The 57,671-nt window shown below is 51.4% G+C and carries 46 protein-coding genes and 1 pseudogene (1 of these 47 running past the window's edge); 20 read left to right on the top strand and 27 right to left on the bottom strand.

What is annotated here, in order from left to right:
• From araB to rluA, 6 genes are all read left to right on the top strand, one after another.
• Positions 1-1,262, top strand: partial view of a ribulokinase gene (araB, locus tag NNO08_RS15715; protein ID WP_271457055.1) — the 3' portion only. It extends 448 nt beyond the left edge of the window; the window shows 1,262 of its 1,710 coding nt (coding positions 449-1,710); the start codon falls outside the window, past its left edge; the stop codon is at positions 1,260-1,262.
• A 10-nt stretch (positions 1,263-1,272) separates the two neighbouring features.
• On the top strand, positions 1,273-2,775 hold the full coding sequence (gene araA / locus NNO08_RS15710; RefSeq protein ID WP_271440480.1) for an L-arabinose isomerase: 1,503 nt from the start codon (positions 1,273-1,275) through the stop codon (positions 2,773-2,775).
• Positions 2,776-2,872: 97 nt separating this feature from the next.
• Positions 2,873-3,568, top strand: coding sequence for an L-ribulose-5-phosphate 4-epimerase (araD, locus tag NNO08_RS15705; RefSeq protein ID WP_271440479.1), 696 nt, complete (start codon positions 2,873-2,875; stop codon positions 3,566-3,568).
• A 90-nt stretch (positions 3,569-3,658) separates the two neighbouring features.
• The gene (gene polB / locus NNO08_RS15700) at positions 3,659-6,010 is read left to right on the top strand and encodes a DNA polymerase II (RefSeq protein WP_271457054.1); all 2,352 of its coding nucleotides are present in this window, start codon (positions 3,659-3,661) and stop codon (positions 6,008-6,010) included.
• 177 nt (positions 6,011-6,187) lie between these two features.
• On the top strand, positions 6,188-9,094 hold the full coding sequence (rapA, locus tag NNO08_RS15695) for an RNA polymerase-associated protein RapA (RefSeq protein ID WP_271457053.1): 2,907 nt from the start codon (positions 6,188-6,190) through the stop codon (positions 9,092-9,094).
• 11 nt (positions 9,095-9,105) lie between these two features.
• Positions 9,106-9,765 (top strand): bifunctional tRNA pseudouridine(32) synthase/23S rRNA pseudouridine(746) synthase RluA, encoded by a 660-nt coding sequence (gene rluA / locus NNO08_RS15690; RefSeq protein WP_271457052.1) that lies wholly within the window; start codon positions 9,106-9,108, stop codon positions 9,763-9,765.
• A 96-nt stretch (positions 9,766-9,861) separates the two neighbouring features.
• On the opposite strand, the gene djlA is transcribed toward rluA, so the two are convergent.
• Entirely contained in the window at positions 9,862-10,677 is an 816-nt protein-coding gene (djlA, locus tag NNO08_RS15685) for a co-chaperone DjlA (RefSeq protein ID WP_202039525.1), read from the bottom strand.
• Between the two features lie 450 nt (positions 10,678-11,127).
• On the opposite strand from djlA, the gene lptD reads away from it, so the two are divergent.
• From lptD to apaH, 6 genes are read left to right on the top strand one after another with little or no spacing between them, the layout of a single operon-like run.
• A complete protein-coding gene (gene lptD / locus NNO08_RS15680; RefSeq protein WP_271457051.1) occupies positions 11,128-13,488 on the top strand; it encodes an LPS assembly protein LptD in 2,361 nt (786 codons plus the stop codon).
• 53 nt (positions 13,489-13,541) lie between these two features.
• Positions 13,542-14,828, top strand: a complete 1,287-nt coding sequence (surA, locus tag NNO08_RS15675; protein ID WP_271440473.1) for a peptidylprolyl isomerase SurA — start codon at positions 13,542-13,544, stop codon at positions 14,826-14,828.
• On the top strand, positions 14,828-15,823 hold the full coding sequence (pdxA, locus tag NNO08_RS15670) for a 4-hydroxythreonine-4-phosphate dehydrogenase PdxA (protein ID WP_271440472.1): 996 nt from the start codon (positions 14,828-14,830) through the stop codon (positions 15,821-15,823). The genes surA and pdxA overlap by 1 nt, the downstream gene beginning before the upstream one ends.
• Entirely contained in the window at positions 15,816-16,637 is an 822-nt protein-coding gene (gene rsmA / locus NNO08_RS15665; protein ID WP_048212723.1) for a 16S rRNA (adenine(1518)-N(6)/adenine(1519)-N(6))-dimethyltransferase RsmA, read from the top strand. Before pdxA ends, rsmA begins: the two co-directional genes overlap by 8 nt.
• 2 nt (positions 16,638-16,639) lie before the next feature.
• Entirely contained in the window at positions 16,640-17,017 is a 378-nt protein-coding gene (apaG, locus tag NNO08_RS15660; protein WP_271457050.1) for a Co2+/Mg2+ efflux protein ApaG, read from the top strand.
• 10 nt (positions 17,018-17,027) lie between these two features.
• Complete coding sequence (gene apaH, locus NNO08_RS15655) at positions 17,028-17,876, top strand: bis(5'-nucleosyl)-tetraphosphatase (symmetrical) ApaH (RefSeq protein WP_271449973.1); 849 nt, start codon at positions 17,028-17,030, stop codon at positions 17,874-17,876.
• A 96-nt stretch (positions 17,877-17,972) separates the two neighbouring features.
• Here apaH and folA read toward each other — a convergent pair whose 3' ends face one another.
• The 9 genes from folA to NNO08_RS15610 all read right to left on the bottom strand — a co-directional run bounded on the left by folA (position 17,973) and on the right by NNO08_RS15610 (position 26,480).
• On the bottom strand, positions 17,973-18,452 hold the full coding sequence (folA, locus tag NNO08_RS15650) for a type 3 dihydrofolate reductase (protein WP_003018873.1): 480 nt from the start codon (positions 18,450-18,452) through the stop codon (positions 17,973-17,975).
• A gap of 197 nt (positions 18,453-18,649) precedes the next feature.
• Positions 18,650-20,512 (bottom strand): glutathione-regulated potassium-efflux system protein KefC, encoded by a 1,863-nt coding sequence (gene kefC / locus NNO08_RS15645; RefSeq protein ID WP_271457049.1) that lies wholly within the window; start codon positions 20,510-20,512, stop codon positions 18,650-18,652.
• Entirely contained in the window at positions 20,505-21,035 is a 531-nt protein-coding gene (gene kefF, locus NNO08_RS15640; protein ID WP_048212726.1) for a glutathione-regulated potassium-efflux system oxidoreductase KefF, read from the bottom strand. Before kefF ends, kefC begins: the two co-directional genes overlap by 8 nt.
• Before the next feature lie 282 nt (positions 21,036-21,317).
• Positions 21,318-21,551, bottom strand: coding sequence for a YgdI/YgdR family lipoprotein (locus NNO08_RS15635; protein ID WP_202039530.1), 234 nt, complete (start codon positions 21,549-21,551; stop codon positions 21,318-21,320).
• Positions 21,552-21,641: 90 nt separating this feature from the next.
• Entirely contained in the window at positions 21,642-22,985 is a 1,344-nt protein-coding gene (locus NNO08_RS15630) for an MFS transporter (RefSeq protein ID WP_271449975.1), read from the bottom strand.
• Between the two features lie 146 nt (positions 22,986-23,131).
• Positions 23,132-23,419, bottom strand: coding sequence for a ferredoxin-like protein FixX (fixX, locus tag NNO08_RS15625; protein WP_096758345.1), 288 nt, complete (start codon positions 23,417-23,419; stop codon positions 23,132-23,134).
• On the bottom strand, positions 23,416-24,702 hold the full coding sequence (locus NNO08_RS15620) for an FAD-dependent oxidoreductase (RefSeq protein WP_271457048.1): 1,287 nt from the start codon (positions 24,700-24,702) through the stop codon (positions 23,416-23,418). Before NNO08_RS15620 ends, fixX begins: the two co-directional genes overlap by 4 nt.
• 50 nt (positions 24,703-24,752) lie before the next feature.
• Positions 24,753-25,694 carry an electron transfer flavoprotein subunit alpha/FixB family protein gene (locus NNO08_RS15615; RefSeq protein ID WP_271454653.1) on the bottom strand — a complete coding sequence of 314 codons (942 nt, stop codon included), beginning with the start codon at positions 25,692-25,694 and terminating at the stop codon, positions 24,753-24,755.
• A 15-nt stretch (positions 25,695-25,709) separates the two neighbouring features.
• Positions 25,710-26,480, bottom strand: coding sequence for an electron transfer flavoprotein FixA (locus NNO08_RS15610; RefSeq protein ID WP_271440465.1), 771 nt, complete (start codon positions 26,478-26,480; stop codon positions 25,710-25,712).
• A gap of 481 nt (positions 26,481-26,961) precedes the next feature.
• Here NNO08_RS15610 and caiT point away from each other — a divergent pair, with 481 nt between their 5' ends.
• The 6 genes from caiT (at position 26,962) to caiE (ending at position 34,087) form a co-directional block, all read left to right on the top strand.
• Positions 26,962-28,479, top strand: a complete 1,518-nt coding sequence (gene caiT / locus NNO08_RS15605) for an L-carnitine/gamma-butyrobetaine antiporter (RefSeq protein ID WP_271440464.1) — start codon at positions 26,962-26,964, stop codon at positions 28,477-28,479.
• A 34-nt stretch (positions 28,480-28,513) separates the two neighbouring features.
• Positions 28,514-29,656, top strand: a complete 1,143-nt coding sequence (caiA, locus tag NNO08_RS15600; RefSeq protein WP_137383761.1) for a crotonobetainyl-CoA dehydrogenase — start codon at positions 28,514-28,516, stop codon at positions 29,654-29,656.
• A gap of 60 nt (positions 29,657-29,716) precedes the next feature.
• Complete coding sequence (gene caiB, locus NNO08_RS15595; RefSeq protein ID WP_271457047.1) at positions 29,717-30,934, top strand: L-carnitine CoA-transferase; 1,218 nt, start codon at positions 29,717-29,719, stop codon at positions 30,932-30,934.
• Between the two features lie 63 nt (positions 30,935-30,997).
• Complete coding sequence (gene caiC, locus NNO08_RS15590; protein WP_271457046.1) at positions 30,998-32,551, top strand: crotonobetaine/carnitine-CoA ligase; 1,554 nt, start codon at positions 30,998-31,000, stop codon at positions 32,549-32,551.
• Positions 32,552-32,605: 54 nt separating this feature from the next.
• Positions 32,606-33,391, top strand: a complete 786-nt coding sequence (caiD, locus tag NNO08_RS15585) for a crotonobetainyl-CoA hydratase (protein ID WP_271457045.1) — start codon at positions 32,606-32,608, stop codon at positions 33,389-33,391.
• Positions 33,392-33,490: 99 nt separating this feature from the next.
• The gene (caiE, locus tag NNO08_RS15580) at positions 33,491-34,087 is read left to right on the top strand and encodes a carnitine operon protein CaiE (RefSeq protein ID WP_271457044.1); all 597 of its coding nucleotides are present in this window, start codon (positions 33,491-33,493) and stop codon (positions 34,085-34,087) included.
• A 75-nt stretch (positions 34,088-34,162) separates the two neighbouring features.
• Here the strand turns inward: caiE and caiF are convergent, their stop codons facing one another.
• The 11 genes and pseudogenes from caiF to NNO08_RS15525 form a co-directional block, all read right to left on the bottom strand.
• A complete protein-coding gene (gene caiF, locus NNO08_RS15575; protein WP_003829705.1) occupies positions 34,163-34,558 on the bottom strand; it encodes a carnitine metabolism transcriptional regulator CaiF in 396 nt (131 codons plus the stop codon).
• A gap of 273 nt (positions 34,559-34,831) precedes the next feature.
• Positions 34,832-38,059: a carbamoyl-phosphate synthase large subunit gene (gene carB / locus NNO08_RS15570; protein WP_271457043.1), complete on the bottom strand. Its 3,228-nt coding sequence runs from the start codon at positions 38,057-38,059 to the stop codon at positions 34,832-34,834.
• Positions 38,060-38,076: 17 nt separating this feature from the next.
• Entirely contained in the window at positions 38,077-39,225 is a 1,149-nt protein-coding gene (gene carA, locus NNO08_RS15565; protein WP_271440458.1) for a glutamine-hydrolyzing carbamoyl-phosphate synthase small subunit, read from the bottom strand.
• 454 nt (positions 39,226-39,679) lie between these two features.
• Positions 39,680-40,501, bottom strand: coding sequence for a 4-hydroxy-tetrahydrodipicolinate reductase (dapB, locus tag NNO08_RS15560; protein ID WP_271449984.1), 822 nt, complete (start codon positions 40,499-40,501; stop codon positions 39,680-39,682).
• Positions 40,502-40,674: 173 nt separating this feature from the next.
• The gene (rihC, locus tag NNO08_RS15555; protein WP_271440456.1) at positions 40,675-41,589 is read right to left on the bottom strand and encodes a ribonucleoside hydrolase RihC; all 915 of its coding nucleotides are present in this window, start codon (positions 41,587-41,589) and stop codon (positions 40,675-40,677) included.
• A 65-nt stretch (positions 41,590-41,654) separates the two neighbouring features.
• Positions 41,655-42,605 carry a 4-hydroxy-3-methylbut-2-enyl diphosphate reductase gene (gene ispH / locus NNO08_RS15550; RefSeq protein WP_271440455.1) on the bottom strand — a complete coding sequence of 317 codons (951 nt, stop codon included), beginning with the start codon at positions 42,603-42,605 and terminating at the stop codon, positions 41,655-41,657.
• 1 nt (position 42,606) lies between these two features.
• Positions 42,607-43,056 carry an FKBP-type peptidyl-prolyl cis-trans isomerase gene (fkpB, locus tag NNO08_RS15545; RefSeq protein ID WP_137383771.1) on the bottom strand — a complete coding sequence of 150 codons (450 nt, stop codon included), beginning with the start codon at positions 43,054-43,056 and terminating at the stop codon, positions 42,607-42,609.
• 116 nt (positions 43,057-43,172) lie between these two features.
• The gene (lspA, locus tag NNO08_RS15540) at positions 43,173-43,670 is read right to left on the bottom strand and encodes a signal peptidase II (RefSeq protein WP_048212740.1); all 498 of its coding nucleotides are present in this window, start codon (positions 43,668-43,670) and stop codon (positions 43,173-43,175) included.
• A complete protein-coding gene (gene ileS / locus NNO08_RS15535; RefSeq protein ID WP_271457042.1) occupies positions 43,670-46,486 on the bottom strand; it encodes an isoleucine--tRNA ligase in 2,817 nt (938 codons plus the stop codon). The genes lspA and ileS overlap by 1 nt, the downstream gene beginning before the upstream one ends.
• A 37-nt stretch (positions 46,487-46,523) precedes the next feature.
• The gene (ribF, locus tag NNO08_RS15530; RefSeq protein ID WP_271440452.1) at positions 46,524-47,462 is read right to left on the bottom strand and encodes a bifunctional riboflavin kinase/FAD synthetase; all 939 of its coding nucleotides are present in this window, start codon (positions 47,460-47,462) and stop codon (positions 46,524-46,526) included.
• Positions 47,463-47,469: 7 nt separating this feature from the next.
• Positions 47,470-47,685, bottom strand: a pseudogene (locus NNO08_RS15525) (DUF2575 domain-containing protein).
• A 105-nt stretch (positions 47,686-47,790) separates the two neighbouring features.
• Between NNO08_RS15525 and rpsT the strand changes: the two are divergent.
• The gene (gene rpsT / locus NNO08_RS15520; RefSeq protein WP_003018940.1) at positions 47,791-48,054 is read left to right on the top strand and encodes a 30S ribosomal protein S20; all 264 of its coding nucleotides are present in this window, start codon (positions 47,791-47,793) and stop codon (positions 48,052-48,054) included.
• Between the two features lie 59 nt (positions 48,055-48,113).
• Here rpsT and nhaR read toward each other — a convergent pair whose 3' ends face one another.
• The 6 genes from nhaR to NNO08_RS15490 form a co-directional block, all read right to left on the bottom strand.
• On the bottom strand, positions 48,114-49,013 hold the full coding sequence (gene nhaR, locus NNO08_RS15515) for a transcriptional activator NhaR (protein WP_137383775.1): 900 nt from the start codon (positions 49,011-49,013) through the stop codon (positions 48,114-48,116).
• A gap of 38 nt (positions 49,014-49,051) precedes the next feature.
• Complete coding sequence (nhaA, locus tag NNO08_RS15510; RefSeq protein ID WP_271440451.1) at positions 49,052-50,218, bottom strand: Na+/H+ antiporter NhaA; 1,167 nt, start codon at positions 50,216-50,218, stop codon at positions 49,052-49,054.
• A gap of 165 nt (positions 50,219-50,383) precedes the next feature.
• Entirely contained in the window at positions 50,384-52,099 is a 1,716-nt protein-coding gene (locus NNO08_RS15505) for an aryl-sulfate sulfotransferase (protein WP_271449987.1), read from the bottom strand.
• 115 nt (positions 52,100-52,214) lie between these two features.
• A complete protein-coding gene (locus NNO08_RS15500) occupies positions 52,215-53,465 on the bottom strand; it encodes an IS1/IS1595 family N-terminal zinc-binding domain-containing protein (RefSeq protein WP_271457041.1) in 1,251 nt (416 codons plus the stop codon).
• Between the two features lie 24 nt (positions 53,466-53,489).
• Positions 53,490-54,686, bottom strand: a complete 1,197-nt coding sequence (locus NNO08_RS15495; RefSeq protein ID WP_271457040.1) for an anaerobic sulfatase maturase — start codon at positions 54,684-54,686, stop codon at positions 53,490-53,492.
• 101 nt (positions 54,687-54,787) lie between these two features.
• Entirely contained in the window at positions 54,788-56,281 is a 1,494-nt protein-coding gene (locus NNO08_RS15490) for a sulfatase family protein (protein WP_271440447.1), read from the bottom strand.
• Positions 56,282-56,859: 578 nt separating this feature from the next.
• Between NNO08_RS15490 and NNO08_RS15485 the strand changes: the two genes are divergently transcribed.
• Entirely contained in the window at positions 56,860-57,618 is a 759-nt protein-coding gene (locus NNO08_RS15485) for an outer membrane protein OmpK (RefSeq protein WP_271442878.1), read from the top strand.
• Positions 57,619-57,671: the final 53 nt, after the last annotated feature.

The raw sequence follows: 57,671 nt of genomic DNA, 5'->3' as shown, positions 1-57,671 counted from the left end.
TTTATTCCAGCGAATGGTTTTGGGCAAAAATCCTGCACGTTACCCGTCAGGACAGCGCTGTCGCACAGGAAGCGGTCTCGTGGATTGAGCTGTGCGACTGGGTTCCAGCCCTGCTCTCGAATACCGTACGCCCGCAGGATATTCGCCGCGGACGCTGCAGCGCCGGACACAAATCACTGTGGCATGAAAGCTGGGGTGGACTGCCACCAGCCAGTTTCTTTGATGAACTCGATCCCGTCATCAACCGCCATTTGCAATACCCAATGTTTACCGACACCGTCACCGCCGACCTGCCGGTTGGCACGTTATGCGCTGAGTGGGCACTGCGTCTGGGTCTGCCAGAAAGCGTCGTCATTTCAGGCGGTGCATTTGACTGCCATATGGGTGCCGTAGGCGCTGGTGCGCAACCCAATACGCTGGTAAAAGTCATCGGCACCTCGACCTGCGACATTCTGATTGCCGACAAGCAAAGCGTGGGCGAACGCGCAGTGAAGGGGATTTGCGGCCAGGTTGATGGCAGCGTCGTCCCACACTTTATCGGTCTGGAAGCGGGTCAGTCTGCTTTCGGCGATATCTATGCCTGGTTTAGCCGCGTCTTGAGCTGGCCGCTGGATCAGCTTGCGGCACAACATCCTGAACTGAAAACCCAGATTAAAGCCAGCCAAAAACAACTGCTGCCTGCGCTGACTGAAGCGTGGGCAAAAAACCCATCGCTGGATCATTTGCCGGTGGTACTCGACTGGTTCAACGGCCGCCGTACGCCAAACGCGAACCAGCGTCTGAAAGGGGTTATCACCGACCTGAACCTTGCGACCGATGCTCCGGCCCTGTTTGGTGGTCTGATTGCCGCCACGGCGTTTGGCGCACGCGCCATCATGGAATGCTTTACCGAACAAGGCATAGCGGTCAACAACGTCATAGCATTGGGCGGTATCGCGCGTAAAAACCCGGTCATCATGCAGACCTGCTGTGACGTGCTGAACCGTCCGCTACAAATCGTTGCTTCAGACCAGTGCTGCGCACTCGGTGCCGCGATCTTCGCCGCTGTTGCCGCTAAGGTCCACGCAGACATCCCAGCCGCCCAACAAAAAATGGCGAGCGCCGTGGAAAAGACGATGCAACCTCGCCCAGAACAGGCTCAACGTTTTGAACAGCTTTACCGCCGCTACCAGCAGTGGGCAGTAAGCGCTGAACAACAATACCTTCCGACTGCCATGCCGGCGCAAAAAACACCGGCAAACCAGGCAACCCTGACATATTAAGGACACGACAATGACGATTTTTGATAACTATGAAGTGTGGTTTGTGATTGGTAGCCAGCATCTGTATGGCCCTGAAACACTGCGTCAGGTAACCCAACATGCCGAGCACGTCGTTAACGCACTGAATACTGAAGCTAAACTGCCCTGCAAATTGGTTCTAAAACCGCTGGGTACCTCGCCAGACGAAATCACCGCCATTTGTCGTGACGCCAACTATGACGATCGCTGCGCAGGGATGGTCGTCTGGCTGCATACCTTCTCCCCGGCAAAAATGTGGATCAACGGCCTGGCGATCCTCAATAAACCACTGATGCAGTTCCACACCCAGTTTAACGCCGCCCTGCCGTGGGACAGCATTGATATGGACTTTATGAACCTGAACCAGACCGCGCACGGCGGCCGCGAGTTCGGTTTCATCGGCGCGCGTATGCGTCAACAGCATGCCGTGGTCACCGGTCACTGGCAGGATAAACAGGCACACGAACGTATCGGTTCCTGGATGCGCCAGGCCGTCTCCAAACAGGATACCCGTCACCTGAAAGTGTGCCGTTTTGGCGACAACATGCGTGAGGTTGCGGTCACTGACGGCGATAAAGTGGCGGCACAAATCAAATTCGGCTTTTCAGTAAATACCTGGGCCGTGGGCGATCTGGTACAGGTGGTGAACGCAATCAGCGACGGCGAAATCAACGCGCTGATCGACGAGTACGAAAGCACCTACACTATGACAGCGGCCACTCAGATCCACGGTGACAAACGTCAAAACGTGCGGGAAGCTGCCCGTATTGAACTCGGCATGAAGCGTTTCCTGGAACAGGGTGGATTCCACGCCTTTACGACAACATTCGAAGATTTGCACGGCCTGAAACAACTTCCGGGTCTGGCCGTACAGCGTCTGATGCAGCAGGGCTACGGCTTTGCGGGCGAAGGCGACTGGAAAACTGCCGCTCTGCTTCGCATCATGAAGGTGATGTCAACCGGTCTGCAGGGCGGCACCTCATTTATGGAGGATTACACCTACCACTTCGAGAAGGGCAACGATCTGGTGCTCGGCTCGCACATGCTGGAAGTGTGCCCGTCTATCGCGGTGGAAGAGAAACCGATCCTCGACGTACAACATCTCGGCATTGGTGGTAAAGACGATCCGGCCCGCCTGATCTTCAATACCAAAACAGGCCCTGCTGTTGTTGCCAGCCTGATCGATCTCGGCGATCGCTATCGTCTGCTGGTTAACTGCATCGACACCGTACCCACCCCACATGATCTGCCGAAACTACCGGTGGCAAACGCACTGTGGAAAGCCCAACCGGATCTGCCAACCGCATCTGAAGCCTGGATCCTCGCCGGCGGCGCACATCACACCGTCTTTAGCCACGCTCTGGATCTGAACGATATGCGTCAGTTTGCTGAAATGCACGATATCGAGATCGCAGTGATCGATAACGACACCCGCCTACCGGCCTTTAAGGACGCGCTGCGCTGGAACGAAGTGTATTACGGGTTCAAACGTTAATCGTCGAAACGGATTGCCCGGTGGCACTTCGTTTACCGGGCCTGCAAACCACTGTAGGCCGGATAAGCGAAGCGCCATCCGGCATTCAGGAGTTAACATGTTAGAAGATCTTAAACGTCAGGTACTGGAAGCCAATCTGGCGTTGCCTAAGCACAATCTGGTCACCCTGACCTGGGGCAACGTTAGCGCCGTCGATCGTGAGCGTGGCGTATTTGTGATTAAACCATCCGGTGTCGATTACAGCGTCATGACTGCCGACGATATGGTGGTAGTCAGTATCGCCACGGGCGAAGTGGTGGAAGGCCAGAAGAAACCCTCTTCTGATACACCAACGCACCGTCTGCTGTACCAGGCATTCCCGACGATTGGCGGCATTGTTCATACCCATTCTCGTCACGCAACCATCTGGGCGCAGGCCGGCCAGTCAATCCCGGCCACGGGCACAACGCATGCGGACTATTTCTATGGCGCCATCCCCTGCACGCGTAAAATGACCGATGTCGAGATTAACGGCGAATATGAATGGGAAACCGGGAATGTGATCGTCGAAACCTTTGAGAAGCAAGGGATTGATGCCGCACAGATGCCTGGCGTATTAGTGCATTCTCACGGCCCGTTTGCGTGGGGAAAAAATGCCGAGGATGCAGTACATAACGCGATTGTGCTGGAAGAAGTCGCCTATATGGGCATCTTCTGTCGCCAACTCGCACCGCAGTTACCGGATATGCAGCAAACGTTGCTGGATAAACATTACCTGCGCAAACATGGTGCTAAAGCGTATTACGGACAGTAACCATTGTCGAACATGACAACTGTATAAAATCACAGCCAATCTATCAGAACCAGGCTATAATAATGCCTGGTTTTTTGACGGATACGCAGCGTGGCGCAGGCTGGTTTTATTTTAACCCGACACTGGCGGGATACCCCGCAGGGGACAGAGGTTTCATTCTGGCTGGCAACGGACAATGGGCCACTGCTGGTTACGCTCGCGCCACAGGAATCCGTCGCGTTTATCCCCACACACCAGACGCCTCGTGTAACGTCATTATTACGCACAGAAAACGGCTATCGGCTGACACCGCTCACACTCCAGGATTTCCACCGTCAGCCAGTTTCGGGCCTGTATTGCCGCTCGCACCGCCAGCTTATGCGGCTGGAAAAACTGCTGCGTGAAAATGGTGTGACGGTTTACGAGGCCGATGTCCGCCCACCAGAACGTTATCTGATGGAACGCTTTATTACCTCCCCGGTTTGGGTCGAAGGTACTCCTCAAAACAACACACTCATTAATGCCCGACTGAAGCCGAATCCGGACTACCGACCACCGTTGAAATGGGTATCGCTGGATATCGAAACAACGCGTCACGGCGAGCTGTACTGCATCGGCCTTGAAGGTTGCGGGCAGCGTATTGTCTATATGCTCGGCCCGCCGAATGGCGATGCCTCCCGGCTGGATTTTGAACTTGAGTACGTCGCCAGTCGCCCGCTGTTGCTGGAAAAACTTAACGACTGGATTGCCCGTCACGATCCCGATGTGATCATCGGTTGGAATGTGGTGCAGTTCGATTTACGCGTCCTGCAAAATCATGCTGAACGTTATCGTATCCCACTGCGTTTTGGCCGCGACAACAGCGAACTGGAGTGGCGTGAGCACGGTTTTAAAAATGGTGTTTTTTTCGTGCAGGCTAAAGGGCGTCTGATTATTGACGGCATTGAGGCGCTGAAATCCGCATTCTGGAATTTCTCGTCATTCTCGCTGGAAACGGTATCGCAGGAACTCCTTGGCGAAGGGAAGTCGATTGATAATCCCTGGGACAGAATGGACGAAATTGACCGCCGTTTTGCCCAGGATAAGCCTGCTCTTGCCACTTACAACCTCAAAGACTGTGAGCTGGTCACACGTATTTTTCATAAAACCGAGATCATGCCGTTTCTGCTGGAACGTTCGACGGTAAACGGTCTGCCTGTCGACCGGCACGGCGGTTCGGTTGCCGCTTTCGGGCATCTCTACTTACCGCGGATGCACCGCGCCGGTTACGTCGCGCCCAATCTGGGGGAAGTCCCCCCTCATGCCAGCCCCGGCGGCTATGTGATGGACTCGCGCCCGGGTTTGTACGACTCTGTATTGGTACTGGATTACAAAAGCCTGTATCCCTCAATTATCCGTACTTTCTTGATCGACCCTGTCGGACTCATCGAAGGGATGGCTCATCCAGAACCGTTGCACAGCACAGAAGGGTTCCTCGACGCGTGGTTCTCCCGCGAAAAGCACTGTCTGCCAGAGATTGTTACCCAAATCTGGCACGGGCGCGACGAAGCGAAACGCCACGGTAATAAACCGCTCTCTCAGGCGCTAAAAATCATCATGAATGCGTTTTATGGCGTACTTGGCACCACCGCTTGTCGCTTCTTTGATCCGCGGCTGGCCTCGTCGATCACCATGCGCGGCCATGCGATCATGCGCCAGACAAAAGCGCTGATAGAAGCACAGGGCTACGATGTCATCTATGGCGATACTGACTCGACCTTTGTCTGGCTCAAAGGTGCGCACACAGAAGAGAATGCCGCCAGAATTGGTCGTGAGTTGGTCAGTCACGTCAATAACTGGTGGGCGCAATCACTACAACAGCAAAATCTGACCAGCGCGCTGGAGCTGGAGTTTGAAACTCATTTCTGTCGCTTTCTTATGCCCACCATCCGCGGTGCCGATACCGGCAGCAAAAAGCGTTATGCTGGGATGATCCAGGAAGGTAATGCACAACGCATGGTGTTTAAAGGCCTGGAAACGGTGCGTACAGACTGGACACCGCTGGCACAGCAGTTTCAGCAGGCGCTGTACCTGCGAATTTTTCGCAACGAGCCATACCAGGAGTTTGTCCGCGAGACCATCGACAAATTGATGGCGGGTGAACTCGATGAACAACTGATTTATCGCAAACGCCTGCGCCGCCCGTTAAGCGAATACCAGCGTAATGTCCCACCGCACGTTCGCGCGGCGCGACTCGCCGATGAACAGAATGCAAAACTCGGTCGCCCACCGCAGTATCAAAATCGCGGGACGATCAAATATGTCTGGACGGTAAATGGCCCAGAACCCGCGGATTATCAACAATCCCCCCTGGATTACGAGCACTATCTGACCCGGCAAATACAGCCCGTAGCCGAGGGAATTCTTCCCTTTATTGATGATAACTTTGCTACACTACTCACAGGACAACTGGGGTTATTTTGACGCGTGACGAAACCGCCGCCATCCAGTACCATAGCGCCCTTTCCATTCCTGGACCCATTTAACACCACTACCACTGATTTATTAGCCTGGTAGCGGGGTCGTATGCTCTCAATAACGGGGACTAGCCCGGAAAATGACGAGTATTGCCTGCAATTAAAGATATAGAGCCGAACATATATGCCTTTTACACTTGGTCAACGCTGGATCAGCGATACAGAAAGCGAATTGGGACTTGGTACCGTTGTCGCCATGGATGCGCGAACCGTCACTTTACTTTTCTCATCGACGGGCGAAAACCGTCTGTATGCGCGCAGTGATTCCCCCGTGACCCGCGTGATGTTCAATCCTGGCGATACGATAACAAGCCATGAAGGCTGGCAACTGCATGTCGATGAAGTAAAAGAAGAAAACGGCCTGCTTGCTTATATCGGAACCCGTCTCGACACCGAAGAAACTGGCGTCATGTTGCGTGAAGTGCTGCTCGACAGCAAGCTGGTGTTCAGTAAACCCCAGGATCGCCTGTTTGCTGGCCAGATTGACCGTATGGACCGCTTCGCACTGCGCTATCGTGCGCGTAAATTTCAAAGCGAGCAGTACCGCATGCCGTGGAGTGGTCTGCGCGGTCAGCGCACCAGCCTGATCCCACACCAGCTTAACATCGCCCACGATGTCGGCCGCCGCCATGCGCCTCGCGTTCTGCTGGCTGATGAAGTTGGTTTAGGTAAAACCATTGAAGCCGGGATGATCCTGCATCAGCAACTGCTGTCTGGTGCTGCCGAGCGTGTACTGATCATCGTTCCTGAAACTTTACAGCACCAGTGGCTGGTCGAAATGCTGCGCCGTTTCAACCTGCGTTTCGCGCTGTTCGATGACGAACGCTATGCAGAAGCGCAACACGACGCCTACAACCCGTTTGAAACTGAGCAACTGGTTATCTGCTCGCTGGACTTTGCCCGTCGTAATAAGCAACGTCTGGAGCATCTGTGTGATGCGGAATGGGACCTGTTGATTGTCGATGAAGCCCATCACCTGGTATGGAGCGAAGATGCGCCCAGCCGCGAGTATATGGCGATAGAGCAACTGGCAGAGCGCGTGCCGGGAATCCTGCTGCTGACCGCAACGCCGGAACAACTCGGCATGGAAAGTCACTTTGCGCGTTTGCGCCTGCTGGACCCAAGCCGCTTCCACGATTTTGCCCAGTTCGTTGAAGAACAAAAAAATTATCGCCCGGTTGCCGATGCGGTTGCCATGCTGCTGGCTGGCAACAAGCTGAGTAACGATGAGCTAAACATGCTTGGCGACATGATTGGCGAACAGGATATTGAGCCGCTATTACAGGCAGCGAACAGCGACAGTGACGACGCCCAGAGCGCGCGTCAGGAGCTGGTTTCGATGCTGATGGACAGACACGGCACCAGCCGCGTGCTTTTCCGTAACACCCGTAACGGTGTGAAAGGCTTCCCGAAACGCGAACTGCATACCATCAAGCTGCCGCTGCCAACCCAATACCAGACAGCCATCAAAGTCTCGGGCATTATGGGCGCACGTAAGAGTGCGGAAGATCGCGCACGCGATATGCTCTACCCGGAACAGATTTATCAGGAATTTGAAGGTGATACCGGTACCTGGTGGAACTTTGACCCGCGCGTTGAATGGCTGATGGGTTACCTGACCAGCCACCGCTCACAGAAAGTGCTGGTGATCTGCGCGAAAGCCACCACCGCATTGCAACTTGAGCAAGTGCTGCGCGAGCGCGAAGGTATCCGCGCCGCCGTGTTCCATGAAGGGATGTCGATCATTGAGCGTGACCGCGCCGCAGCCTGGTTTAGCGAAGAAGATAGCGGCGCCCAGGTAATGCTGTGTTCTGAAATCGGCTCCGAAGGGCGTAACTTCCAGTTCGCCAGCAATCTGGTGATGTTTGACCTACCGTTTAACCCGGACCTGCTGGAACAGCGTATTGGTCGTCTGGACCGTATTGGCCAGGCGCATGATATTCAGATCCACGTTCCGTACCTGGAAAAAACCGCGCAGTCCGTGCTGGTACGCTGGTACCACGAAGGTCTGGATGCGTTCGAACACACCTGTCCGACCGGACGCACCATTTATGATACGGTTTATAACAATCTGATCGGCTTCCTGGCTGAGCCAGAAAACACCGATGGCTTTGACGATTTGATCAAAACCTGCCGCGAACAGCATGACGCGCTGAAAGCTCAATTGGAGCAAGGGCGCGATCGCCTGCTGGAGATCCATTCGAACGGCGGTGAAAAAGCTCAGCGGCTTACTGAAAGTATTGAAGAACAGGACGACGATACCAGTCTGATCGCCTTCGCCATGAACCTGTTTGATATCGTTGGTATTAATCAGGATGACCGTGGCGACAATTTGATCGTGCTGACACCGTCCGATCATATGCTGGTTCCGGACTTCCCAGGACTTCCGGAAGATGGCTGTACCATTACGTTTGAACGTGATGTGGCCTTGTCTCGTGAAGATGCTCAGTTTATTACCTGGGAGCACCCGCTGATCCGCAACGGTCTGGATTTAATCCTCTCTGGTGACACGGGTAGCAGCACAATATCTCTGCTGAAAAACAAAGCATTGCCGGTCGGCACTCTGTTGGTTGAGCTGGTCTATGTGGTGGAAGCGCAGGCACCGAAGCAACTGCAGTTGAACCGTTTTCTGCCCCCTACGCCGGTGCGCATGCTGCTGGATAAAAACGGCAATAACCTCGCCGCCCAGGTTGAATTCGAAACCTTCAACCGCCAGCTCAGCGCGGTTAACCGTCACACCGGTAGCAAACTGGTCAACGCCGTGCAGCAGGATGTTCACGCCATTCTGCAACTGGGCGAAGCGCAGGTTGAGAATTCGGCCCGAGCGCTTATCGATGCAGCACGCAAAGAAGCAGATGAGAAGCTGACTGCGGAACTGTCGCGCCTCGAAGCGCTACGAGCCGTAAACCCGAACATCCGTGATGACGAGCTTGCAGCCATAGAAAGCAACCGTCAGCAGGTGATGGAAAGCCTCGATCAGGCTGGCTGGCGACTGGATGCGCTACGCCTGATCGTCGTGACGCATCAGTAACGGAGCTGAAAATGGGGATGGAAAACTACAATCCGCCGCAGGAACCCTGGTTGGTTATCCTGTACCAGGATGAGCACATTATGGTGGTCAACAAGCCGAGCGGCTTGTTGTCCGTATCGGGTCGCCTGGATGAGCATAAAGACAGCGTGATGACACGTATTCAGCGCGACTATCCACAGGCTGAATCCGTACATCGTCTGGATATGGCCACCAGCGGCGTGATTGTAGTGGCGCTGACCAAAGCAGCAGAGCGCGAACTCAAACGCCAGTTTCGCGAGCGTGAGCCGAAGAAACAGTACGTGGCGCGGGTGTGGGGACATCCTGCACCTGCCGAAGGCCTGGTTGATTTACCACTGATTTGTGACTGGCCCAACCGGCCAAAGCAAAAGGTGTGTTATGAGACCGGAAAATCCGCGCAAACAGAATACGAAGTTGTGGAGTTTGCCGCGGATAATACCGCCCGGGTGGTGCTCAAACCCATTACTGGACGTTCCCATCAGTTACGCGTGCATATGCTGGCGTTAGGACATCCGATTCTGGGTGACCGCTTCTATGCGCCACCGGAGGCGCTGGCAATGGCACCGAGACTGCTGCTGCATGCAGAGATGTTAACCATCACTCATCCCGAATACGGCAACAGTATGACGTTTAAAGTCCCGGCGGATTTTTAAATTCAGTTCCCATTTATGCCGGGGGCGCTTCGCTTGCCCAGCCTACAGTTATCAACGTAGGCCGGATAAGGCGCTAGCCGTCATCCGGCATAATTATTATTTAAAGCCTTTCTGTTCTTTAATTAGCTCATACGCTTTTTGAATTTCTTGTGCTTTTTGCTTCGCCATTTCCATCATTTCTGGTGGCAGGCCTTTCGCAACCAGTTTGTCCGGATGGTGCTCGCTCATCAGCTTACGATAGGCGCGCTTAATGGTGGTTGCATCATCTGTTGCTTTTACCCCCAACACGTTACAGGCATCTTCCAGCGTGGGTCCGCGTTGCGCCTGCTGCCAGCCGCCGCCCGCAGATTGCTGTTGATATCCGCCGCCAAACTGCGCCCCACCCTGCATCATGCGCAGGAACTGATCAAACTGGGTACGCGAAATGCCCAGTTCTTCAGCGATGACGTACAGCACTTCACGCTCGTTAGGATGAAGAGAACCATCGGCAAACGCGGCCTGAATTTGAATTTCCAGAAACATGCGGATCAGATCGAATCGACCAAAGCAGACACTACGAAACTGACGCATCTTTTCACGTAATGGGTAATTGTCTGATTTTCCCACGCGGAAAGCATGCTGTGCCGCAGTACGCGAATCACCGTGCAAATTCATGCGATCCATCAACTGGCTGGCGATATGAATATCCGCCTCAGTAACACGTCCCTTGGATTTAGTCAGATGCCCCATCACCTCAAAAGTGGTGGCAAAAAACAGCGCCTGACGCTCTCGTTGGTTGGCGAACCATGCCATTTTGCGCATGCGGGCTTTGTCGAACATATGGCCAACTAACAGGCCTAACACCACACCCCAGAAGCCGCCGCCCATCATTAAGGCCACGGCCACACCAATAATCTTTCCCCAATACTGCATACATTCCCCAAATCTTTATGCTCTTGGCCAGGCTATGTCCCACAATATAAGGTGCTTTTACCGTTTTACGGCTGCGGTCAATTGTGGGACATAGCCTATAATTTGCATTATCATACCTGTCATTCAATGCCGTGCCTAACACCACAAACGCTATACCCGTTGGATTTCGAGTTACGACAAGGCAGCAACGCAGTGACAAATTCGTCTGGAACGAATTTGAACAACCGCAGACTGCCGCCGAAGAGGGATAAAGAAATCCCTCATCGCATCCCCTGACGCTTTACAGTGCAGGTAACTGGGGAAAACGAAGAAGACAACGAATATGCAGCTTGAAAGGTGACGGGCATAAAATGGGCAGGATTAATACTAGCGAAGTGAAGATGAGATAAGTTAGGCTGTGACCGTTTGTCACGCGCGACGCTACTGATGATGGAACAATAAATACAACGTATGAAAAAACGTATTCCCACTCTTCTGGCCACCATGATTGCCAGCGCCCTCTATAGTCAACAGGGCCTGGCAGCCGATCTCGCCTCACAGTGCATGTTGGGCGTGCCAAGCTACAACCGTCCTCTGGTGCAGGGCGACACCAATGAGTTACCTGTCACCATCAATGCCGATCACGCGAAAGGGAACTACCCTGATGACGCCGTGTTTACCGGCAACGTGGATATTGCGCAGGGTAACAGCCGCCTACAAGCCGATGAAGTGCAGCTTCATCAAAAGCAGGCCGAAGGTCAACCCGCTCCCGTTCGTACCGTCGATGCGCTGGGCAACGTCCATTATGATGACAACCAGGTCATTCTGAAGGGACCAAAGGGATGGGCAAACCTGAATACGAAAGACACCAACGTCTGGGAAGGTGACTACCAGATGGTGGGACGCCAGGGGCGCGGGAAAGCGGACCTGATGAAACAGCGTGGTGAAAATCGCTACACTATTCTGGAAAACGGCAGTTTTACCTCCTGTCTTCCGGGTTCCAATACCTGGAGCGTTGTCGGTAGTGAAGTGATCCATGACCGTGAAGAACAGGTCGCTGAAATCTGGAACGCCCGTTTTAAACTGGGCCCGGTTCCGGTGTTTTACAGCCCCTATTTACAACTCCCTGTCGGCGATAAGCGCCGTTCCGGTTTCTTGATCCCGAACGCAAAATACTCCACCAAGAACTATTTTGAGTTCTACCTGCCGTATTACTGGAATATCGCGCCCAACATGGACGCCACCATTACGCCGCATTATATGCATCGCCGTGGCGGCGTGATGTGGGAGAACGAATTCCGTTACCTGACCCAGGCAGGTATGGGGCTGATGGAGTTCGATTATCTGAATTCCGACCGGGTCTACGACGACGAACATCCGAATGATGATAATTCACGCCGCTGGCTGTTTTACTGGCAACACGCCGGTGTGATGGACCAGGTGTGGCGTTTCAACATCGACTACACCAAAGTCAGCGACTCCAGCTACTTTAATGATTTTGACAATAAGTACGGTTCCAGTACCGACGGTTATGCGACACAGAAATTCAGTGTTGGCTATGCAGTGCAAAACTTTGATGCGACAGTCTCCACCAAACAGTTCCAAGTTTTTGACGATCAGAACAACAGCAGTTATTCCGCAGAACCGCAGTTAGACGTCAACTTCTATCAGAATGACGTCGGTCCATTTGATACCCGTATTTATGGACAGGCGGTGCATTTCGTCAATACCAATGACGACATGCCAGAAGCGACGCGTGTTCACCTTGAGCCGACCATCAACCTGCCGCTATCCAATCAGTGGGGGAGTATCAACACTGAAGCGAAACTGATGGCGACGCACTACCAGCAGACCAATCTGGACTGGTATAACAACAATCCGAGTAACGTAAATAAACTCGACGATTCCGCTAACCGCGTCATGCCGCAGTTCAAAGTTGACGGTAAGCTGGTCTTCGAACGTGATATGGAAATGCTGGCGCCAGGCTATACCCAGACACTGGAGCCGCGTGCGCAGTATTTATATGTGCCGTATCGCAACCAAAGTCATATCTATAACTATGACTCTTCCCTGCTGCAATCTGACTACAGCGGCCTGTTCCGTGACCGCACCTATGGCGGCCTGGACCGTATTGCCTCCGCAAACCAGGTAACGACAGGTGTCACATCTCGCGTTTATGATGACGCGGCCATTGAACGTTTTAATATTTCTGTGGGTCAAATCTACTATTTCACCGAGTCTCGCACTGGCGATGACAACATTAAATGGGAGAATGACGACAAAACCGGTTCACTGGTATGGGCTGGCGATACCTACTGGCGCATCTCCGATCGTTGGGGTTTACGCAGTGGGATACAATACGACACACGTCTGGACAGTATCGCCACCAGCAGCAGCAGCATCGAGTACCGTCGCGACGAAAACCGTATGCTGCAGTTGAACTACCGCTATGCCAGCCCGGAATATATCCAGGCGACCCTGCCCTCGTATTACTCTACGGCAGATCAGTATAAAAACGGGATTTCTCAGGTGGGTGCAGTGGCGAGCGTGCCGATCGCTGAGCGTTGGTCAATCGTCGGGGCTTACTACTTCGATACCAATGTGAACAAAGTGGCGGATTCCATGCTGGGCTTGCAGTACAACTCCTGCTGTTATGCCATTCGCGTCGGCTACGAACGTAAGCTGAATGGTTGGGATGACACCCAGAAACACGCGGTATATGACAACTCGATCGGCTTTAATATCGAACTGCGCGGCCTGAGCTCTAACTATGGCCTTGGCACCAACCAGATGCTGCGTTCGAACATTTTGCCGTATCAAAGCTCTTTATGATCTGATTGATTTACAACGTAATCCGCATTGCGGTTAATTGAAATGGAAAAAGTATGAAGAACTGGAAAACGCTGCTTCTCGGTATCGCCATGGTCGCGAATACCAGTTTCGCTGCCCCACAGGTGGTCGATAAAGTCGCAGCCGTCGTCAATAACGGCGTCGTTCTGGAAAGCGACGTCGATGGCTTAATGCAGTCAGTAAAACTTAATGCGGGTCAGGCAGGTCAGCAATTACCGGACGATGCCACGCTGCGTCATCAGATCCTGGAACGTTTGATCATGGATCAAATCGTTCTACAGATGGGTCAGAAGATGGGTGTAAAAATCTCTGATGAGCAGTTAGATCAGGCTATTGCCAACATTGCCAAGCAGAACAATATGACGCTGGATCAAATGCGCAGCCGTCTGGCTCAGGATGGTCTGAGTTATTCGACCTATCGCAACCAGATCCGTAAAGAGATGACCATCTCTGAAGTGCGTAATAATGAAGTTCGCCGTCGCGTCACGATCCTGCCACAGGAAGTTGATGCCCTGGCGCAGCAAGTTGGCAACCAAAATGATGCCAGCACTGAGCTGAACCTGAGCCACATTTTGATTCCATTACCGGAAAACCCAACGTCAGACCAGGTTAACCAGGCGGAAAGCCAGGCGCGTTCTGTGGTTGACGAAGCGCGTAGCGGTAGCGATTTTGGCAAGCTGGCCATCACCTATTCTGCTGACCAGCAGGCGCTGAAAGGCGGCCAGATGGGCTGGGGACGAATTCAGGAACTGCCCGGTATCTTTGCTCAGGCATTAAGCACCGCGAAAAAAGGCGATATTATTGGCCCGATTCGTTCAGGTGTCGGCTTCCATATTCTGAAAGTCAACGATATGCGTGGTCAGAGCCAGAGCGTCTCCGTGACTGAAGTTCATGCCCGCCATATTCTGCTGAAACCGTCGCCGATCATGACCGATCAACAGGCTCGCCTGAAACTGGAACAAATCGCGGCTGATATTAAGAGCGGTAAAACGACCTTTGCAGCAGCAGCAAAAGAGTTCTCTCAGGATCCGGGCTCAGCAAACCAGGGCGGTGACCTGGGTTGGGCTGCAGCCGATATTTTCGATCCTGCTTTCCGCGATGCACTGACCCGCCTGAACAAAGGCCAGATGAGCGCGCCGGTGCACTCTTCCTTCGGCTGGCATCTGATCGAGCTGCTGGATACGCGTAATGTTGATAAAACTGACGCGGCACAGAAAGACAGGGCTTATCGCATGCTGATGAACCGTAAATTCTCGGAAGAAGCAGCGACCTGGATGCAGGAACAACGCGCCAGTGCGTACGTTAAAATTCTGAGCAACTAATGACTCGAACTCAACGTGTTGTGATCACTCCCGGCGAACCTGCCGGGATTGGTCCGGACCTTGTGGTCCAGCTTGCACAGCGCGAGTGGCCGGTAGAACTCGTTGTTTGTGCTGATGCCACGCTACTCCGTGACCGGGCAGCCATGCTCGGTTTACCGCTCTCGCTCCTACCCTACTCTCCAGATACCCCAGCCAAACCACAATCAGCCGGTACGCTGACGCTATTGCCGGTTGCGCTGCGCCGCACGCCTGTCGTCGCGGGTCAACTGATGGTAGAGAATGGGCAATACGTCGTCGACACGCTGGCTCGTGCCTGCGATGGTTGTCTACAGGGCGAATTTGCAGCGCTGATAACCGGCCCCGTCCACAAAGGCGTGATCAATGACGCTGGCGTGCCGTTTACCGGGCATACTGAGTTTTTTGAAGACCGCTCACAGGCGAAGAAAGTCGTGATGATGCTGGCAACGGAAGAGCTGCGTGTTGCTCTGGCGACCACACATCTGCCGCTTAAAGCCGTTGCTGACGCCATTACCCCGGCATTATTGCGGGAAGTGATCGGCATTCTGCATCATGATTTACGTACCAAATTTGGCCTGAACGATCCGCATATTCTGGTTTGCGGCTTGAATCCGCATGCGGGAGAAGGCGGTCATATGGGGACGGAAGAAATAGACACCATCATCCCGGTACTGGATGAACTGCGTGCGCAGGGGATGAAATTAAACGGTCCACTGCCTGCAGATACCCTGTTTCAGCCCAAATATCTCAACAGCGCGGATGCCGTGCTGGCAATGTACCACGATCAGGGCCTCCCCGTGCTAAAATACCAGGGATTTGGTCGCGGAGTGAATATCACGCTGGGCCTGCCCTTTATTCGCACATCCGTTGATCACGGCACCGCACTCGAACTGGCGGGTCGTGGGCAAGCAGATGTCGGCAGTTTTATTACGGCGCTTAATCTCGCCATCAAAATGATTGTTAATACCAATGAATAATCGAGTCCATCAGGGCCATTTAGCCCGTAAACGTTTCGGGCAAAACTTCCTCAACGATCAGTTTGTGATCGAAAGTATTGTCTCTGCTATCAACCCGCAAAAGGGTCAGGCAATGGTCGAAATCGGCCCGGGCCTTGCTGCATTGACCGAGCCAGTTGGCGAACGTCTGGACAAGCTCACGGTCATCGAACTGGACCGCGATCTGGCTGCACGTCTGCAAACACACCCGTTTTTAGGGCCAAAGCTGACTATTTATCAGCAAGATGCCATGACCATGAACTTCGGTGAGCTATCACAAACGATGGGTCAGCCGCTGCGCGTATTTGGCAACCTGCCGTACAACATCTCCACACCGCTGATGTTCCATCTTTTTACCTATACTGATGCCATTGCCGACATGCATTTCATGTTGCAAAAAGAGGTGGTCAATCGTCTGGTTGCAGGGCCAAACAGTAAAGCGTATGGTCGATTAAGCGTCATGGCGCAATATTACTGCAATGTGATCCCGGTGCTCGAGGTTCCACCGTCGGCTTTCACACCAGCACCGAAAGTAGATTCCGCCGTTGTACGCCTGGTCCCTCACGCGACGATGCCGTACCCGGTTAAAGATGTTCGCGTCCTGAGCCGAATTACCACCGAAGCGTTTAATCAGCGCCGTAAAACGGTACGTAATAGCCTCGGTAATCTGTTCAGCGTTGAAGTACTGACAGAGTTGGGCATCGACCCGGCAATGCGAGCGGAAAATATCTCTGTCGCGCAATACTGCCGGATGGCTAACTATCTGTCAGAAAACGCGCCTTCGAAGGAGAGTTAAGCATGATCAATTCGCCCCGAGTGTGTATTCAGGTACAAAGCGTCTACATTGAGGCGCAATCCTCACCTGATGATGAACGTTACGTTTTTGCTTATACCGTGACTATCCGCAATTTGGGGCGAGCGCCAGTGCAGCTGTTGGGGCGTTATTGGTTGATAACCAATGGTCATGGGCGCGAAACCGAAGTTCAGGGTGAAGGTGTAGTTGGCGCTCAGCCTCACATCGAACCTGGCGAAGAGTACCAGTACACCAGCGGTGCCGTTATTGAAACACCGCTGGGCACCATGCAGGGTCATTACGAAATGATCGATGAGCAGGGCATCGCCTTTACTATCGATATTCCCGTATTCCGACTTGCCGTTCCAACACTCATTCATTAAAACAATATCTATGGCAACATACCTGATTGGCGACGTTCATGGTTGCTACGATGAACTGACAGCATTGCTGCATCAAGTAGACTTTACCCCTGGAAAAGACACCTTATGGCTCACCGGCGATTTGGTCGCACGTGGGCCAGGATCGCTGGACGTCCTGCGCTATGTGAAATCGCTGGGTGACAGCGTGCGTCTGGTATTGGGTAATCACGATTTACACCTGCTGGCCGTGTTTGCCGGAATCAGTCGTAATAAACCAAAAGACAGAGTCACATCGCTGCTCGAAGCACCGGATGCTGACGAATTAATTAACTGGCTTCGCCGTCAGCCGTTGCTGCAGGTAGACGAAGAGAAAAAACTGGTCATGGCGCATGCTGGCATTACCCCTCAATGGGATTTGCAGACCGCGAAAGACTGTGCACGGGACGTGGAAGCCGTGCTGTCGAGTGACTCTTATCCGTTTTTCCTTGATGCTATGTACGGCGACATGCCGAACAACTGGACACCGGAGCTGACGGGACTGGCCCGTTTGCGCTTTATTACCAACGCGTTTACCCGCATGCGTTACTGCTTCCCCAATGGCCAGTTAGATATGTACAGTAAAGAGTCGCCAGAAGATGCACCTGCCCCGCTAAAGCCGTGGTTTGCTATCCCCGGCCCCGTCAGTGAAGCCTATAGCATTGCATTTGGACACTGGGCATCGCTGGAGGGAAAAGGCACACCGGAAGGTATTTACGCGCTGGATACGGGCTGCTGTTGGGGAGGAGATCTCACCTGTCTGCGCTGGGAAGACAAGCAGTACTTTGTACAGCCGTCAAACCGCCATCTGAATCTGGACCCGGGCGAGGCAGTCAACGCCTGATAGTCGTTGCCGGATGCGGTGCTCGCACCTTATCCGGCCTACGCATATGTCACCCTGTAGGCCGGATAAGCGCAGCGCCATCCGGCAGTGACATGATTAACGACGCTCCAGAATCTCGAAGCAGTAGCTGTGGGAGTTTTGCGCGTCGGCATCGTGGAATTCGCTGAACACCGATTCCCAGTCATCCGGTTCGTAGTCCGGGAAATGCGTATCCCCTTCCACTTCCGCATCAATATGTGTCAGATACAGTTTCTGCGCTTTCGGCAGGAACTGCTCATACACGCGCCCACCACCAATCACCATAATTTCAGGTTCATCGCCACAGGCTGCAATCGCCTCATCGACAGACTTCACCCACTGCACGCGATCGTCGGTGCCGGGTTTGCTGCTGATGACGATATTTTTACGCCCAGGCAGCGGTCGCCCGATGGATTCCCAGGTATGGCGTCCCATGACAACCGGTTTGTTTAAGGTATTACGTTTAAACCAGGCGAGATCGGCAGGTAGGTTCCACGGCATGGCGTTCTCCATACCGATGACGCGATCTACCGCTAACGCCGCAATCAGACTGATCATTGATTATTTCCCGGATACAAAAAAATTGTCGCCACTATACGGAAAGCGCAATCTTTCGTCGACTAGCCAAAGGAAGATGTGCATGAAAATTTTCTGTTCTGCTGGCGAGTCCGTGAATTCTGAGTGGACTCCCAGCATTACAGTCGTTCAAAAACAGTCAACTAGCAGTAAAGTTTGCAGAACATCACATTTTTCCCCTACGCTGACGGTTTCACTTCCGGCTCATCGGCGGTGTCGCCCGTATGTTTACCTTCATCCGTGCCTTGCCAGCCATGGCGTTGAATTAACGATAAATGTTGACGATCTTCGGCAATAATTTCACTCAGCATTGCACTGGTACGCTTATATACAGCCGCACGGGAAATCGCGTCATCTTCGCCTTTCACCATCTCCTCAACCATCAATATATTGAAGCGCCGGAAGACGTCAGCGCGCTCACGTGCTTCATAGCGCCCAAGCCCGAGACTTTCCAACGCCAGTCGTCCGGTTTTTAATGCGCCTTCGAAGGTTTCACGTTCCGGCATTTCCACCCCGGCCTGGCGCAGGCGAATGTAGTGATCCACATCGCGCGCTCGGGCAATAATTTGCAGATGCGGGAAGTGATCTTTCACCATCTCGGTCAGTTGCAGGCTGGTTTGGGGATCGTCGATGGCATTAATGATCACTTCCGCTTTGGCTGCTCCCGCAGACTCCAGCAGATCCATTCGCGTCGCATCACCATAGAAAACCTTCATACCAAATTTGCGCAACGTCTCAACATGATCCGGATCGTGATCAAGGACCACCATCTTGACACCACTCGACAGCAGCAGACGACCGGTTATCTGGCCGAAGCGTCCAAACCCAGCGATGATGACTCGCGGTTGCTCTTCATCAATTTCATCTGCTTCACGTTCTTCACCGGTAGCCGATTTTTCCAGACGCGTCAGGACAACCAGTAAAATCGGGGTAGCCGCCATCGATAATGCCACCGCCAGCGTCAGTGCTTTCGCCCATTCGGGATCGAGCACATTTGCCATTTGCGCCGCGCCAAATACCACGAAAGCAAATTCACTGCCCTGCCCTAATAATACGGCAAACCAGCGACGCTGCTTACCCGGCACCTGTAATGGCCGGGCAATAAGCCACAGCATCACGGTTTTAATTACCAGGAAACCGACCAACAGAACGATAATACGCAATGGGTTATCAATCAGCGTACCAAAATCGATAGACATACCCACGCCGATGAAAAACAGCCCCAACAGCAGGCCTTTAAACGGCTCAATGTCGCTTTCCAACGCATGACGATACTCAGAGCTCGCCAACAGAACGCCCGCCAGAAACGCGCCCATCGCCATTGATAACCCGACTTCTTCCAGCAGCAAGCCAAAGCCGAAAACAAGAAACAGCGCGACGGCACTGAACACTTCTCGCAGGCCCGAGCGGGCGACAAAACGCAATGCCGGACGCGTGACATAACGCCCTAACAGCACCACCAACGTCAGCGCCCCCGCCACTTTAAGCGCCGACAGCGCAAATGCCCCCAGTGTTGTCGATGCACCGCTCGTCGCCAGTAGTGGGATCATCGCCACCAGCGGAATGGCTGCGATATCCTGGAACAACAGCACGGCAAACGCGCTACGCCCCATTTGCGAAACCATCAGGTTACGTTCATTCATTGCCTGCATCGCAATCGCGGTGGATGAAAGCGCCAGCGTCATACCGATCAGCTCCGCCACCTGCCAGCGCAGTCCGAGGAACATACAGAACAGGCCAATCAGCCCTCCACAGACCACCATCTGCAATGCACCGCCGCCAAACACCGAGGCCCGCAGCTTCCACAGACGCTGTGGATCCAGCTCCAGACCAATAACAAACAGCATCAGCACTACGCCGATTTCCGCAAAATGCAGGATAGATTCGGCGTCCGTCACCAGCCTCAAGCCCCACGGGCCGATAATGCACCCGGCGATGAGATAGCCCAATACCGACCCTAAACCCAGGCGCACGGCGATGGGTACAATCAGCGCTGCCGAACCGAGATAAATCAGCGCCTGTATCAGCGTATGACTATCCATGGTGTTCCTCCTGCCATTCCATCAGACGTTGTTTATAGTGGCGCGCCTGCGCCTGTAGCGTTTCATCATCACAGATGAACGTACAGTGCATGGCAAACGGTGGCAGCCATTTGAGTCCGCAATATAATGCCGTGGCCTGTAAAGGCTGGGAAAGCACGTCAAACCCGGGGTGGGAACCGATATCAAAGTGGTTTTCACCGCCGCCAGTGGTTACTGCCCACATCAGGTGTTTGCCATGCAGCGCGGTGCCGCCGTGACCATACGCCCAGCCGTGGGAGAGGACCTTATCCATCCACAGTTTGAGTAACGGAGGTGTGCTGTACCATTGCATGGGATGTTGCCAGATAATCAGGCTCGCACGTGACAGCGCGTCCTGTTCTGCGGCGATATCGATATTGAAATCGGGATAGAGTTCGTAGAGCGAACGAACCTCCACTCCCTCCAGTGTCCTTACCTGCTCAAGCATCCGCTTATTCGCATGCGAATGCTGCGGATAAGGATGTGCATAAATGATGAGAATCATGATTAGCCTGCTTCACTGCATTATTGTAATAACAGTGAGTTTAGTCAGTTAATCCGCAGGCTAAAAGCCAATATTATTGAGGCCTATACACAAAATCATTCATGTTGCATCAAGGCGGCAAGGGAATGACAAATTCGTCTGGAACGAATTTGAACAGCCGAAGGCTGCCTTCGGTGAGGGACATGGATGTCCCTCATTCATCCCCAGGAGCTTACTAAAGTAAGTGACTGGGCCGAGTAATGCGCAGCCAACACTGAGGCAACTTGAAGGATGAAGTGTATATTAGTTATCTAACTCACTCATATCTTTAACCTGATCGCGGTTAATTTGTTCCGTCTTACCCGTTTCCGCATTTTTATACGAGACCAGGCCCGTATCTTCATCCACTTGCGGTTTGCCATCGGTGACGATCGTTTTACCGTCGGTCGTTTTGACCGCCTGATTAGAGGAACAACCGGCAACGGTAAACAGTGCTGCGGCGGTAAAAATGGAGGTGATCAGAATATGTTTTTGCATGGTGTTCTCCCTGCTTTTCAGTCATTTTCAGTGATATACCCGTTAACTGTAGGCTAACTAACTGAGTCACAGGGAAAATACAGAACACTCTTAACCGCTCGCTCTGGACATCGGTTTTCTACGAATCGTCATTTGACTGGTTTGCGTCAGCGTCAATCCTCGCGTTTCTGGCGCGAAGGCAATAGAAACCAGCAGGCCAATCAACGAAATCCCTGCCCCCATTAACATCACGGAGTTGATCCCATATTTCGTGATGAAGATCGGCAGTGCCCATGTTGAAACAATGGTTCCGATGCGGCTCAATGACATGATCACACCAACGGCAGACGCACGAATATCGGTAGGGAACAGTTCATTAGGATACAACCATTGCAGATTCCCTGGCCCCCCAGAGAAAAACGCATACACAGCGAAAGCCAGCACCACCAGCCAGGCCCCCATATCCGGGATCAACCCCAGAGCGGCCAACGCCAGCGTCATCATGATAAAGCTGCCAATCAACAACGGCCGACGACCTGCGCTATTGAGCCAGAACATCGGTGGAATACAGCCCAGCATGAAACACAGGCTGATCACCACATTCCCCAACGCGGCGCTTTTTCCAACACCAAGGCCCAGCAAGCCAACAATCTGCGGACCAAAAGTGTAAATAGCAAACATCGGGATCACCTGGCAGGTCCAGATAGCCGCGACAAACAAAACAAATGGAAAGTGACGACGATTAAACAGCTGAAGAAAACGGGTTTCCTGTGGCGCTTCTTCATCGAACACCACCGGTTCACCGAACAGTTTGATCATCATCGCTTCACACTCTTTCACCCGGCCTTTTCGCAATAGCCAGCGCGGCGATTCAGGAAGATCAAAACGGCCTATCAGGATCAAAATGCAGGGGATCACGGCGCTGCCGAGCATCCAGCGCCATCCGCCCTCAACATCATACAGCCAGTAGCCGACCAGATCGGCGCAGGTGGCACCGACATACCACATCGCGGCAATAAAACCGATGGAGAACGCGCGTTGACGGGTATTGGAAAACTCGGTGATCATCGAGGTCGCAATCGGGTAATCGGCGCCAATAACCACCCCAATTAATACACGCATCACTAACAACTCAACGGGCGAGGTCACAAACATCGTCGCCGCCGATATCACGCCAATGGCGATAATATCGATGATGAACATTTTGCGCCGCCCGACCTTATCGGAAATGTAACCAAACAGCGACGTACCGACAAATAGCCCGGCCAACGTTCCGGCACCCAGCAGGCCAATCCACTCGGCATCCAGTTTTAACGCTGGCGTGAGCTGCTCCAGCGCAACACCAATCATCACCAGCACATATCCATCCAGGAATGGTCCACCGCTGCCCCACAGCATTATCCGGCGGTGAATAGAGGTAAATTTGATGTCATCAAAGTTCCTGGGCTGCTGCATAGCGACTTCCTGTTTCAACACGGGCAAAGCGTCATCTGTAGGCCGGATAAAGCGTTTACGCCACCATCCGGCATTGGCGCCACATGATTGCCGGATGGCGATGCTACCGCATCTTATCCGGCCTACGGGGCACAACCTCGTACTTATTAGCCGTAGCGGAACTCCACGCCAAACGTCCCGCGCGGGTATTCCCATTTCTCCAGCGCCGTATCAAGTCCGAGAATTCGGCACGTCCCGCACTCAAGGCACCCGGCATAATCAAAACGCACGCTGCCATCATCCTGCTTTTTATACAGCCCCGCCGGACAGGCCTTAATCAGCACCTCCAGTACCTGTTTATCCGGCTGCGTTTTCAGAATGATATGTGGGCTCTCTTCATCCACATTGAATTTATTGACGCCCAGTTTGACGTCCACATTGACGGGAGATGTCATAATACGGTCACTCCTTTCAGGCCATCTTTCATCAGGTTGATGAAACCCACTTTCTTCGCATGGCGCAGGATTTTTTTACGCATGGGCACCGGAGCGGAACCATCCACGGTGAATAGATCGCGGGCAATACTGACCGCCATTTCGGGATAGGCGGTAAACATGCGTGGATTATCAAGAAATGCAGGCAGCTTTTGATACATGCGCATGTCGCGCATCGGGCCATCATCCAGGTGCTGATGGTATTCACCGAGCGACTGTTTGCTAAAGTCGTCACGCGTCATGGCAGAAAGCACTGTCTTCGCCGCGGCCTCACCTGCCGATATCGCTAAATCCATACCGCGGATGGTGAAGCCGAGATTCATACACATCCCGGCAGCATCACCGGCAATCAGAACGCCATCGCCTACCAGCTCAGGCTGCATATTCATTCCGGCTTCAGGTACGACGTGCGCGGCGTATTCCACCAGCTTGCCACCGGCAATCAGCGGCGCTACAGCCGGATGCTGTTTGAAATCTTCCAGCATTTGCGGGACCGATTTTTTCGCGTCTTTCAGATGATGAAGACCACAGACCAGACCCAGAGAGAGCGTTGTTTCATTTGTATACAGGAAGCCGCCTCCCATCAGGCCATCGGTTGGCGACCCGGCAAACAGACAGGCGGCGCCTTCGTTCCCCTGTAGCTGGAAACGATCTTCAATTACTGATTTTGGCAGTTCGATCAGCTCTTTCACACCAACGGCGACATGCGCAGCCTGAACGCGCTTTGCCATTCCCAACTTTTCTGCCAACAGAGAATTCACCCCATCGGCAAGGATCACCACTTTCGCTTCCAGAATATCGCCATCGGCTTCCACGCCCACGACTTTGCCATCGCGCTGCACGACGTTATCCACACGAATACCGGTAATGAGCTGAGCGCCGGCTTCTTCGGCCTGCTCCATCAGCCAGGCGTCAAACTTACTGCGTAATACGGAGTAAGAAACCTGCGACGATGCAGCATCCTCACCGTTGCAATAGTCGATAGTCATCGCCCCTTTGTCGGTCATAAAGGCGAGTTTTTCGTGGGTAATCACACGTTCAATCGGGGCTTGTTCGGCAAAGCCTGGGATAATGCGCTCCAGACTATGCGCATACATGCGCCCGCCGGTGACATTCTTCGCGCCAGCAGAATTTCCGCGCTCGATAACCAACACTTGTGCGCCTTCGCGGGAGAGCACTAGCGCCGCAACCGAACCGGCCAGGCCTGCACCCACGATGATGGCATCAAAGATATCTTCGGACATAACAAACTCCTCTCTGCAGCAGGGTACTCTCGTACCCTGCCCGATATGGTTTAGCGCGCTAAGGCGGCCGTCAGCGCAGGCAGGATCTTCAGTGCATCACCAACGATGCCGAAATCCGCGTACTGGAAGATCGGTGCATTTTTGTCTTTGTTGATAGCGAAGATCGTCTGCGCGCCGTTGGCGCCAACCATATGTTGGATCTGCCCGGAGATCCCCACGGCCAGATACAGTTCAGGTTTCAACATCAGGTTAGAAATACCAACGTAACGCTCGTGTTCCATCCACTTCTCGTTCTCCGCTACCGGGCGGGAACAGGCCAGCTCAGCGCCAATCGTCTGACACAGCGCTTCAGCCAGAGAGATATTTTCTTTGCTGCCGATACCACGTCCCACGCTGACCACCAGACGAGCCTTGTCAAGATCGACACTGTTGCTCTGACGCGCCTGAGTTGCCGTACGGGTCACGGCAATGGCCGGAGCCTGCCATTGCACGGTGTGCATCTCGCCGTTACGGGAGGTATCTGGCTGTTGGGCGTCAAATGTCCCGCTACTAAGCGTCAGTACGGCAAACGGTGACGCGATGGTTTCCGCTCCCATTGCCAGGCCACCGTAGACCATATGTTTGACCGCTGCTTTCCCGTCCTGCAATGTCACTGCACTGGCATCATTGGAAACTGCCGCTGACAAACGAAAACCCAGTTTTGCCGCTAACAACTTGCCGCGACGCGTATTCGGCAGCAGTACCGCACCCCCTTCGCTGTGCTGACGAATCGTCTCAGCCATTACCCCGGCATAATCCTCCACCATGCGATCTTCTGGTTTACCGCTAAGCAACCAGGCATGATCCGCACCCAATTGGAATGCCATCGCGCTATCAGCGTCATTCAGTACGAATGTGTTAACTTTTTCACCTAAAGCCTGCGCACCACTCATCAGTTCCGGCAGACGAGAAGGGGTATCGCTGAATACCCAGACACTGGAAAACTTGTTCATAACATCCCCTGATAATTAAATGATTTTGCGAAGATTCTCGACAAACGCGGCAATCTGTTCTTCACCGTCACCTTCAATCACAACGCGTTGACGCTCGCGTTGTTTCGGTGCGGCAACCTGTTGTACGGAATACGCCTGTGCGCCAGTAAATCCAATGTCCGCTGGCGACCAGACCTGAACCGGCTTTTTCGCTGCACCGAGAATGGCTTTCATCGAAGGGATTTGTGGCGTGTTGATGTCAGTTGAGACCGCAATCACCGCCGGCAGCGGTATGCTCAGGGTCTCAATTTCATCTTCCAGTTCGCGTTCTACTGTAAGGGTGTTATCCGTTAGGGACAGGATCTTGCTTACACCGTTAATCGCCGGGATATTCAGTGCTTCGCCCACCAGCAGACCAACCTGCTGTGCGTACAAATCGGAAGAACCATCACCACAGATAATCAGATCAAAGCCTGATTTTTGTGCGGCAGCGGCCAGTGCGCTCGCGGTATGTTGTGGCAGCGCCTGTTCAAACTGATCGTCAATCACGACAATCAGCTCATCAGGGCCACGGGAGAGCACATCTTTACGCCCTTTGGCGTTGGTCAGTGCTTTCCCACCCACGCTCATGGCGACAACCTGTGCTTCTCCTTGCTGCTGTTTTAACTGACACGCAGCTTCGATTGCATTCAGATCATATTGGCTGATTTTGCCATCCGCTTTGCTGAAATCCAGTGAACCGTCAGCATTATTAATTGCAATATCCTGTTCATCAGGTACGCATTTGTAGCAAGTAATTATCTTCATTGCATCTCCAGAAATCATGAAGGAAACGTTATTTATATCGGCGGTGTTAAATACAAATATCACGCTCTTTAATTCGGAAATAAAACATTAATCACCAATATTGAAAATGTCACACATTGATATTCATAACTTTCAATAGTGTTATGCATCTCACCAATATTGAAAGAAACGTGTCAAACAGGAAAATTTTCAATATTGTTTGCTGGTTCAACAATATTGAAAGATAAACACTTAAAAAAGTTAAAAAACCAATCACAAGTAATTGAATATTAAGTATTAATATTGATATTTAAGCCAAAATTGCCAGCATAAAAAATCGTGATGCACATCACAGAACCACCCGTTACGAATACCCATTATGAGTTACTCACTGAGGCGCCCCAGAGGTTAAATAGTTATCAACAAATCATTAATAATAAATAAACAAAAGATTACAAACGGGAACGCTAAATAAATTTCGTTTTCACACTGGAATTCAATTATGAAAAATGAAAAGAGAAAGTCGGGAATTGAACCTAAGGTTTTCTTTCCGCCATTAATAATTGTCGGGATACTTTGCTGGCTAACAGTAAGAGATCTTGATGCCGCTAATGTGGTTATTAATGCGGTATTTAGTTATGTCACCAATGTCTGGGGTTGGGCATTTGAATGGTATATGGTCATCATGCTCTTCGGCTGGTTCTGGCTGGTTTTTGGTCCGTACGCCAAAAAGAAATTAGGCGACGAAAAACCAGAATTTAGCACCGCCAGCTGGATTTTTATGATGTTCGCCTCCTGTACATCCGCTGCCGTACTGTTCTGGGGCTCGATAGAGATCTACTACTATATCTCTACGCCCCCCTTTGCTCTCGCCCCGAACTCTACAGGTGCGAAAGAGATAGGCCTGGCATACAGCCTGTTCCACTGGGGGCCGCTGCCATGGGCAACCTATAGCTTCCTCTCCGTTGCCTTCGCCTACTTCTTCTTTGTGCGCAAAATGGACGTCATCCGCCCCAGCTCTACACTGGTGCCGCTGGTTGGCGAAAAGCATGCAAAGGGCTTGTTCGGAACGATCGTCGATAACTTCTATCTGGTGGCGCTGATCTTTGCGATGGGTACCAGTCTCGGTCTGGCGACACCGCTGGTAACCGAGTGTATGCAGTACCTGTTCGGCATTCCGCATACGCTGCAATTAGATGCCATCATCATTACCTGCTGGATCATCCTGAACGCTATTTGCGTAGCCTGTGGCCTGCAAAAAGGGGTCAAGATCGCCAGTGATGTGCGTAGCTACCTGAGTTTCCTGATGCTCGGTTGGGTGTTTATCGTCAGCGGTGCCAGCTTCATCATGAACTACTTCACCGACTCCGTCGGGATGCTGCTGATGTATTTGCCGCGCATGTTGTTCTATACCGATGCTATCGGCAAAGGCGGCTTCCCGCAGGGCTGGACCGTCTTCTACTGGGCATGGTGGGTCATTTACGCCATCCAGATGAGTATCTTCCTTGCACGTATTTCTCGTGGTCGTACCGTACGTGAACTGTGCTTCGGGATGGTGCTCGGCCTGACCGCTTCGACCTGGATCCTGTGGACTGTCCTTGGCAGTAACACGCTGCTGCTGATGGATAAAAACATCCTCAATATCCCGCAGTTGATTGAACAACACGGTGTGGCGCGCGCCATTATCGAAACCTGGGCCGCCTTACCATTTAGCACCGCCACGATGTGGGGATTCTTTATCCTCTGCTTCATTGCCACTGTCACTCTGATTAACGCCTGTTCCTATACCCTGGCGATGTCGACCTGTCGCGAAGTTCGCGACGGTGAAGAACCACCGCTGCTGGTCCGTATCGGGTGGTCCGTCCTGGTGGGCATCATCGGTATTGTTCTGCTGGCACTGGGAGGATTGAAGCCGATTCAAACTGCCATCATTGCCGGGGGATGTCCGCTGTTCTTCGTCAACATCATGGTAACGCTGTCCTTTATTAAAGACGCCAAAGTGCACTGGAAAGACAAGTAATTCTCATTAACCCAATTGATCAAGAGGCTGAAAGATGGATTTCAACTTAAATGACGAACAGGAACTGTTTGTCGCCGGTATTCGTGAACTGATGGCCAGTGAGAACTGGGAAGCTTATTTTGCCGAGTGCGATCGCGACAGCGTCTATCCAGAACGTTTTGTAAAAGCACTGGCGGATATGGGGATTGATAGCCTGCTGATCCCGGAAGAACACGGTGGTCTGGAAGCGGGTTTCGTCACCGTTGCCGCCGTCTGGATGGAACTGGGTCGTCTTGGCGCACCGACTTACGTGTTGTACCAATTGCCAGGAGGTTTTAACACTTTCCTGCGTGAAGGCACACAGGAGCAAATTGATAAAATCATGGCGTTCCAGGGAACCGGTAAGCAGATGTGGAACTCAGCTATCACCGAACCGGGAGCGGGATCAGATGTTGGTAGTCTGAAAACCACTTATACACGTAAAAATGGTAAGGTTTATCTTAATGGCAGTAAGTGTTTTATCACCAGTAGCGCCTATACCCCGTATATCGTGGTGATGGCGAGAGATGGTGCATCGCCGGATAAACCTGTTTATACCGAGTGGTTTGTTGACATGAGCAAAGCAGGTATCAAGGTCAACAAGCTGGAGAAACTTGGTCTGCGCATGGATAGCTGCTGTGAAATCACCTTTGATGACGTCGAACTGGATGAGAAAGACATGTTCGGTCGGGAAGGTAATGGTTTCAACCGCGTAAAAGAAGAGTTTGACCACGAACGTTTCCTCGTCGCGCTGACCAACTACGGTACGGCAATGTGCGCCTTTGAAGATGCGGCGCGCTACGCTAATCAGCGTGTACAGTTTGGCGAAACTATCGGCCGTTTCCAGCTGATTCAGGAGAAGTTCGCACACATGGCGATCAAACTGAACTCCATGAAAAACATGCTGCTGGAAGCCGCATGGAAAGCGGATAACGGCACCATTACCTCGGGCGACGCGGCAATGTGTAAATACTTCTGCGCCAATGCAGCGTTCGAAGTGGTAGACAGCGCTATGCAGGTACTGGGTGGCGTGGGTATCGCGGGCAACCATCGCATTACCCGTTTCTGGCGTGACCTGCGTGTTGACCGTGTTTCTGGTGGTTCTGACGAAATGCAGATCCTGACGTTGGGTCGTGCGGTACTCAAGCAATACCGCTAAGTGGGATGCCGGATGGCGCTGCGCTTATCCGGCCTACAACTAACTGCCAGGAGCAAAAGAATGAATCATTTACCAATGCCAACCTTTGGGCCGCTTGCCGGGCTGCGGGTTGTCTTTTCAGGAATTGAAATTGCCGGGCCGTTCGCTGGGCAAATGTTTGCCGAATGGGGTGCGGAAGTTATCTGGATAGAGAACGTGGCATGGGCCGATACCATCCGCGTGCAACCCAACTACCCGCAGCTTTCACGCCGTAACCTGCACGCACTCTCGCTCAATATTTTCAAAGATGAAGGCCGGGAAGCATTTCTGAAATTAATGGAAACCACCGACATCTTCATCGAAGCCAGTAAGGGCCCGGCCTTTGCCCGTCGCGGCATTACTGATGAGGTATTGTGGGAGCATAACCCGAAACTGGTTATCGCCCACCTTTCCGGCTTCGGTCAGTTTGGCACCGAGGAGTACACCAATCTTCCGGCTTATAACACCATCGCGCAGGCATTCAGCGGCTATCTGATCCAAAACGGCGACGTTGATCAACCTATGCCCGCCTTCCCATACACCGCCGATTACTTTTCTGGCATGACCGCAACCACCGCCGCGCTGGCTGCGCTGTACAAAGTGCGCGAAACAGGGAAAGGGGAAAGTATTGACGTTGCCATGTACGAAGTGATGCTGCGTATGGGTCAGTACTTCATGATGGATTACTTCAACGGCGGCGAAATTTGCCCACGCATGACCAAAGGTAAAGACCCCTACTACGCCGGTTGTGGTCTGTACAAATGTGCTGATGGCTACATTGTTATGGAACTGGTTGGTATCACGCAAATCAACGAGTGCTTTAAAGATATTGGTCTGGCTCACATCCTCGGTACCCCTGAAGTCCCGGAAGGCACTCAGCTTATCCATCGCGTTGAATGCCCATACGGCCCATTAGTCGAAGAAAAACTGGATGCCTGGCTGGCGGAACACACGATTGCCGAGGTCCAGGCACGCTTTGCCGAGCTGAACATCGCTTGCGCGAAAGTACTGACTATTCCAGAACTGGAAGGCAACCCGCAGTACGTTGCCCGTGAATCCATTACTCAGTGGCAAACGATGGATGGTCGCACCTGCAAAGGGCCAAACATCATGCCGAAATTCAAAAATAATCCGGGGAAAATCTGGCGTGGCATGCCATCACACGGCATGGATACCGCCGCCATTCTGAAAAATATCGGTTATAGCGAAGCAGACATAAATGAGCTGGTCGGCAAAGGCCTGGCCAGGGTTGAGGAATAAACGCGACGCGCTAACCCACGGGTTTGGTTAGCGCTCACGCCTGTTTTCAGTGGATAAAGCAATATGGATATCGTTGGCGGACAAAACTTACGTCAGATGTGGGACGACCTGGCCGGGGCGTACGGAGATAAAACGGCACTTATTTTCGAATCCTGCGAAGGAAACGTTCAGCAGTTTAGCTATGCCTCGCTCAATGAAGAGATTAACCGCACGGCAAACCTGTTCCATTCCTTAGGGGTCCGCAAGGGCGATAAGATCGCATTGCATCTGGATAACTGTCCGGAGTTTATTTTTTGCTGGTTTGGACTGGCAAAAATCGGTGCCATTATGGTCCCGATCAATGCCCGTCTGCTGGGTGAAGAAAGCGCCTGGATCCTGCGAAACAGTCAGGTGCGCCTGCTGGTCACCAGCGCCCAGTTTTATCCTATGTACCGCCAGATACGCCTGGAAAACGAGACACCACTGAATCACATCTGTCTGATTGGCGATCGGCTTCCGGCGGATGACGGCATGAGCCACTTTTCCCTCCTGAAAGACCGACAGTCGGCCACGCTATGCTATACACCTGCGCTATCCACTGACGACACGGCAGAAATTCTGTTTACCTCAGGCACCACCTCGCGGCCTAAAGGGGTGGTGATTACCCACTACAACCTGCGTTTTGCAGGTTACTACTCTGCCTGGCAGATCGCCCTGCGCGATGATGATGTGTACATGACGGTGATGCCCGCCTTCCATATCGACTGCCAGTGCACGGCTGCAATGCCGGCATTTTCATCAGGGAGCACTTTCGTGCTGATTGAGAAGTACAGCGCCCGGGGCTTCTGGGACCAGGTACGTAAATATCAAGCGACGGTGACGGAATGCATCCCGATGATGATCAGAACGCTGATGGTACAGCCCGCCTCACCGACGGACAGGCAACATCATCTACGTGAAGTGATGTTCTACCTCAACTTATCAGAGCAGGAAAAAGACGACTTTACCGGTCGCTTTGGTGTCAGGCTGCTGACCTCCTACGGTATGACAGAAACTATCGTCGGCATTATTGGCGACCGTCCAGGAGACAAACGGCGCTGGCCTTCAATTGGTCGTGTCGGCTTTAGCTATGAAGCAGAAATCCGCGACGACCAAAACCGCCCCCTGCCCGCCGGTGAAATTGGTGAAATATGCATTAAAGGCGTGCCGGGTAAAACGATTTTTAAAGAGTACTACGCTCAGCCAGAAGCAACGGCTAAAGCGCTGGAGCCGGAGGGCTGGCTACATACCGGTGATTCGGGTTACCAGGACGAGGATGGCTTTTTTTATTTTGTCGACAGACGCTGCAATATGATTAAACGCGGCGGAGAAAATGTCTCTTGCGTTGAGCTGGAAAATATCATTTCTGCACATCCGAAAATTCAGGACATTGTTGTTGTCGGTATCAAGGACACTATCCGTGATGAAGCGATTAAAGCATTTATTGTCCTGAATGAAGGTGAAACATTAAGCGAGGCCGAGTTTTTCAGCTTCTGCGAACACAATATGGCGAAATTTAAGGTTCCCTCTTTTATGGAGATCAGAACCGACCTGCCGCGAAATTGTTCAGGGAAAATAATTAAAAAAAATCTGAAATAACCTCTCTGGCAGGAATATCTCCTGCCTGAAAACCTATTTATCTGGAGATGAACCATGAGTGAATCATTACATCTGACCCGCAATGGCCCGATTCTGGAAATTACGCTGGACAGGCCCAAAGCAAATGCCATTGACGCCAAAACCAGCTTTAAAATGGGCGAAGTTTTTCTTAATTTCCGTGACGATCCTGAATTACGCGTCGCCATCATCACTGGTGGCGGTGAGAAGTTTTTTTCCGCAGGTTGGGACTTAAAAGCCGCAGCGGAAGGTGAAGCGCCGGATGCCGATTTTGGCCCAGGCGGCTTTGCCGGTTTAACCGAAATATTTGATCTCAATAAACCGGTCATCGCTGCGGTAAACGGCTATGCATTTGGTGGTGGTTTCGAGCTGGCGCTGGCGGCCGATTTTATCGTCTGCGCAGAGAACGCCAGCTTCGCCCTGCCGGAAGCAAAACTCGGTATCGTGCCGGACAGTGGCGGCGTACTGCGTCTGCCTAAACTGCTGCCGCCGGCTATCGTCAACGAAATGGTGATGACCGGCAGACGCATGAGCGCCGAAGAAGCGCTGCGTTGGGGGATTGTGAACCGTGTCGTTAGCCAGAGTGAATTGATGGACAGCGCCCGCGAACTGGCGCAACAACTGGTCAATAGCGCCCCGCTGGCTATCGCCGCGCTAAAAGAGATTTATCGCGCAACCAGCGAAATGCCGGTAGAAGAAGGCTACCGTTACATCCGTAGCGGCGTACTGAAACATTATCCGTCGGTACTGCATTCGGAAGATGCGCTGGAAGGACCACAGGCATTTGCGGAAAAACGCGATCCGGTGTGGAAAGGCCGTTAATCAAGACATGCCGGATGGCGGCGTAAACGCCTTATCCGGCCTACAAATACGGCATGTAAGTCAGATTAGCGCCATCCGGCAAAAAAGCGAGGAACAACCATGAGCTATTACGCCTTTGAAGGACTGATTCCGGTCGTACACCCGGATGCGTATGTCCACCCCAGCGCCGTGCTGATTGGCGATGTCATTGTGGGGGCGGGTGTGTATATAGGCCCGCACGCGTCACTGCGTGGTGATTATGGTCGTCTGATCCTCAAGGCAGGTTCTAATCTGCAGGATGGCTGTATCATGCACGGCTATTGCGACACCGATACCATTGTGCAAGAGAATGGACACATCGGTCATGGCGCTATTTTACATGGCTGCGTGGTAGGTCGGGATGCTTTGATTGGCATGAATAGTGTCATTATGGACGGTGCAGTGATTGGCGAAGAGAGCATCGTTGCCGCCATGAGTTTCGTCAAAGCCGGATTTCAGGGTGAGGCAAGACAGATGCTGGTTGGCTCACCGGCTCGCGTACTGCGCGAAGTCACCGATCAGGAGCTACACTGGAAACGGCTGAACACCAAAGAGTATCAGGATCTTGCAATCCGCTGTCAGACGGGCTTACACGAAACGCAGCCATTAACGCAGGTCGAAAAAAACCGACCGCGCCTGCAAGGCACGACGGATGTGAAGCCGAAATCAGCACAGTGATTGATGCCGGATGCGCTCACGCTAATCCGGCCTGTGAGTCAATCACCGTTATACCGCCATCAGGCAAACTGACAATTAGCGACGCATACTCTTGGAGAGCATCATTTGCCATTTCTGCTCACGGTTGAGCTCTGTTGGAGGAACCGCTGACAGGCGCGGCGTTTTCGCCATGCTCACCTTTTTTTCCTGCAAATTGTGATTCAACCTGCTGTAAAGATGAGAATCAATACTCACAACTTTCACCAGTCGCTGGCACTGACAGCCCCGACCGGCAATCTGATTGGGGATCATCTTAACTTCACAAACGATTTCCCCCACTTCGGACAGAATATAGGAGAGCGTATTAATCGCTTTGCAGTGTTCAATATCAAAATGGCGGGAAATTTCCTTTGCAGTGATCCAACGATCCTCAGCCATCATCCAGTCAGCAATTAACAAATAAAGCGGTCTTTCAACATATTTTTCACACATAAGCACACCATTTCACAAATTAAAAATCTGGCTACGGCCTGTCCAAATTAATAAAAACTAAGCCATATTAAAATTGTGGATATAAAGGATAGTATGCGACTTGAATGTTGATTAGTGTGAGCTATATCGTGCTTATTACATTGAAAATGTGGTTATGAAAGTGCATTTGGCCAGGAATGACCTTACTCGAATTTAAAAAAGGGTTTCTTTACAGAAACCCTTTCAAAATTATATTGCTGGTCAGGTTAACGCAATTATCACCGAACCTATTTTTTATGACTTTTTGATCTGCGCGTGCATTTCCTGGACAGAAGTCACCTTCTCGGTCGCATCTGCATTCAGCGCCATCGCCGTGGCAAAACCGCCGTTCAGCGTTGTGTCGTAATGCACCTTATACTGCAGCGCACTGCGGCGAATCAGCTTGGAGTCCTCAATCGCCTGACGACCTTCAGTGGTGTTGATGATGTAGGTGTATTCGCCATTCTTGATACGGTCCTGAATGTGCGGACGGCCTTCATGCACCTTGTTTACCAAACGTGGATTAATACCCGCTTCACCCAGCACAATCGCCGTACCGTGCGTAGCATCCAGCTCGAAACCAAACTTCAACAGTTTCGCCGCCAGGTCCACTACACGTTCTTTATCGCCTTCACGTACGGAGAGCAGCGCACGGCCCTGTTTTTTCATGGTAGAACTGCTGCCCAACTGTGCCTTAGCGAACGCTTCGGCAAAGGTACGCCCCACGCCCATGACTTCACCGGTAGAGCGCATTTCTGGCCCTAACAGCGGGTCAACACCTGGGAATTTGTTGAACGGCAGCACCACTTCTTTCACGGAGTAGTACGGCGGGATAATTTCTTTGGTTACGCCCTGCTGTGCCAATGTTTTACCCGCCATCACACGTGCCGCCACTTTCGCCAGCGGTACACCAGTGGCTTTAGAGACGAACGGTACAGTACGCGCTGCACGTGGGTTAACTTCAATCAGGTAAACTTCGTTGTTCTTCACGGCAAACTGGACGTTCATCAGGCCACGCACCTGCAGTTCGAAGGCCAGTTTCTGCACCTGTTGACGCATGACGTCCTGAATTTCCTGACTCAGCGTATAAGCAGGCAGAGAACATGCGGAGTCACCAGAGTGCACGCCCGCCTGTTCGATGTGTTCCATGATGCCGCCAATCAGCACCATTTCACCGTCACAAATGGCATCCACGTCAACTTCTACCGCATCGTCGAGGAAGCGATCCAGCAGCACTGGCGCGTCGTTGGACACGCTAACTGCCGTCTGGAAGTAACGACGCAGGTCGGCTTCGTCGTAGACAATTTCCATCGCGCGGCCGCCGAGAACGTAGGACGGACGCACCACCAACGGATAACCGATTTCTTTTGCTTTCTCAACAGCTTGCTCGATAGCGGTTACGGTGGCGTTGGCCGGTTGCTTCAGCTTCAGACGGTCAACCGCCTGCTGGAAACGTTCACGGTCTTCGGCACGGTCAATCGCATCCGGGCTGGTACCGATAACCGGAACACCTGCAGCTTCCAGCGCACGAGCCAGTTTCAGCGGAGTCTGACCACCGTACTGAACGATAACGCCTTTCGGCTTCTCGATACGCACGATTTCCAGCACATCTTCCAGCGTCACCGGCTCGAAGTACAGACGGTCAGACGTGTCGTAGTCGGTTGAAACGGTTTCCGGGTTACAGTTGACCATGATGGTCTCGTAACCGTCTTCACGCAGCGCCAATGAAGCGTGTACACAGCAGTAGTCGAATTCAATCCCCTGGCCGATACGGTTCGGACCACCACCCAGAACCATAATTTTATCGCGGTCTACGGACGGATTCGCTTCACACTCTTCTTCATACGTGGAGTACATGTAAGCAGTATCGGTAGCAAATTCTGCGGCACAGGTGTCAACGCGCTTGTAAACCGGGTGCAGCTTATACTGTTCACGCAGTTTGCGAATTTCTGCTTCGCGCACGCCAGCCAGTTTAGCCAGACGCGCATCGGCGAAGCCTTTGCGTTTAAGCATACGCAGGAAGTCAGCGTCGAGGCCGTTAATGCCCACGTCTGCCACTTTTTCTTCCAGACGCACCAGTTCTTCAATCTGCACCAGGAACCAGCGGTCAATGTTGGTCAGGTTGAACACACCATCGACGGACAGGCCAGCACGGAACGCATCAGCGATGTACCAGATACGCTCAGCGCCTGCGTCTTTCAGCTCACGGCGGATTTTAGTCAGTGCTTCCGGGTCATCCTGGCTTACTTTCGGGTCAAAACCGGTCGCGCCCACTTCCAGGCCACGCAGCGCTTTCTGCAGGGATTCCTGCTGGGTGCGGCCAATCGCCATCACTTCACCAACAGATTTCATCTGGGTAGTCAGACGGTCGTTTGCGCCCGCAAATTTCTCGAAGTTAAAACGTGGAATCTTCGTCACAACGTAGTCGATGGACGGCTCGAAAGATGCCGGAGTACGACCGCCAGTGATGTCGTTCATCAGCTCATCGAGGGTGTAACCCACCGCCAGTTTCGCCGCTACTTTCGCAATCGGGAAGCCTGTTGCTTTAGACGCCAGCGCTGAAGAGCGGGAAACGCGCGGGTTCATTTCGATGACAATCAGGCGACCATTTTTCGGATTCACCGCAAATTGCACGTTGGAACCACCGGTTTCAACGCCGATTTCACGCAGTACAGCCATCGAGGCGTTACGCATGATTTGGTATTCTTTGTCGGTCAGTGTCTGCGCCGGGGCAACCGTGATGGAGTCGCCAGTATGGATACCCATCGCGTCGAAGTTTTCGATGGAGCAGACGATGATGCAGTTGTCGTTTTTATCACGCACCACTTCCATCTCGTACTCTTTCCAGCCAATCAGCGATTCATCAATCAGCAGCTCGTTGGTTGGGGAGAGATCCAGACCGCGTTCGCAGATTTCTTCGAACTCTTCGCGGTTATAGGCGATACCGCCGCCGGTGCCGCCCATGGTGAAGCTGGGACGGATAATGCACGGGAAGCCAACATCAGCGGCAACCGCCAACGCTTCTTCCATGGTGTGGGCGATGCCTGAACGCGCAGTGTCGAGGCCGATTTTCTTCATCGCGATATCGAAGCGACGACGGTCTTCTGCTTTATCAATGGCATCTGCCGTCGCGCCAATCATGGTCACGCCGAACTCAGCCAGTACGCCCTGACGTTCCAGTTCCAGCGCACAGTTCAGCGCCGTCTGGCCGCCCATAGTCGGCAGCACCGCATCCGGGCGCTCTTTTTCGATAATTTTGCGTACCACCTCCCAGTGAATCGGCTCGATATAGGTTGCATCAGCCATTTCCGGGTCGGTCATGATGGTTGCCGGGTTGGAGTTCACCAGAATGACGCGGTAACCCTCTTCACGCAGCGCTTTACACGCCTGCGCACCGGAATAGTCAAACTCACACGCCTGACCGATTACAATCGGACCCGCGCCCAGAATCAGGATACTTTTTATGTCTGTACGTTTTGGCATGGCTCTTATACTCCTGATTATTTCGCGGACTGACGGTATTGCTCAATAAGCTCGATAAAGTGGTCAAACAACGGCGCAGCGTCGTGCGGACCTGGGCTCGCCTCCGGGTGTCCCTGGAAGCTGAATGCCGGTTTATCGGTACGATGAATCCCCTGCAGGGTGCCGTCGAACAGTGACTTGTGGGTCACGCGCAGGTTGGCAGGCATGGAGGCCTCATCAACCGCAAAACCGTGGTTCTGCGCGGTGATCATCACGGTATTGTTATCAATATCTTTCACCGGATGGTTGCCGCCGTGGTGGCCAAACTTCATCTTGATGGTTTTTGCACCGCTCGCCAGCGCCAGCAGTTGATGACCGAGGCAGATGCCAAATACCGGAATATCGGTTTCGAGGAATTTCTGAATCGCGGTAATCGCGTAATCGCATGGCGCCGGGTCGCCAGGACCGTTGGACAAGAAGATACCGTCAGGATTCATCTTCAGGACCTCTTCTGCAGAGGTCTGCGCCGGTACTACCGTCAGGCGGCAACCGCGATCCGCTAACATACGCAGAATGTTGCGCTTGGCACCAAAATCATAAGCCACAACGTGGAACGGGAGTTCATCAGCAGATTTTGCTTCCGGTAAGTCACCTGCCAGCGTCCAGCTACCCTGCGTCCAACTATACGGCTCCGCAGTGGTCACTTCTTTCGCCAGATCCATACCGTTCAGGCCCGGAAATGCTTTGGCTTTTTCCAGCGCCAGTGCCGCATCCGGGTTGTCACCCGCAATAATGCAGCCGTTCTGTGCGCCCTTTTCACGCAGCAGGCGCGTCAGCTTACGGGTATCGATATCGGCAATCGCCACGATGTTATGGCGCTTCAGGTAAGAAGAAAGGTCTTCAGTATCGCGGAAGTTGCTGGCAATCAGCGGCAGGTCGCGAATGACCAGGCCTTGCGCATGTACCTGAGAAGATTCTGCATCGGCTTCATTGGTGCCGACATTACCGATATGAGGATAAGTAAGAGTGACGATTTGGCGGGAATAGGAAGGATCAGTGAGGATTTCTTGATAACCGGTCATTGAAGTATTGAAAACGACTTCCCCAACCGCCGAACCTGTTGCCCCTATGGCCCGACCGTGAAACTGGGTTCCGTCTTCCAGAACCAATAGCGCTGACTTAATCAAAACACCCTCCAGAGAATATTCACTCACTTTATTTGCATATTAATTCATTAACACACCATGAATCAATGCAAATTTGCTTACCTATGGATTTCTGGCAAACGGCGGCATTCTAGAGATAGCCCACGTAAAAGTCTACCCAAAAGGACAATTTTTATTATTATTTTGCGCCATTGACGAATTAACCCGCCTCCAGGCATCAAAAAGATCAACTAACTTAGAGTGGAAAACGCTTGCGGAGCAGGAAGAGTATCAAATCTCAGAAACAAGAGATAAAAAGTAGACCAAATGGTCAAAATTTACATTTAACCAACAAAAAAAGACAATGAAACTTATAAAAACAAGGCACTCAATTTAAAAACAACATCAAATAGATAAAATAAAGGGCAATAAAATATTGCCCTATGTAATCAAATAATTATGACTACAATAACCACATCACGAAGGGTAATAAACCTTACAAATTGCGTAAATCAAGCACATCTCGCATATCAAAAAGACCATTTGATTTAGATTTCAGCCAAATAGCCGATCTCACAGCACCGTTGGCGAATGTCATACGACTGGAGGCTTTATGCGTAATCTCGATGCGCTCACCAATATCAGCAAACATCGCGGTATGTTCCCCAACGATATCTCCCGCACGCACCGTAGCAAAACCGATAGTGCCCGGCACACGTTCACCGGTATAACCTTCACGCGCATAGACGGCACAGTCTTTTAAATCTTTATCCAGTGCCCCGGCTATCGCCTCCCCCATCGCCAGCGCGGTACCAGACGGCGCATCCACTTTATGGCGGTGGTGAGCTTCAATAATTTCAATGTCGGTATAGTCACCCATGACTTTCGCGGCTTTCTCCAGCAACTTCAGCATGACGTTAACGCCGACGCTAAAGTTAGCGGCGAAGACGATGCCAATATCCTGTGCGGCATCGTGAATAGCCTGTTTTCCCGCATCATCAAAACCAGTGGTACCAATTACCATGCCTTTGCCGTGCTGGCGACAAAACGCCAGATGTGTCAGCGTACCTTCAGGACGGGTAAAATCGATAAAAACATCAAAATCATCTTTTATCGCTTCAAGGCTGCTTTGCACGGTCACGCCCGTCTTTCCTGCGCCCGCCAGTTCCCCGGCATCGCTACCCAGTAAGGAAGAGCCTTCACGTTCCAGCGCCGCACCAAGCTGTACGCCATCCATACCCAGCGTGGCCTGAATCAACTGACGCCCCATGCGTCCTCCGGCTCCCGCGATGGCAACGCGGATTTGTGCATCATGCATAGCTATTCTCTTTTGTTAATTTTACGTAAATCGTTTTCAGATTAACCAGCGTATCGCTGCGCCGCCAGCCGAAAACGTCGATAATTAGAATTTAATGATAAACAGGGAAAGATATCAGTAAAAGGCATGACGCCACGGAATAAGCAGCGTCATATCGTTATATAGCGTGGAAATCAGGGGGCCAGTGCCAAAACGTGCGCCACCCACTGCTGGAATCCCTCAACGTTCAGCCCCAGTGCCACCTGGGCATTAGCGGGTTGCCCCAGCCGCCCTTCGATATCTACTACCGTTGTACCAGCGGTATATTCCCCCTGCGTTTCAACGGCGACAAAACAGGGCTTGAGCGTAAAGAGATCCGGGCGCACCAGCCAGGCAATCGCACAGAGGTCGTGCATTCGCAGCCCCGTATTCATGCTACCGCTACGGTAATGACTGAACAGCGCATGCAGCATTTTTCCGGTCTGATTAAGCCCTGGTAACGTCGCCAGATAATCCGGCGCAAGCATGGCCTGGTTGGTCACGTCCAGCCCGCACATTACAATCTCCAGCCCACTCTGGAATACTTTCGCTGCCGCTTCCGGGTCGATAGCAATATTAAACTCAGCGTTTGGCGTGAAGTTCCCGCGCCCAGCCGAACCGCCCATAATCACCAGGCGGTGAATATTGAAGGTACACTCAGGATAATGAGTGAGGAGCAACGCAATATTCGTTAAGGGGCCAATGGCGACCAACGTCACCGGTTGTGGGGCATGCATCAACGCGTCACGGATAGCCTGAAAAGCAGGTTTTGCCAGCGGCTGGCGGTCGTGCTCGACAAATTCGTACCCTTCCATGCCGGACTCCCCGTGTACAGAAGCAGCATCGCGCAACGGGCGCACCAGCGGCATGGATGCGCCCTGCGCCAGGGGAATATCCGCATTCCAGAAATGCAGCAACTGCAATGCGTTACGGGTGGTTTTTTCCACCGAAACATTGCCTGCTACCGTGGTCATTAGTTGTAGATCCAACTCAGGGGCAAACAACGCAGCGGCAATTGCAGCGGCATCATCAATGCCGGGATCGGTATCAAGAATGATCGGTAAGCGCATGGTTTCTCCAAAAAAAATGCCAGACGTTAAGTCTGGCATCTTCGCATAATCGTGACGTGAAAGACTTACTCTACTTCACGAACATCCACACGCAGTTCTTTAGGCACTTCGAAAACGATATTCTCTTCACGGCCTTCAAGCGGGATAGCTTCTCCACCGCCCAACTCCTGCAGACGAGCAATCACATTCTGAACCAGAATATCGGGTGCCGAAGCACCGGCCGTTACGCCCACACATTTCGCGGCTTTCACCCACTCTTCCTGGATATCAGTCGCATCATCAATCAGATACGCGGCTTTCCCCATCCGCTGCGCCAGTTCAGCCAGACGGTTAGAGTTAGACGAGTTTTTCGAGCCGACAACCAACACAACATCCGCCAGCTCCGCCAGCGCACGTACCGCTTCCTGACGGTTAGTGGTGGCATAGCAGATATCGTCTTTTCGCGGCCCGACGATTTTCGGGAAGCGTTGGCGCAGCGCGTCGATGACATCCGAAGTATCGTCAACGGAGAGCGTGGTCTGCGTCATGAAGGAAAGTTTACCTTCATTTTTCACGTCCAGTTTCAGCACATCTTCCGGTGATTCAACCAGATACATCCCCCCTTGCGGGTTGCTGTATTGGCCCATCGTACCTTCAACTTCCGGGTGCCCGGCGTGACCGATCAGGATCGACTCTTCGCCGCGACGGCTGGCCCGGGCGACTTCCATGTGCACCTTGGTCACCAACGGACAGGTCGCATCAAAAACTGTAAGGTCGCGGCCTTTGGCTTCGTTACGCACTGCCTGAGATACGCCGTGGGCTGAGAAAATCAAAATTGAGCCGTCTGGCACTTCACTGATTTGCTCAATAAAAATAGCGCCGCGCTCACGCAGGCTATCCACCACGTAGCGGTTATGCACCACTTCGTGACGGACATAAATCGGCGCGCCGTAAATAGCCAGCGCGTTTTCTACAATGCTGATAGCGCGGTCTACGCCAGCGCAGAAACCGCGCGGGTTGGCCAACAGGATCTGCATTTTACGCCTCCAGTACTGGTTCGACTTCCAGCACTTCAATATCAAAATGAACGGTATGCCCAGCCAGCGGATGGTTGAAATCAACCGTGATCGAATCACCGTTGATTTCGCGGATAACACCTGGCATCTCACTGCCGTCCATTGCGGTAAAGAGCATGATTGCGCCAATTTCTGGCTCACCCGCGTCCATAAATTCCCGACGCGAGAAATACTGAATTAAGTCCGGGCTGGTGATGCCAAAGGCCGCATCCGGTTCCAGGGAGAACGTGGTTTTATCGCCCTCTTTTAACCCCAGCAGGTGCTGCTCCAGTCCTTCAGACAGAGAACCATCGCCCAGGCGAAACAGCGCAGGCTTGCCGTTATTGCGGGTTGACTCTGCGGTGGAGCCATCGTCGAGCTTGAGGGTGAAGTGCACCAGCACCGCACTGTTACTCTGTACTGATTTAGACATGCAGGTTGCTCTTTAAAATTGCTGCCGACTGTTTGCCCGGTGGCGCTACGCTTACCGGGCCTACAAGGATCGCAGTATATTGTAGGCCGGATTAGCATAGCGCCATCCGGCATTTTTTATGCGGCTTTTTTCTCTTTCGACGGTAAGAAGCCTTCAAGAACAATCAACGCCGCGCCGATACAAATCGCCGTATCTGCCAGGTTGAAGGTCGCGAAATGCCAGTCTCCGACGTAAAAGTCAATCATATCAACCACAAAGCCGTGCCACAGGCGGTCGAACAAGTTGCCCAGCGCACCGCCAATGATTAACGCATACGCGATGTTATTCAGCTTCTGCGTCGCCTTCGAGCGATACATCATCACCATCAGGATGACGCAAATACCGATGGCAATGCCGGCAAAGAACCAACGCTGCCAGCCACCGCTATCGGCTAAGAAGCTGAACGCCGCACCGTAGTTTCGTGCATAGTGCAGATTAAGCGACGGGAACAGCGACACCGTATCCCCCAGAGCAAAGTTCTGGAGGATCAGGTATTTGCTGCCTAAGTCAATAATCAGCACGGCTACCACCAGCCACAGCCAGCGTAGCCCTGTTGAACAAAGAGGCTTACTCATCAGGCAAACTTACGTTGTTCGCCATCACCGGCGATGTTGCTGACACAGCGTCCGCAGATATCTGCATGTTCCGCCACCTGGCCGACGTCGGTGGTGTAATGCCAGCAGCGCGGGCACTTCTCACCTTCGGCTTTACTCAGTACGATCCTCAGCCCTTTGAGCAATTCGCTCTGCTGAGCATCAGCAGGTGCTGCGGCATAATCCGCAACAGTCGCACCGGAGGTCAACAGGACAAAACGCAACTCTTCGCCTAGTGCGGTCAGTTTCGCCGCCAGTTCAGGTTCGGCGTACAGGGTCACTGCCGCTTCCAGAGAACCGCCGACTTTCTTATCCGCACGCGCCTGCTCGATAACCTTGTTCACTTCGCCACGTACTTTCAGCAGCTCGTCCCAGAATGCGTCGTTCATGGCTTCGGTTTCGCCTAAGCCAAACAGACCGTCGTACCATTCACCAGTGAAGACGTATTTCTCGCGGGAACCCGGCAGGTAACCCCAGATTTCGTCTGCGGTGAAGGACATGATCGGTGCCATCCAACGAACCAGCGCTTCCGCAATATGGAACAGCGCAGTCTGGCAGCTACGACGCGCCACGCTGTCCGCTTTCGCGGTGTACTGACGGTCTTTGATGATATCAAGGTAGAACGACCCCATTTCTACGGAGCAGAAGCGCATCAGACGCTGTACCACTTCGTGGAAGTCATAGGCTTCGTAAGCTTTCAGGATCTCTTCCTGAGCCGCTTGCGCACAACCTACCGCCCACCTGTCCAGTACCACCATATCTTCCGGTTTCACCATGTCTTTCACCGGATCGAACCCGTTCAGGTTCGCCAGCAGGAAGCGCGCGGTGTTACGGATACGACGATAGCTGTCAGCGGCACGTTTCAGAATTTCATCGGAAACAGCCATTTCACCGGTATAGTCGGTCGATGCCACCCACAGACGCAGAATATCCGCGCCCAGTTTGTTCATCACATCCTGCGGAGAAACAGTGTTACCGATAGACTTGGACATCTTACGGCCCTGACCATCAACGGTGAAACCATGAGTCAGTACCTGGCGGTAAGGCGCTTTGCCTTTCATGGCGGTGGAGATCATCAAAGAAGACATGAACCAACCACGGTGCTGGTCAGAGCCTTCCAGATACATATCTGCCGCATGGCCTGCAAACTCAGGACGCACGTCAACGACGGATGAATGGGTTGAACCGGAGTCAAACCACACGTCCAGCGTATCCGGTACTTTGACGTACTGATCAGCTTCATCGCCGAGGATATCTTTCGGGTCGAGATCCCACCACGCCTGGATACCGTCTACCTCAACACGTTTGGCAACTTCTTCCATCAGTTCGATAGCGCGCGGGTGCAGCTCTTCGGTGTCTTTGTGGACAAACAGAGACATCGGCACGCCCCACGTACGCTGACGGGAGATACACCAGTCAGGACGGTTAGCAACCATCGATTCAATACGCGCCTGGCCCCAGTCAGGGATCCACTGTACGCCTTTGATCTCTTTCAGCGACTGCGCACGCAGGCCTTTCTGATCCATGCTGACGAACCACTGCGGAGTTGCGCGGAAGATGATCGGCGACTTGTGACGCCAGCAGCATGGATAGCTGTGCTGCATCTTCTCAACGTGCAGCAGCGCGCCTTTTTCACTCAGCAGCGCAACAATTTTGTCGTTAGCTTTAAAGACGTTCACACCATCGAGTTCCGGGTAGGTGCCCGCCAGGTATGCGCCGTCCGGGCCAACCGGGTTAGCGATTTCCAGACCGTATTTCTGGCTGATGACGTAGTCATCCGGGCCGTGGCCGCCAGCGGTATGGACCGCACCGGTACCCGCATCCAGCGTAACGTGATCGCCAAGGATAGCCGGCACGTCAAAGCCCATAAACGGATGGGTAAAGCGCAGCAGTTCCAGCTCAGCGCCTTTTACGGTGCCAAGGATAGTGTATTCAGCCGCGCCAATACGTTGCATTACGCTTTCAACCAGATCTTTTGCCAGAATTACCGCCTGGCCGTCCATCTGTACCAGCGCATAGTCAAAGTCAGGTGCCAGAGAGATCGCACGGTTAGCCGGTAACGTCCACGGGGTGGTGGTCCAGATAACCAGAGAGATTGGGCCATTGACATCAGAGACGCCAAATTTTGCTTTTACTGCGTCCGGGTCGGCCGCATGGAACGCAACGTCGATAGATGGAGACGTTTTGTCATAATACTCAACTTCCGCTTCCGCCAGCGCAGAACGACAGTCAACGCACCAGTGCACGGGTTTCGCGCCTTTATGCAGGTGGCCGTTACCGATGATTTTGCCCAACGCACGAATAATGTTGGCTTCAGTTTTGAAGTCCATGGTCAGATACGGATGCGACCAGTCGCCCAGCACGCCAAGACGAATAAAGTCTTTACGCTGACCGTCAACCTGCGTTGCAGCATATTCGCGGCACTTAGCACGGAACTCCGCAGCGGTGAACTTCTCACCGGGTTTACCGTATTCCTGCTCCACTTTCAGCTCGATAGGCAGACCGTGGCAGTCCCAGCCCGGAACGTAAGGCGAGTCATAACCCGTGAGTCCTTTGGACTTCACGATAATGTCTTTCAGAATCTTGTTAACCGAGTGACCAATATGAATGCTGCCATTCGCATAAGGAGGGCCATCATGCAGAATGAAGGTTTTTTTGCCTTTTTTGGCCGCACGAATGATGCCGTACAGGTCATCATCAGTCCAACGCGCCAGCATTCCCGGTTCACGCTTGGCGAGATCGCCGCGCATCGGGAACCCTGTTTCCGGCAAATTCAGGGTTGATTTATAGTCACTCATCAGATTCTCGGTTCCGTATTTAAAACTCGTATAGGCATTAAGCCGGTTTTGTTAGCCCAAAAAAATCGCGGGCAGTTAACTCATCACGCGCAATCTGCGCTTTTAGTTCATCCAGCGAAGCAAATCGCTGTTCGTTGCGTATCTTTTTACGCAGTACTACATCTATATGGCGACCGTAGAGGTCCATTGCAACATCCAGTAGATGCACTTCCAACTGCTGACGTACACCGGCAACCGTCGGACGGGTGCCAATGTTAGCTACGCCGGGAAAAGGCTTTTCACCCAATCCCATCACTTCAACCGCATATACCCCTTTCACTGGGGAAACCTGGCGACGCAGCGGTAAATTTGCCGTCGGGAAACCGATAGTTCGCCCCAGTTCATCGCCATGTACGACGCGTCCTGAAATGGTAAAAGGGTGTCCAAGCAAACTTTCGGCCAGTTGCAGGTTATCGTCTGCCAGCGCCTGACGCACAGCGGTGCTGCTGATCCGCACACCGCCTTCACAGAAGGTTTGGGTACTGGTGATATCAAAACCATACTCAGCGCCCGCTTCCTGTAATAACAAGAAATCGCCCGCGCGGCTAGCGCCAAAGCGGAAATCATCACCAACAGCAAGAAATTGTACACCAAGGCGCTTCACCAGCAGGTCGCTGATAAAGGTCTGTGCCGTTAATGCGGCGAAACGCCTGTCAAAACGCACGCACAGCACGTAATCCACGCCGCATTCGGCCAGATAACGCAGTTTTTCCCGCAGGCGGGTAAGTCGCGCAGGTGACTTATCCGTCGCAAACAGTTCCAGCGGCTGTGGCTCGAAAATCATCACCATCACTGGCAGACCGCGTTTGCGCCCTTCTTCCTGCAAGCCCTGCAACAAGGCACGGTGGCCACGGTGCACGCCGTCGAAATTACCAATAGTCAGCACACACCCATGCGGGGCCTGACTGAGATTATGTATGCCTCGTATCAGCTTCATGTCTGGCTCAAAACAGTGAAAATCGTGAAAGTATACCCTGTACGGCGGTCAAGGTTAACCGGCGATTGTTTCCTCGAAACAGAAAGAAGATTGTTTTCATTGTTATGAAACAAATTGATGCCCTTCACCGGTAAACCAATTCAATTTTTCTCATCGAAAAGCTGTATTCACAGCACGCAAGCTGGTAGAATCCTGCGCCATCACTACGCAACGAGTGCTGCAATTTAAACGGCGCTTATTTGCACAAATCCATTGACAAAAGAAGGCTAAAAGGGCATATTCCTCGGCCTTTGAATTGTCCATATAGAACACATTTGGGAGTTGGACCTTGGCTAATATCAAATCAGCTAAGAAGCGCGCCGTTCAGTCTGAAAAGGCCCGCAAGCACAACGCTAGCCGTCGCTCTATGATGCGTACTTTCATCAAGAAAGTATACGCAGCTATCGAAGCTGGCGACAAAGCTACTGCACTGAAAGCATTTAACGAAATGCAACCAATCGTGGACCGTCAGGCTGCTAAAGGTCTGATCCACAAAAACAAAGCTGCACGTCATAAAGCAAACCTGACTGCACAGATCAACAAACTGGCTTAATCGTCTGCTTGTTGTCGCTTTGTAAAAAAACCCGCGTAAGCGGGTTTTTTTATGTCTGCTTATTTGCTCACTGGCGTAAAGAGCGCGGAATAGTCCGCATTACAAATACGCTGCACCGCCGGGTGCTGGATCATTCTCTCCGCAAAAATGGCATGGTATTCCTCCATCACATTCTCCACACGTCCAATCTCCACAATCGAATCATCGGCATAGAAATTGTTCGAATAGAGCGTTGGGGCAACGAAAATAGCATTGTGCGTGGCACCGAAGGCTTTCATCAATGCGGCATCATCAAACTCCCCGAGGATTTCAACATTCAGCCCCTGAGAGTTAATCCAGTTCAGCAACTTACGCCCCAGCATTGAACGACGGCCTGGAATCAGCAATCGCCGCTCTTCAAGACAGGCCGGAAATGGCTTCTCAGGTAAGGGATTCGTGCACCAAAAACTGACACAGCACTCGCCTATTTTCACCGAGAACAGACCTTCCTGCTGCGTCGAATCAATCGGACAATCTGAGATAATCATATCCAGCTTGTGCTGACTGAGCTGTTCTAGCAGCATCTCGTGCGTAGATTCAAAGCAGCGCAGGTGGATTTGTTCATCTTCCACCACAGCGGCATCCAGCACACTGCTGACCAGCTGTTTAGACAACGCATCCGCCACACCGACATCGAACAATAAATTAGACTCTTTGCGATAGTTCACGATATCCAGCATCTCCTGGCTTAACGTGAACATTTTATCCGCATAGCGAAAGACTAATTCGCCCAGTTCACTGGGCTCCAGTCCGCGCCCCTTACGCTTGAACAATTTTCCCTGTAAGCGTTCCTCAAGCGCTTTAATCTGCCCGGTAATGGTCTGTGGCGTCAGATAAAGCGCTTCTGCTGCACCAACCACCGAACCTTCCTTATACACATGCCAGAAGTAATACAGGTGGTTGTAATTGATATGAGACATACTCTCTCCCTGAAAATTGTCACAAAAGCGTCAGCCGATCAGGCTGACACGTTCAATCGAGTGCGTAACCAGCAATAACCGATCACTGCCGACAGCAAAGAACCGATCAGAATCCCCAGTTTTGCCCAGTTAATCAGCTCTGGATCAACGCTGCCGAACGCCAGGCTGGCAATGAAAATCGACATGGTGAAACCAATGCCGCACAGAATACCTACCGCCATGATCTGCTGGAAATTCGTGCCTTCTGGCAGCTGTGCCAACTTCAGGCGGAGCGCCAGCCAGCAGAACAGGCTAATCCCCAGCGGCTTACCGATGAGCAGGCCAGCGATAATTCCCAGCGGCAGAATCGAGGTCAATCCATCCAGCGTAACGCCCTGCAGCGAAACACCTGCGTTAGCAAAGGCAAACAGCGGCAGAATCAGATAAGCCACCCACGGATGCAGGACGTGCTCCAGACGCTTCGCCGGTGAGCGCCCATGTTTTTCCTTTAACGGAATGAAGAAGCCCACAATCACCCCGGCCAGAGTCGCGTGCACGCCAGATTTCAGTACCGCAGTCCACAGCACAACGCCGACCAGAATGTAAATACCCGTCCGTCTTACGCCACACAGATTCAACGCAGCCAGAATAACAATGGCCAGAGCGGCAACCCCCAACGAAAGCAGTGAAAGATCGCTGGTGTAGAACAATGCAATAATCACAATGGCGCCGAGGTCATCAATAATCGCCAGCGCCATCAGGAAGATTTTCAGCGCCAGCGGGACACGACTGCCCAGCAGCGCCAGCACGCCTAACGCAAAAGCAATATCCGTTGCTGCAGGGATAGCCCACCCTTCACGAGTGACGGGATCGGCATAGTTAAATGCCAGATACAGCAACGCCGGGACAATCATGCCGCCAATCGCCGCAATGATCGGGAACGCTGCCTGACGCAAACTGGCAAGCGATCCCTGCATCAGCTCACGCTTCACTTCCAGACCGATCAGCAGGAAAAACACCGCCATCAAGGCATCGTTGATCCACAACAGCATATTTTTGTTGATCTCAAGCGCGCCAACCCGCAGTTGAACAGGCGTCTCCAGAAAGGCGTGGTACCATCCACTGGTGACCCCGATATTGGCCATCAACATGGCTACCGCTGCAGCGATGATCAGAATTATGCCGCCCGAGGCGTCGCTACTAAAAAAACGATGTAGATGTTTCACTTTTATTCTCTCTATTGGGTGAATACTTCGTAATTACTATCTTACTCCGCATAATTCATCGTTAATATTAGATTATTCATGATGAATAGATCGGTTTTTACGAACAAAAAAGCCCAACTGTTCGTTGGGCTGAGAAAAATTCACGCTGGAGCGTAAAACACACACTTAAGCATAGAGATTCATTTTGTACACACGGAAACTGGTGATGTCATAGCGATAACCTGCGCCATTAACGTCTTCACTCTTATAGTAACCGGAGGTCATCGTCGCTTCAAAAAGCACCGACTTCGTCTCTGGATCGATCTCCTGCAGGAGCAAGTTACCCATTGCTTCACTTCCCGCTCGTGGGTCATCAATATCACTGTCTCCCGGCTGGCAAGAAATAGCGAGTCCATTTTCATCAAACGTACAGTCGCCAAAATGCACCACAATATTCCCGTTTTGCTGTACTTCTTTAGCGCTCACACAGCTGCTATAACCGCGAGATCCCAACTCTTTCCCATACGCGAAAGGACGCATAACCGTCATCAAATTCAGATCAACGATGAAATGCACAACCTGGCTGTAGTTATCTGGCGGGAGAAGACTTTTACTGTCTTCACGGGAGCGAAAGTTACCGTTGTCAAAGACCATAAACTCAACAATTCCCGGTTCGTCATTAGCCACCTCAACCACGTTATGCTGCCCCCACGACCAAAAATCTCGGTTTGCAGCATCCACATCATCTTGATTACTGAGGTCGTAAAGAGGAATGCCTTCGCTGTCGACAGGAGTAAGAAGATAAGGCTGATAATCCTCTGTCCAATCCTCATGCGTGGACATAATAAACTGCAGCGCTTCAGTTTCCAGATCGATACCAAAAACAGCACTCTGATGGCGTCCTGAGGCAATTAGCAAATTATTCGTTTCATTAACATAGCTCTGGTTGATATGCAGCCAGTCCTGAACGGTCGCGTCTTCACCTGGAGCGGTCCCTGTTGGACGCGCTGTACGGGAGGTATCCAGAATCGTTGCCATATCGTAATAAGCAATCTCCTGTCCCGTTGAAAGATCAACCACAGATACGCCATCCTCATTCGTTTTCAGCGAATCAGGACGACCAGAAGTATATTCAGAGGGCGCAACAATAGTATTACTGTCCCACTGCCAAATTGAATGGTGGAACTGGTTGTCCAACATATAAAATGTATACAGCCGCCCCATCATGTCAAACTCATACATATCCAGATAGGTATTTTTGGCTTCTGAGGTTGCCAGGAAATGACCATTATCCACACGAACCAAATTGAAGGATGGGAAGTCTTGTGTAACATACCAGCGCACCACGCCATCCTGATCCAGAGCGTAATTATAACGATCGAAATGTGTAATAAAATAACAGCCCGGCGCAAGCATATCTGTGTCAGTCGCCGATTGCGTCACATTAACAATGGGGAACCCAAGCTGCACATCTGCAGAATCTGTTTCAGGCAAAGGTTGAGTTGCAATCGTGTAAGTCGCATTGATCTCCTCATCAACCAATAGGGTAAGTAGGTTATCGGTATCAGCCACCAGACCCAGTACAGGCAGCAAATTTTCCCCCACGCTCAACGTAACCTCTTGGGTAATCAACATCGCATTTTGCGCCAAATCCTGAATGTTTAACGTAATGGTGCGTACTTCATCGCTCCAAACACCGGCATAAGCACTTAAGGGAGCGGTGCCATAAGGATTGAGAATAATAAGTGCATTATCTAGTGTATTCTCGTCAGTGATCTGCGCCAGACAATCTTGGTAAATAGCTGTATGACTGAGAACTATCTCATTATTAGTGTCGATACCCTGATTCACTGCCGGGCGAGGAGTCGGTAACTTAAGATTCTGCGCAGGAATATTTTCCATTATAAATCTCCATTGTATTCATTTCACCGTTCCACAGCGGAACAATAAAACAAATACATGGAAAATCATCAATCAGATAATAAAAAGGCATCAATTACTATCAATGAAAAATATGTTATAGTGTGATGTTTTTGTTATATTCAAACTTTAAGTAATTCAATACCATTGTGACATTTGCTGGCGACAAACGACTGAGTTGTAAGAAAAATGGATGTACCTGTAAAAACTGGATGAATTTTGTTGCTCCGGTTAGGGTTGCATAACGCAGCATACTCGTTTTTTTATTCCCTGTTAGATTACATACGGCTTTAGCATAACCGCGAGACGAAAAAGAACGCCAGACATTATTACGTATTCCACCGCTACGAAATACACGATAGGGAAAGTTTGCATCCGATGGCAAGTCACCCATTTCTCTTACAAATGAGATATGACAACGGCTTTGTCGAATAGATTTCAAATTCGCCATCATACATCCCCCTAATATAAAACATTCATGATCAATGTAGTGCTGAACATTAAGGGTTCGTTCATCTGTAAGTTCTTTGACCAACTCAAAATGTCGATATGCAGGGAGGACGGGTTTTACCAACATTCCGGGATCGTTTTTGTGCAACGCGGCGGGACCATAATCCACATCAAATAATGTGTTTCGTCGCATTGTCATGAGTTCTTTACGTTGGACAAGATGCGCTAGCGTGCCGGATGGTAGGCGTTCTTCATAGTCAGAAATATACTGATATTCTTCTTCTACAGCCTGAGTGGAATAATTGGTTGTCACAGCAATAACTCTACCACTGCTTTCCTCTGCCGTAACCAGAACATACAGGCTGTGGTCGCCACCGTTAAATTTAACCCGAAAAGCGCGTGTGCTCATGGCCAAATCGAATGCTGGAAATGTGAATTCTCGTTCGGATTGATTTACGCTGCGAGATAATTTTTGTAATGCACGGTTCAGTCCTGTGCTGTCTAATGAAAGCGTCGTTCTGATATCTGCCAGTGAGGCACCTTCCAGGATAAGTCTGGCAAGGCTTTCCTGGCGGACATCCGCTTTATGCCGACCAAGGAAAACAAAGGTTTTATGACACTGAAGACAGTACAGTCGGGCCTCTCCCTGGGCGGAAAAACCGTACTTTTTCAATGACAAACTGCCACAACCAGGACAAGCCTTAATTAGCCCTCTCCAGGGCAGGTTAGCCGACAGACGGAAAAGATTGAGCGAACGTTCAGAAATGACCGGGAATGAGAATCCACATTCTCTGCACAAAATGTCCTTACCTTGCACCAAATAATCCGGGCTGTTGAGGATACCCATATTTTTGCACTCAGGCGTTTTACAAGCATCGACATTGATTTGGAAAAACATATTCACTCCCTGCGAATATTACTGTCATACAAATATTGTTTTTATCTCTGCGGGTGAAATATTATTTTCACAGAGCGTCTTCATCGCCCCCATCGCCAATGCTGTATGGGCAAAAAATGCCTGATAACCAGCGCATAAATAGTTCTGATTCAACATCCCTGAGGCCGAAGGTAAAAAACGGTGTTTGGGGCATCCCCCATGGCAGGCAAATTGCCACTGACAGGAGTAGCATTCTTGCGCCATTGTACGGTTTTTATCATTGCCGAATTGCCGGTTCTGCTCGCTATTGTTCATTGCGCGTAGCGTCGTATGCTGAATATTTCCCAACTTGTACTGTGGATAGACAAAGTGATCGCAGTTATAGACATCACCGTTCATTTCCATCGCAAACGCACTACCGCATGTGGGAGCAAACACGCAGACTTGCGGAGGTAGACCACACCAGGCCCCAAGCGTCTGCTCAAAGAGTTGTATGCCAATATTACCAATGTCCTCACGGATCCAGACATCAAAAATGGCATTGAGGAAGTGGCCGAACTGAAGGGAATCAACAGACCACGGCATCATGGTTATCTGTTTATCATCAGGATGTGCCAACCTGCCATCCTCGCTAGCGCTGCATCGTTCAACGAGCGGGATAAATTGCATATATCGGCTGCCAATACTTTTCAGGTATTGATAGACCTGCAGTGGGAAACGCATATTAGTGTGATTAACAACCGTCAGTGTATTAAATTCGACGCCATGGCGTACCAGACATTCAATGGCCTGTTCAACTTTTCTGTGCGTCGGTTTACCCGAACGAGTCACACGCCATTCATCATGTAGCGCGGCATCACCATCAACAGAGATCCCGACCAGGAAATCATTCTGCTGGAAAAAAACAGCCCATTCATCATCGATTAAAATACCGTTCGTCTGGAAAGTATTAACAATGCTCTTCCCTCTCGCGTAATGTTGCTGAAACTCAACCGCTCGCTGATAAAATGCGCGCCCCATCAGTGTCGGTTCTCCACCTTGCCATGCAAAAATGACTTCATCCACATCCTGTGCGGCAATGTGTTGTTTGATGAATAATTCCAGCATGGAATCTGACATCCTGTAATTACCTTTTCTGTCTGGATACAGTTTTTCTTTCTCCAGGTAAAAGCAGTATTTACAGTCCAGATTGCATACCGACCCTGTCGGCTTAATCATTACCTGGCAACTTTTCCTGTACATCGCGAAGGTCCATAAATAAAAGAACCCAGCCCAGCACCAAAGTGCTGAGCCAGGCGGGCATAGCCCTAAGTGGCATACACTGTATTTTTATTATTATCCGGTTAGCCCCAGGTGACCGGAGTCGGTTTCTCGCCTCGAGCTTTCATCAATGAATCGTTATCAATATCCTTTTTGTACTTCAGGAATTTACCGTACATCTGTTTTTCAATATCAGGCTGTTTGCCAATCAAGTTAAGCGTTTCAAACCGATCCTGTTTCAGGTTATAGAGATACTTCGGCTTATTCTCACGATCGATGATCATTTTCCAGTCACCATCACGCATAGCCCACTCATCGGTAGGGTCGTCCTGGAATGGCATATCAATACCGAAGATCAGCGGTTTTTCACGGTTTAACGTTTTCTGCTCAAGCAGCGGCACCAGAGACTGTCCATCGTAGGAACGATCTGTTGGGAGTTTGAAATTCATCATGTTGGCCAACGTCGGCAACCAATCAAGACCGTAAACCGGCGTATCAGAGACCATCCCTTGTGGAATATGTTTGCCATATTTGATGATTGCCGGAACGCGGATCCCACCTTCCCACAAGTTATCTTTACGGCCACGCAAGCCATCGGTCTCACCCGCCAGATTCAGCTCATACACTTTACGTGCTTCACGAGTGACAGGTCCGTTATCACTGGTAAAGATAACAATGGTGTTATCTTCTTCGCCCATCGCCTTGATCTTATCCATCACTTTACCGACCTGAGCATCCATATAGCTGATGTTAGCGTAATACTCTCCCGTACCGCGCCACGGTTTATCAGCCCAGTCACCATAGAACAGATCCGGATGCTGTTTTTGATAATCACTCATGTATTGCGAGTACATATCAAGGTATTTTTGGGGTGAAGCCAGTGGGCTGTGAACCTCTGTAAACGCAACATATAGAAAGAACGGTTTATCATCTTTCTTATTATCCAACCAGTTCACAACTTCGGAGCTGACCAGTTCACCGCTATAGGTGTCCGCTCTGCCAATCGATTTGCCATTACGCACAAACCCAGTGGGATGCACGGTGCCATAGCGTGGACGTTCTTTGGCATTATCCAACGTAGAATCGGTCACAAAGCCGGAAGCATTGACCAGACCATAGTCAAAGCCCATATCTTTTGCCTGTGGTTGGTCAGTACGATCGCCACCAGCATTAAGATGCAGCTTACCCATCATCGCCGTATCGTAACCCTGTTGCTTCAGCAAGTTAGCAATAGTCAGTTCATTTCGACCTAACGCAACATTAGTGCCTTCAGGGATCCAGGAGCGAATCCCTGTACGAAACGGCATTCGGCCAGTAAGCAACCCAGCTCGAGAGGGAGAACACAGAGGAGCTGGCGCATAATAATCGGTAAATTTCACCCCGTCCTGAGCCAGTTTGTCGATATTAGGCGTTTTAACGATTCGATGGCCATAAGTCGCCAGATCGCCATAACCTAAATCATCTGCAAGAATGATGACTAAGTTAGGGCGTTTATCCGCAGCGGCTTGTACGGTTGATAATGCACTCCCGGCACATAGAGCCAATCCGATCATGCTGGCAACGACAGTTCTTTTCATTCCAACTCCTTTGAATTATCACATAGTCAATTACGCGACAGATCTACCAATAAATTAAATTTCTGTTTAATTTCCACCCTCGCTATTACATGGCGATGTAATAGCGACAGAAAAACAAAGAACAATATACATTCACAGATATTATATTAATCACGAAAGCCATATTAACAATATAAATACCAGACTTATCTATATAATGCAGCGAAGAAAAGTTTATTAGAAATGAATACGCCAACAAGTGATGAAGATCCCAAATGTTATGGGATACATTTTCCTTTACCCTTCTAATGTCAGTATATGTTGTTTTCTCATCGCTAACCTATTAATCTCCAAGGAATAATACTTAACAGATAAAAAAATAAAATACCGAATAAAAAATCCATGTTACTGTTGTAACACTGAACACTTTCAAAAAACATCAAGTTGCCATTTAAAAAACAACACTAATTGACACCTGGCACCGTTAACACTTAATCACTGACATTTTTGCGACATCTATCACTCACGAATAAACCCCCAATCAATAGACTCTCATTTTTTCCGCACATTATTAGTATCTTTACCTCATGGAGTTGAGCATGAATAAAATATATATTAAGAGTCTACTTGCTGCATGCGTTATCTTATCCACCTTCAATAGCCATTCTGCTGAACTAAAACGCGTCTATGGAAAGATTAGCCTCGGCTACGGTGATTGGAATAAAGGATTTGTAAACGTCGATCGAGGTGAAGTATGGAAAGCTGTTGCTGATTTCGGCGCTGTTTTTGATAGAGGTGAATTCGCCTCATTTTACGAAATGAATGTACTCAACCATCCAGTAGAAGGACGTAACCATACGACTCAATTTCTTGGACATTATCGTCCGATAGAAGGGTCTGATTTTACGTTAATGACTAAACTTTATATGTCGATGGAAAACAAATTTGGTGATGAGTTGAACATGATGTATGGGGTAGGCTACCTGGGTCTGGTAGAGAAATCATGGTTTATCAAACCTTATGTCGCGATACATAATTTATCCAGCGACTATAACTCTGCAAAATACGGTCAGGCTAATGGATTTAACGGCTATGTCCTTGGCTGGGTTGCTGCATATAATTTCGAAATGCTTAATGAGAAATTTGCCATTTCAAACTGGAATGAAGTTGAAATGGATCGTAATGATGCTTATGCAGAGCAGCAAGGTGGGAAAACGGGTCTAAATGGTGCCGTTACGTTTACCTGGAAATTTATGCCCCGCTGGACAGCCTCTGTATCCTATCGTTACTTCAATAATAAATTAGGGTATCAGGATTATGGTGACCGTATGAATTACCTGGTGGGTTTTGAATTCTAATTCATCAGCAGAAAAGTAAACTCTATAGTTAGAAATTAATCTTAGATATATGT

It is taken from the genome of Citrobacter sp. Igbk 17, assembly GCF_028069775.1.
Taxonomy (GTDB): Bacteria; Pseudomonadota; Gammaproteobacteria; order Enterobacterales; family Enterobacteriaceae; genus Citrobacter.
The sequence above is the reverse complement of the archived record's forward strand: the minus strand, read 5'-3'. Positions and strand labels throughout refer to the sequence as shown.

Bases quoted from the DNA above. Each gene is read 5' to 3' on its own strand.
- araA (WP_271440480.1), top strand. From the start codon at position 1,273: ATGACGATTTTTGATAACTATGAAGTGTGGTTTGTGATTGGTAGCCAG.
- araD (WP_271440479.1), top strand. From the start codon at position 2,873: ATGTTAGAAGATCTTAAACGTCAGGTACTGGAAGCCAATCTGGCGTTG.
- rapA (WP_271457053.1), top strand. From the start codon at position 6,188: ATGCCTTTTACACTTGGTCAACGCTGGATCAGCGATACAGAAAGCGAA.
- rluA (WP_271457052.1), top strand. From the start codon at position 9,106: ATGGGGATGGAAAACTACAATCCGCCGCAGGAACCCTGGTTGGTTATC.
- djlA (WP_202039525.1), bottom strand. From the start codon at position 10,677: ATGCAGTATTGGGGAAAGATTATTGGTGTGGCCGTGGCCTTAATGATG.
- lptD (WP_271457051.1), top strand. From the start codon at position 11,128: ATGAAAAAACGTATTCCCACTCTTCTGGCCACCATGATTGCCAGCGCC.
- surA (WP_271440473.1), top strand. From the start codon at position 13,542: ATGAAGAACTGGAAAACGCTGCTTCTCGGTATCGCCATGGTCGCGAAT.
- pdxA (WP_271440472.1), top strand. From the start codon at position 14,828: ATGACTCGAACTCAACGTGTTGTGATCACTCCCGGCGAACCTGCCGGG.
- rsmA (WP_048212723.1), top strand. From the start codon at position 15,816: ATGAATAATCGAGTCCATCAGGGCCATTTAGCCCGTAAACGTTTCGGG.
- apaG (WP_271457050.1), top strand. From the start codon at position 16,640: ATGATCAATTCGCCCCGAGTGTGTATTCAGGTACAAAGCGTCTACATT.
- apaH (WP_271449973.1), top strand. From the start codon at position 17,028: ATGGCAACATACCTGATTGGCGACGTTCATGGTTGCTACGATGAACTG.
- folA (WP_003018873.1), bottom strand. From the start codon at position 18,452: ATGATCAGTCTGATTGCGGCGTTAGCGGTAGATCGCGTCATCGGTATG.
- kefC (WP_271457049.1), bottom strand. From the start codon at position 20,512: ATGGATAGTCATACGCTGATACAGGCGCTGATTTATCTCGGTTCGGCA.
- kefF (WP_048212726.1), bottom strand. From the start codon at position 21,035: ATGATTCTCATCATTTATGCACATCCTTATCCGCAGCATTCGCATGCG.
- NNO08_RS15635 (WP_202039530.1), bottom strand. From the start codon at position 21,551: ATGCAAAAACATATTCTGATCACCTCCATTTTTACCGCCGCAGCACTG.
- NNO08_RS15630 (WP_271449975.1), bottom strand. From the start codon at position 22,985: ATGCAGCAGCCCAGGAACTTTGATGACATCAAATTTACCTCTATTCAC.
- fixX (WP_096758345.1), bottom strand. From the start codon at position 23,419: ATGACATCTCCCGTCAATGTGGACGTCAAACTGGGCGTCAATAAATTC.
- NNO08_RS15620 (WP_271457048.1), bottom strand. From the start codon at position 24,702: ATGTCCGAAGATATCTTTGATGCCATCATCGTGGGTGCAGGCCTGGCC.
- NNO08_RS15615 (WP_271454653.1), bottom strand. From the start codon at position 25,694: ATGAACAAGTTTTCCAGTGTCTGGGTATTCAGCGATACCCCTTCTCGT.
- NNO08_RS15610 (WP_271440465.1), bottom strand. From the start codon at position 26,480: ATGAAGATAATTACTTGCTACAAATGCGTACCTGATGAACAGGATATT.
- caiT (WP_271440464.1), top strand. From the start codon at position 26,962: ATGAAAAATGAAAAGAGAAAGTCGGGAATTGAACCTAAGGTTTTCTTT.
- caiA (WP_137383761.1), top strand. From the start codon at position 28,514: ATGGATTTCAACTTAAATGACGAACAGGAACTGTTTGTCGCCGGTATT.
- caiB (WP_271457047.1), top strand. From the start codon at position 29,717: ATGAATCATTTACCAATGCCAACCTTTGGGCCGCTTGCCGGGCTGCGG.
- caiC (WP_271457046.1), top strand. From the start codon at position 30,998: ATGGATATCGTTGGCGGACAAAACTTACGTCAGATGTGGGACGACCTG.
- caiD (WP_271457045.1), top strand. From the start codon at position 32,606: ATGAGTGAATCATTACATCTGACCCGCAATGGCCCGATTCTGGAAATT.
- caiE (WP_271457044.1), top strand. From the start codon at position 33,491: ATGAGCTATTACGCCTTTGAAGGACTGATTCCGGTCGTACACCCGGAT.
- caiF (WP_003829705.1), bottom strand. From the start codon at position 34,558: ATGTGTGAAAAATATGTTGAAAGACCGCTTTATTTGTTAATTGCTGAC.
- carB (WP_271457043.1), bottom strand. From the start codon at position 38,059: ATGCCAAAACGTACAGACATAAAAAGTATCCTGATTCTGGGCGCGGGT.
- dapB (WP_271449984.1), bottom strand. From the start codon at position 40,501: ATGCATGATGCACAAATCCGCGTTGCCATCGCGGGAGCCGGAGGACGC.
- rihC (WP_271440456.1), bottom strand. From the start codon at position 41,589: ATGCGCTTACCGATCATTCTTGATACCGATCCCGGCATTGATGATGCC.
- ispH (WP_271440455.1), bottom strand. From the start codon at position 42,605: ATGCAGATCCTGTTGGCCAACCCGCGCGGTTTCTGCGCTGGCGTAGAC.
- fkpB (WP_137383771.1), bottom strand. From the start codon at position 43,056: ATGTCTAAATCAGTACAGAGTAACAGTGCGGTGCTGGTGCACTTCACC.
- lspA (WP_048212740.1), bottom strand. From the start codon at position 43,670: ATGAGTAAGCCTCTTTGTTCAACAGGGCTACGCTGGCTGTGGCTGGTG.
- ileS (WP_271457042.1), bottom strand. From the start codon at position 46,486: ATGAGTGACTATAAATCAACCCTGAATTTGCCGGAAACAGGGTTCCCG.
- ribF (WP_271440452.1), bottom strand. From the start codon at position 47,462: ATGAAGCTGATACGAGGCATACATAATCTCAGTCAGGCCCCGCATGGG.
- nhaR (WP_137383775.1), bottom strand. From the start codon at position 49,013: ATGTCTCATATCAATTACAACCACCTGTATTACTTCTGGCATGTGTAT.
- NNO08_RS15505 (WP_271449987.1), bottom strand. From the start codon at position 52,099: ATGGAAAATATTCCTGCGCAGAATCTTAAGTTACCGACTCCTCGCCCG.
- NNO08_RS15500 (WP_271457041.1), bottom strand. From the start codon at position 53,465: ATGTTTTTCCAAATCAATGTCGATGCTTGTAAAACGCCTGAGTGCAAA.
- NNO08_RS15495 (WP_271457040.1), bottom strand. From the start codon at position 54,686: ATGTACAGGAAAAGTTGCCAGGTAATGATTAAGCCGACAGGGTCGGTA.
- NNO08_RS15490 (WP_271440447.1), bottom strand. From the start codon at position 56,281: ATGAAAAGAACTGTCGTTGCCAGCATGATCGGATTGGCTCTATGTGCC.
- NNO08_RS15485 (WP_271442878.1), top strand. From the start codon at position 56,860: ATGAATAAAATATATATTAAGAGTCTACTTGCTGCATGCGTTATCTTA.